The sequence below is a fragment of the Streptomyces sp. NPDC007346 genome (assembly GCF_040703535.1).
Lineage (GTDB): Bacteria > Actinomycetota > Actinomycetes > Streptomycetales > Streptomycetaceae > Streptomyces.
In genome coordinates, this window is record NZ_JBEYKR010000041.1 from 1 (window position 1) to 47254 (window position 47254).

Annotated in this window: 41 protein-coding genes and 3 pseudogenes; 28 read left to right on the plus strand and 16 right to left on the minus strand. The window is 71.8% G+C overall.

Annotated features, from left to right (window positions below):
• Positions 1-5: 5 nt before the first annotated feature.
• A pseudogene (locus AB0917_RS13535) lies at positions 6-83 on the plus strand (ribulose-phosphate 3-epimerase); the annotation flags it as partial.
• Positions 84-207: 124 nt separating this feature from the next.
• Here the strand turns inward: AB0917_RS13535 and AB0917_RS13540 are convergent.
• The 3 genes from AB0917_RS13540 to AB0917_RS13550 all read right to left on the minus strand — a co-directional run bounded on the left by AB0917_RS13540 (position 208) and on the right by AB0917_RS13550 (position 3022).
• Positions 208-1107 (minus strand): metal ABC transporter permease, encoded by a 900-nt coding sequence (locus AB0917_RS13540; RefSeq protein WP_366819669.1) that lies wholly within the window; start codon positions 1105-1107, stop codon positions 208-210.
• Positions 1107-1910 carry a metal ABC transporter ATP-binding protein gene (locus tag AB0917_RS13545; RefSeq protein ID WP_366819712.1) on the minus strand — a complete coding sequence of 268 codons (804 nt, stop codon included), beginning with the start codon at positions 1908-1910 and terminating at the stop codon, positions 1107-1109. The genes AB0917_RS13540 and AB0917_RS13545 overlap by 1 nt, the downstream gene beginning before the upstream one ends.
• 83 nt (positions 1911-1993) lie before the next feature.
• Positions 1994-3022, minus strand: coding sequence for a metal ABC transporter substrate-binding protein (locus AB0917_RS13550; protein ID WP_366819670.1), 1029 nt, complete (start codon positions 3020-3022; stop codon positions 1994-1996).
• Positions 3023-3197: 175 nt separating this feature from the next.
• On the opposite strand from AB0917_RS13550, the gene AB0917_RS13555 reads away from it, so the two are divergent.
• The 4 genes from AB0917_RS13555 (at position 3198) to dhaL (ending at position 7050) form a co-directional block, all read left to right on the plus strand.
• The gene (locus AB0917_RS13555; protein WP_366819671.1) at positions 3198-4580 is read left to right on the plus strand and encodes a glycine--tRNA ligase; all 1383 of its coding nucleotides are present in this window, start codon (positions 3198-3200) and stop codon (positions 4578-4580) included.
• A gap of 313 nt (positions 4581-4893) precedes the next feature.
• Positions 4894-5112, plus strand: a complete 219-nt coding sequence (locus AB0917_RS13560; RefSeq protein ID WP_366819672.1) for a DUF6243 family protein — start codon at positions 4894-4896, stop codon at positions 5110-5112.
• A 221-nt stretch (positions 5113-5333) separates the two neighbouring features.
• The gene (locus AB0917_RS13565; RefSeq protein WP_366819673.1) at positions 5334-6332 is read left to right on the plus strand and encodes a dihydroxyacetone kinase subunit DhaK; all 999 of its coding nucleotides are present in this window, start codon (positions 5334-5336) and stop codon (positions 6330-6332) included.
• A gap of 52 nt (positions 6333-6384) precedes the next feature.
• Positions 6385-7050, plus strand: a complete 666-nt coding sequence (dhaL, locus tag AB0917_RS13570; RefSeq protein WP_366819674.1) for a dihydroxyacetone kinase subunit DhaL — start codon at positions 6385-6387, stop codon at positions 7048-7050.
• 38 nt (positions 7051-7088) lie between these two features.
• On the opposite strand, the gene AB0917_RS13575 is transcribed toward dhaL, so the two are convergent.
• Positions 7089-7814 carry an HAD family phosphatase gene (locus tag AB0917_RS13575; RefSeq protein WP_366819675.1) on the minus strand — a complete coding sequence of 242 codons (726 nt, stop codon included), beginning with the start codon at positions 7812-7814 and terminating at the stop codon, positions 7089-7091.
• A 966-nt stretch (positions 7815-8780) separates the two neighbouring features.
• Between AB0917_RS13575 and AB0917_RS13580 the strand changes: the two genes are divergently transcribed.
• Positions 8781-9647, plus strand: coding sequence for an isocitrate lyase/PEP mutase family protein (locus tag AB0917_RS13580; RefSeq protein WP_366819676.1), 867 nt, complete (start codon positions 8781-8783; stop codon positions 9645-9647).
• Positions 9648-10100: 453 nt separating this feature from the next.
• A complete protein-coding gene (locus AB0917_RS13585; protein ID WP_366819677.1) occupies positions 10101-11069 on the plus strand; it encodes a glutaminase in 969 nt (322 codons plus the stop codon).
• Positions 11070-11104: 35 nt separating this feature from the next.
• Here the strand turns inward: AB0917_RS13585 and AB0917_RS13590 are convergent.
• Positions 11105-11221 (minus strand): annotated as a pseudogene (locus AB0917_RS13590) (pyridoxamine 5'-phosphate oxidase family protein); the annotation flags it as partial.
• A gap of 79 nt (positions 11222-11300) precedes the next feature.
• A complete protein-coding gene (locus AB0917_RS13595; protein ID WP_366819678.1) occupies positions 11301-12416 on the minus strand; it encodes a hypothetical protein in 1116 nt (371 codons plus the stop codon).
• Between the two features lie 416 nt (positions 12417-12832).
• On the opposite strand from AB0917_RS13595, the gene AB0917_RS13600 reads away from it, so the two are divergent.
• The 3 genes from AB0917_RS13600 to dusB all read left to right on the plus strand — a co-directional run bounded on the left by AB0917_RS13600 (position 12833) and on the right by dusB (position 16489).
• Positions 12833-13105 (plus strand): hypothetical protein, encoded by a 273-nt coding sequence (locus AB0917_RS13600; RefSeq protein WP_366819680.1) that lies wholly within the window; start codon positions 12833-12835, stop codon positions 13103-13105.
• Positions 13106-13570: 465 nt separating this feature from the next.
• A complete protein-coding gene (locus AB0917_RS13605; RefSeq protein WP_366819681.1) occupies positions 13571-14995 on the plus strand; it encodes a hypothetical protein in 1425 nt (474 codons plus the stop codon).
• Between the two features lie 345 nt (positions 14996-15340).
• Positions 15341-16489, plus strand: coding sequence for a tRNA dihydrouridine synthase DusB (gene dusB / locus AB0917_RS13610; protein ID WP_366819682.1), 1149 nt, complete (start codon positions 15341-15343; stop codon positions 16487-16489).
• Between the two features lie 163 nt (positions 16490-16652).
• Here the strand turns inward: dusB and AB0917_RS13615 are convergent, their stop codons facing one another.
• Complete coding sequence (locus tag AB0917_RS13615) at positions 16653-17408, minus strand: GntR family transcriptional regulator (protein WP_366819683.1); 756 nt, start codon at positions 17406-17408, stop codon at positions 16653-16655.
• A 266-nt stretch (positions 17409-17674) separates the two neighbouring features.
• Between AB0917_RS13615 and AB0917_RS13620 the strand changes: the two genes are divergently transcribed.
• The 8 genes from AB0917_RS13620 (at position 17675) to AB0917_RS13655 (ending at position 27838) form a co-directional block, all read left to right on the plus strand.
• Positions 17675-18853 (plus strand): extracellular solute-binding protein, encoded by a 1179-nt coding sequence (locus AB0917_RS13620; RefSeq protein WP_366819684.1) that lies wholly within the window; start codon positions 17675-17677, stop codon positions 18851-18853.
• Positions 18853-19770, plus strand: coding sequence for an ABC transporter permease subunit (locus tag AB0917_RS13625; protein ID WP_366819685.1), 918 nt, complete (start codon positions 18853-18855; stop codon positions 19768-19770). Before AB0917_RS13620 ends, AB0917_RS13625 begins: the two co-directional genes overlap by 1 nt.
• The gene (locus AB0917_RS13630; protein ID WP_366819687.1) at positions 19758-20756 is read left to right on the plus strand and encodes an ABC transporter permease subunit; all 999 of its coding nucleotides are present in this window, start codon (positions 19758-19760) and stop codon (positions 20754-20756) included. Before AB0917_RS13625 ends, AB0917_RS13630 begins: the two co-directional genes overlap by 13 nt.
• Positions 20757-20762: 6 nt before the next feature.
• The gene (locus AB0917_RS13635; RefSeq protein WP_366819688.1) at positions 20763-21944 is read left to right on the plus strand and encodes an ABC transporter ATP-binding protein; all 1182 of its coding nucleotides are present in this window, start codon (positions 20763-20765) and stop codon (positions 21942-21944) included.
• Complete coding sequence (locus AB0917_RS13640) at positions 21941-22636, plus strand: HAD family phosphatase (protein WP_366819689.1); 696 nt, start codon at positions 21941-21943, stop codon at positions 22634-22636. Before AB0917_RS13635 ends, AB0917_RS13640 begins: the two co-directional genes overlap by 4 nt.
• Before the next feature lie 340 nt (positions 22637-22976).
• Complete coding sequence (ppdK, locus tag AB0917_RS13645; protein ID WP_366819690.1) at positions 22977-25688, plus strand: pyruvate, phosphate dikinase; 2712 nt, start codon at positions 22977-22979, stop codon at positions 25686-25688.
• Positions 25689-26245: 557 nt separating this feature from the next.
• A complete protein-coding gene (locus tag AB0917_RS13650; RefSeq protein WP_366819691.1) occupies positions 26246-27283 on the plus strand; it encodes a winged helix-turn-helix domain-containing protein in 1038 nt (345 codons plus the stop codon).
• Positions 27284-27427: 144 nt separating this feature from the next.
• Positions 27428-27838: a VOC family protein gene (locus AB0917_RS13655; RefSeq protein ID WP_366819693.1), complete on the plus strand. Its 411-nt coding sequence runs from the start codon at positions 27428-27430 to the stop codon at positions 27836-27838.
• Between the two features lie 127 nt (positions 27839-27965).
• On the opposite strand, the gene AB0917_RS13660 is transcribed toward AB0917_RS13655, so the two are convergent.
• The 3 genes and pseudogenes from AB0917_RS13660 to nirB all read right to left on the minus strand — a co-directional run.
• Positions 27966-29132 carry an alkaline phosphatase PhoX gene (locus AB0917_RS13660; protein WP_366819694.1) on the minus strand — a complete coding sequence of 389 codons (1167 nt, stop codon included), beginning with the start codon at positions 29130-29132 and terminating at the stop codon, positions 27966-27968.
• A gap of 152 nt (positions 29133-29284) precedes the next feature.
• Positions 29285-29635, minus strand: coding sequence for a nitrite reductase small subunit NirD (gene nirD / locus AB0917_RS13665; protein WP_366819695.1), 351 nt, complete (start codon positions 29633-29635; stop codon positions 29285-29287).
• Positions 29635-32235, minus strand: a pseudogene (gene nirB, locus AB0917_RS13670) (nitrite reductase large subunit NirB); the annotation flags it as partial. The pseudogene nirB and the gene nirD, both read right to left, overlap by 1 nt.
• Before the next feature lie 429 nt (positions 32236-32664).
• Here nirB and AB0917_RS13675 point away from each other — a divergent pair.
• Entirely contained in the window at positions 32665-33456 is a 792-nt protein-coding gene (locus tag AB0917_RS13675; RefSeq protein ID WP_366819696.1) for a TSUP family transporter, read from the plus strand.
• A gap of 158 nt (positions 33457-33614) precedes the next feature.
• Here AB0917_RS13675 and AB0917_RS13680 read toward each other — a convergent pair whose 3' ends face one another.
• The 5 genes from AB0917_RS13680 to AB0917_RS13700 all read right to left on the minus strand — a co-directional run bounded on the left by AB0917_RS13680 (position 33615) and on the right by AB0917_RS13700 (position 37257).
• The gene (locus AB0917_RS13680; RefSeq protein ID WP_366819697.1) at positions 33615-34247 is read right to left on the minus strand and encodes a class F sortase; all 633 of its coding nucleotides are present in this window, start codon (positions 34245-34247) and stop codon (positions 33615-33617) included.
• 123 nt (positions 34248-34370) lie between these two features.
• On the minus strand, positions 34371-34916 hold the full coding sequence (locus tag AB0917_RS13685; RefSeq protein WP_366819698.1) for a hypothetical protein: 546 nt from the start codon (positions 34914-34916) through the stop codon (positions 34371-34373).
• Positions 34917-35413: 497 nt separating this feature from the next.
• On the minus strand, positions 35414-35872 hold the full coding sequence (locus AB0917_RS13690) for a DUF5990 family protein (protein WP_366819699.1): 459 nt from the start codon (positions 35870-35872) through the stop codon (positions 35414-35416).
• A 49-nt stretch (positions 35873-35921) separates the two neighbouring features.
• Positions 35922-36746, minus strand: a complete 825-nt coding sequence (locus AB0917_RS13695) for an aminotransferase class IV (protein WP_366819701.1) — start codon at positions 36744-36746, stop codon at positions 35922-35924.
• 82 nt (positions 36747-36828) lie between these two features.
• Positions 36829-37257, minus strand: coding sequence for a VOC family protein (locus AB0917_RS13700; protein ID WP_366819702.1), 429 nt, complete (start codon positions 37255-37257; stop codon positions 36829-36831).
• Between the two features lie 111 nt (positions 37258-37368).
• Here AB0917_RS13700 and AB0917_RS13705 point away from each other — a divergent pair, with 111 nt between their 5' ends.
• The 3 genes from AB0917_RS13705 to AB0917_RS13715 all read left to right on the plus strand — a co-directional run bounded on the left by AB0917_RS13705 (position 37369) and on the right by AB0917_RS13715 (position 38878).
• Positions 37369-37998: an NAD(P)H-dependent oxidoreductase gene (locus tag AB0917_RS13705; RefSeq protein WP_366819703.1), complete on the plus strand. Its 630-nt coding sequence runs from the start codon at positions 37369-37371 to the stop codon at positions 37996-37998.
• Between the two features lie 62 nt (positions 37999-38060).
• Positions 38061-38402 (plus strand): divalent-cation tolerance protein CutA, encoded by a 342-nt coding sequence (gene cutA, locus AB0917_RS13710; RefSeq protein ID WP_366819704.1) that lies wholly within the window; start codon positions 38061-38063, stop codon positions 38400-38402.
• Between the two features lie 8 nt (positions 38403-38410).
• Complete coding sequence (locus tag AB0917_RS13715; RefSeq protein ID WP_366819705.1) at positions 38411-38878, plus strand: gamma-glutamylcyclotransferase family protein; 468 nt, start codon at positions 38411-38413, stop codon at positions 38876-38878.
• 81 nt (positions 38879-38959) lie between these two features.
• On the opposite strand, the gene AB0917_RS13720 is transcribed toward AB0917_RS13715, so the two are convergent.
• A complete protein-coding gene (locus AB0917_RS13720) occupies positions 38960-39646 on the minus strand; it encodes an ElyC/SanA/YdcF family protein (RefSeq protein ID WP_366819713.1) in 687 nt (228 codons plus the stop codon).
• A gap of 413 nt (positions 39647-40059) precedes the next feature.
• Here AB0917_RS13720 and AB0917_RS13725 point away from each other — a divergent pair, with 413 nt between their 5' ends.
• From AB0917_RS13725 to dnaG, 6 genes are all read left to right on the plus strand, one after another.
• Positions 40060-41067 (plus strand): sirohydrochlorin chelatase, encoded by a 1008-nt coding sequence (locus tag AB0917_RS13725; RefSeq protein WP_366819706.1) that lies wholly within the window; start codon positions 40060-40062, stop codon positions 41065-41067.
• Positions 41068-41120: 53 nt separating this feature from the next.
• On the plus strand, positions 41121-42464 hold the full coding sequence (locus tag AB0917_RS13730) for a deoxyguanosinetriphosphate triphosphohydrolase (protein WP_366819707.1): 1344 nt from the start codon (positions 41121-41123) through the stop codon (positions 42462-42464).
• A gap of 124 nt (positions 42465-42588) precedes the next feature.
• On the plus strand, positions 42589-43848 hold the full coding sequence (locus AB0917_RS13735) for an FAD-dependent oxidoreductase (protein ID WP_366819708.1): 1260 nt from the start codon (positions 42589-42591) through the stop codon (positions 43846-43848).
• 99 nt (positions 43849-43947) lie between these two features.
• Positions 43948-44559: an XRE family transcriptional regulator gene (locus AB0917_RS13740; protein WP_366819709.1), complete on the plus strand. Its 612-nt coding sequence runs from the start codon at positions 43948-43950 to the stop codon at positions 44557-44559.
• 218 nt (positions 44560-44777) lie between these two features.
• Complete coding sequence (locus tag AB0917_RS13745; protein WP_366819710.1) at positions 44778-45665, plus strand: class I SAM-dependent methyltransferase; 888 nt, start codon at positions 44778-44780, stop codon at positions 45663-45665.
• A 129-nt stretch (positions 45666-45794) separates the two neighbouring features.
• Positions 45795-47254 (plus strand): DNA primase (gene dnaG, locus AB0917_RS13750; protein WP_366819711.1); only part of this gene is annotated, 1460 nt, incomplete at its 3' end.

Genomic DNA, 47254 nt, shown 5'->3' on the forward strand with positions numbered 1-47254 from the left:
AGGATCTGGGGTGCAAGGCGGGCCTGGCCTTCAATCCGGCCACAGGGCTGGAGGAATGCAAGTATGTGTTCGACAAGCTCGACCTGTTGTTGCTGCCACTGATCGGCGCCGTGGCCACAGGTGCCTCCTCGTGTCGCCCGTACATGTGTCGGGCCATTGTGCCAGCCCGTCCGGGCGCCGCGGCCGAACACGTACGGTGCGACGCCCTCACACGTGCACGTCGTCCGTGCCCCGGCGGGCCGCCGGTACCTCCAGGGTGCACTCGGCCCCCCTCGCCTCGCTCACCCGGGCCCGGCGTTTCGCGAGCGGAGCCGCGAGCGCGGTCAGCGCGACGAACACCGCGATGGCCAGCAGCACGATCGTCGCGCCCGGAGGAACGTCCTGGTAGTACGAGGTCACGGTGCCGGTCAGGGTCACGGCCGTGCCGATCACCACGGAGAGCACGAACGTCACCTTGAAGGACTTGGTGATCTGCTGGGCGGCCGCCACCGGCACCACCATCAGCGCGCTGACCAGCAGCAGCCCCACGACCCGCATCGCGACGGTCACCGTCACGGCGGCCGTGACCGCGATCAGCAGGTTCAGCACCCGTACCGGCAGCCCGGTGACCCGGGCGAACTCCTCGTCCTGGCTGACCGCGAACAGCTGCCGCCGCAGCCCGACCGTGACCAGCACCACGAAGGCGGCCAGCACGCAGATCGCGATGACGTCGGACTCGGAGACGGTGGAGAGCGAGCCGAAGAGGTACGAGGTCAGGTTGGCGTTGGAGCCGGTGTCGGACAGGTTGATCAGCATCACACCGCCCGCCATACCGCCGTAGAAGAGCATCGCCAGGGCGAGGTCGCCGCGCGTGTGCCCGTACCAGCGGATCAGCTCCATGGTGACCGCACCGGCCACCGCGACGGCCGTGGCCATCCAGACGGGGCTGGTGGAGAGCAGGAAGCCGAGGCCGACACCGGTCATCGCGATGTGCCCGATGCCGTCGCCCATCAGGGCCTGCCGGCGCTGCACCAGGTAGATGCCGATGGCGGGCGCGGTGATGCCGACCAGGACGGCCGCGATGAGCGCCCGCTGCATGAAGGGAGGGGTGAGGAATTCGAGCAGCATCAGGTCAGCAGTCCCGTCCGTACGGGCTCGTCGGCCGCGTGGGGGTGTACGTGGTCGTGGCCGGGCAGGGCGTGCTGGCCGAGCGCCTCGGGCGGCGGGCCGTCGTGCGTGACGCAGCCGTCGCGCAGGACCACGGCCCGGTCGATCAGGGGCTCCAGCGGGCCCAGCTCGTGCAGGACGAGGAGTACGGAGGTGGTCAGGGCCACCTGTTCGCGCAGGGTCGCCGCCAGGATCTCCTGGCTCGCCAGGTCCACCCCGGCCATCGGCTCGTCCATGATCAGCAGCTCCGGCTCGGCGGCCAGGGCGCGGGCTATCAGCACCCGCTGGTGCTGGCCGCCCGACAGGGCGCTCACGGAGTCCTTGGCGCGGTCGGCCAGCCCCACCAGCTCGATGGCCCGGTCCACGGCCGCCCGGTCCGCCTTCCCGGGCCACCGCAGCCTCGTACGGGCCAGCCGGCCCGAGGCGACGACCTCGCGGATCGTGGCGGGCACGCCGCCGGCGGCCGTGGTGCGCTGCGGCACGTAACCGATGCGGCCCCACTGGCGGAAGCGGCGCAGCTCGGTGCCGAACAGCTCGACGGTGCCGCCGGTCAGGGGGACCTGGCCGATGACGGAGCGTACGGCGGTGGACTTGCCCGAACCGTTGGCGCCCAGCAGGGCGACGACCTCGCCGCGGCGCACGGTGAGGTCCACCCCGCGCAGCACGGGGCGCGCGCCGAGGGTGGCCGTGGCACCGCGCAGGCTGACCACGGGCTCGCGGGGGGCGCCCACGGGCTCGCGGGTGGTGCTCTCACGCTCCGGCATGAGCGCCTCCGATCCGGTGGTGGTACGGGTGAAGCGGGTGGTACGAGTGAAGCTGGTGGTACGGGTGAAGCGGGTGGTACGGGTCACTTCGCGCCGAGCGCCTTCTGCAGCGCGGCGAGGTTGGACTCCATGACCTCGAAGTAGTCAGCGCCCTTGGACTTCTTCGTGATTCCCTCCAGCGGGTCCAGGACGTCGGTCTTCAGCCCGGTGTCCTTCGCGAGGGTCTTCGCGGTCCTGTCACTGGCGAGCGTCTCGAAGAAGACCGTGGTGGCCTTCTCCTTCTCGGCGATGGTGTGGAGCTGCTGGATCCGGGCCGGGGTCGGCTCGGCCTCGGGGTCGATGCCCGCGATGCCCTGCTGGGTGAGCCCGTAGCGCTCGGCGAGGTAGCCGAAGGCGGAGTGGGTGGTGATGAAGGTCTTGGTGGCGGTGTTCTTCAGCCCGCTCTCGTACGCCGTGTTCAGCTTGTCCAGCTCGGCGACGAGGGCCTCGGTGTTCTTCTTGTAGTCGGCGGCGTGGTCGGGGTCGGCCTTCTCCAGCGACTTGCCGACGCCCTTGGCGACCTCGGCGTACTTCACCGGGTCCAGCCAGACGTGCGGGTCGGCGCCGCCTTCCTCGCCGTGGTTGTGGCCGTCGCCCTCGGAGTGCTCCTCGTGGGCGTCCTCGCCCTCGTGGCCGTGCTCGTCCTCGTCCTCGTGATCGTGGTCGTGGCCACTGACCTCGGCTCCGTGGTTCTCCAGCGTGGTGAGGGTCGCGGCGTCGACGGTGTTCTTCACACCGGACTGCTTGATCGCGTCGTCCACGGCCGGCTGGATGCCCTTGAGGTACAGCACGTAGTCGGAGTCGCCGAGGGAGCCGATCTGGCGCGGGGTGAGCTCCAGGTCGTGCGGCTCGACACCCGGCTTGGTGAGGCTGGTGACCGCGACGTGCTCGCCGCCTATCCGCTCGGCCAGGAACTGCATCGGATAGAACGACGCCGTCACCGTCAGCTTGTCGCCGCCGGCCCCGTCGCCCCCGTCCGCCGCGTCGGTGGTGGAGCAGGCGGTGAGAGCGGTCAGGCCGAGGACGACTGCTCCGGCGACGGCGGTGGTGGGTATGAGGCGGCGTACGTTCATGACACTCATTTTCAACAAAAGTGGAAACGATTGTCAACAAGGCTGATGAGATGCCCGGAAGGTCACATAGGGGCAGGCGAAGATCGTCGGACCGGCCGCCGATTTGATCCAGGGGGTCCGCCCGCCGGTAATCTGAGTCATTCGCCGTTCGTCATCGTCGTATGAAGAGAGCACCGTGGCCGCCGACAAGATCGACACCATCGTCAGCCTGAGCAAGCGCCGTGGCTTCGTCTACCCCTGCAGTGAGATCTACGGTGGCCAGAAGGCCGCCTGGGACTACGGGCCGCTGGGCGTGGAGATGAAGGAGAACCTGAAGCGTCAGTGGTGGCGCTACATGGTCACCGCGCGTGAGGACGTGGTCGGCATCGACTCGTCGGTCATCCTGGCCCCCGAGGTCTGGGTCGCCTCCGGCCACGTCGCCACCTTCTCGGACCCGCTGACCGAGTGCACCTCCTGTCACAAGCGCTACCGCGCCGACCACCTGGAGGAGGCGTACGAGGAGAAGCACGGCAAGCCGCCGGTCAACGGCCTCGCCGACCTCAACTGCCCCAACTGCGGTAACAAGGGCACCTTCACCGAGCCCAAGCAGTTCTCGGGCCTGCTCTCCACCCACCTCGGCCCGACCCAGGACTCCGGCTCGGTCGCCTACCTGCGCCCCGAGACCGCCCAGGGCATCTTCACCAACTTCGGCCAGGTGCAGCAGACTTCGCGCAAGAAGCCGCCGTTCGGCATCGCCCAGATGGGCAAGTCCTTCCGGAACGAGATCACTCCGGGCAACTTCATCTTCCGGACCCGCGAGTTCGAGCAGATGGAGATGGAGTTCTTCGTCAAGCCGGGCGAGGACGAGGAGTGGCAGCAGTACTGGATGGACCAGCGCTGGAACTGGTACACGGACCTCGGCATGCGCGAGGAGAACATGCGCTGGTTCGAGCACCCGCAGGAGAAGCTCTCCCACTACTCCAAGCGCACCGCGGACATCGAGTACCGCTTCCGCTTCGGCGGCAGCGAGTGGGGCGAGCTGGAGGGCGTCGCCAACCGCACCGACTACGACCTCAAGGCGCACTCCAAGGCCTCGGGCACCGACCTCCAGTTCTACGACCAGGAGGCCGGCGAGCGCTGGACGCCGTACGTCATCGAGCCCGCGGCCGGTGTCGGCCGCGCGATGCTGGCGTTCCTGCTCGACGCCTACATCGAGGACGAGGCGCCCAACGCCAAGGGCGTCATGGAGAAGCGCACCGTGATGCGTCTCGACCCGCGCCTGGCGCCGGTCAAGGTCGCGGTCCTGCCGCTCTCCCGCAACCCGCAGCTCTCGCCGAAGGCCAAGGGCCTGGCGACCGACCTGCGCAAGAACTGGAACATCGAGTTCGACGACGCGGGCGCCATCGGCCGCCGCTACCGTCGCCAGGACGAGATCGGCACGCCGTTCTGCGTCACCGTCGACTTCGACACCCTGGACGACAACGCGGTGACCGTGCGCGAGCGCGACACGATGAAGCAGGAGCGCGTCTCCCTGGACCAGATCCAGGCGTACCTCGGCGCCCGTCTGATCGGCTGCTGACGATCCCCGTACGCCCCTGTGGGCGCGTGAGGCCCCCGGTCCCGGGCACGGGACCGGGGGCCTCCTCGTACAGTCCGACCTCCTACGGCCTGAGACCCCGGCGGCCTTGGCCCCGACAGCCTTGGCCCCGGCGGCCGGAAAACCTGGTGCGGGGCGCTCCGGGAGCGGGGTACCGTTCCGGCATGTCTTCGTTCTTCCAGATCTACGAGTGAGAGCGCGGCGGGTGCCCGACCACCCGCCGCCCACCGGATCGATCGATCGCGATCACCTGATCACTTCCTTCCTCACTTCTCACCACGAATGGGAGAACGCCGTGGCCAAGAGCCGCAACAACCTCCTCGGCGTCGGCGGACAGCGTAAGAAGCTGTCCCGCGCCGAACAGCAGGGCGCGGGTTCCGCGCGAGGCGCCGACCGCAAGGCCGCCGAGGACAAGAAGCAGGAGCTGGTGCGCAAGATGCGCGAGCGCGCCGAGGCCCAGGCGGCCACCACCGCCGAGCCGGGCGAGCAGGGCGCGCAGCCCGCGCAGAGCTGACACCTGAGCAGTACCTCGTAATACGACGGTGGGCCCGGATCATCCGTGATCCGGGCCCACACCCGTGCTCGGCCCCCACCTCGGCGGGCGATGAGGGCTTGCCAATGAATGACCGACTGTCCTATGAATTGCTCTGTGGCGGTCGGGGCCGCAGCATGTAAGTCACCTCGGTGGGAAGGTCAGGCCCAGCCGCTCACGGCTCTCGACGACGGAGGACCTGGATGGCATCGTATTTCGAGAACGGTGACGGTTCGCTGGTGCCGGACGCCCTCAGGGGCTTCGCCCGTGCCCACGCGGACCTGCTCACGCTCGACCCCGGCCACGGCTTCCTCCGGGCCCGCGACCCGGCGCCTTCCCGGAGGGTCGGCCTCCTCTCGGGCGGCGGATCGGGGCACGAGCCCCTGCACGCCGGGTACGTCGGGCGAGGCATGCTGGACGTCGCCTGCCCGGGGCTCGTCTTCGCCTCACCGCACAACCGGCAGGTGTACGAGGGGTCCCTCGCCGCGGCCCGGCCCGAGGGCGTGCTGCACATCGTGAAGAACTACACCGGCGACCGGATCAACTTCGGTATCGCCGCCGAACGGCTTGCCCACCGTGATGTCCCGTGCGCCCGTGTCCTGATCGACGACGACCTCGCCACCGACTCCGAGGACGTCGCCGCGGGCCGCCGGGGCACCGGCGGCACCGTCCTGATCGAGAAGATCCTCGGCGCGGCGGCCGACACCGGTCTCGGCCTCCAGGAGCTCCAGGAGCTGGGCACCCGCCTCGCCGCGGGCTGCCGCACCCTCGCCGTCGCCTCCGCCGCGCACACCGCCCCCACCACCGGCAGACCCGCCTTCCTCCTCGACCCGGAGGAGCTGGAGTACGGCGTCGGCATCCATGGCGAGCGCGCCCGGGAGACCATCCGCCGCGGGCCCCTCGGCCCTCTGGTCGAGCGCATGGCCTCCGCGCTTGTGGACGCGCTCTCCCCGGCCCCGGGCTCCTCCGTCATCACGCTGGTCAACGGCCTCGGCGCCGTCACCCCGCTGGAGCTGTACGCCGTCCACGCCGAGCTCTGCGGCCTGCTCGACGGCCGCGGCATCGAACCGGCCCGCTCCCTCGTCGGCGAGTACGTCACCGCGCTGGACATGCGCGGCTTCTCCATCACCCTGCTCACCGCCGACCACGAGACCCTGCGTCTGTACGACGCTCCGGTACGGACCGCCACCCTGCGCTGGTGAGACGCCGCACGCCCGTTCCCGAACGAGTTCCCCCGAGCACGGGAGGCACCGCATGACGAGCAGCACGCCCCACGAGGCGTTCTCCACCGACGGCTGGATGCGCCGCTTCGTGCGGTCGGCCCACGCCGCCGAGGACCGCCTCACCGCCCTGGACCAAGAAGTGGGCGACGGCGACTTCGGTGTCAACCTCACCACCGGGGCGGACTGCGCCATGCGGCGCCTCGACGCGGGCTCCGCGTCCGGCAGCGATCCCGCGGGCCCCCTTCAGGCCGCGGCCACGGCCTTCCTGGACGAGGTCGGCGGCACCAGCGGGCCGCTGTTCGGCCTGCTGTTCCAGTCACTGGCCGCTGCCGTGGCCGACGCGGGGGCCGCCACCACGTCGGCTCTCGGGGCCGGTGCGGCGGACGGGCTGGCGGCCATCCGCCGGGTGGGTGACGCCGCACCCGGCGACAAGACCCTCGTCGACGCACTCGCCCCGGCGGCAGAAGCCCTCCAAGCCGCCCCGGAGGGCACGCCGCCGGCGAAGGCTCTGGCCGCCGCCGCGGCAGCCGCCTGGACCGGCGTGCACGAGACCGCGCGCCTGCGCGCCCGGATGGGACGCTCCAGCTATCTCGGTGAACGGGCCGAAGGCGTACCCGACCCGGGCGCGGTGGGCGTCGCACTGCTCTTCGCCTCCGCCCAGGCCGTCGTGGAGGACCTCGGCACGCGGCTGGACTGAACCCCGGCCCGCGGCTGGACCGGGCGGACGGCCGCTGCCTATCCCCGCGCCCCGCGAGCCGGCCAGGACTCCACCCAGGCCGTCAGGGACGGGGCGTGCAGGGCCGGCACCCACAGGTCGGCCCGGACCGCGTCCTCGGACCCGGGGTACGGGCCCACCCCGACCACACGCAGCCCGGCCCGCCGTGCCGATTCGATGCCCGTCATCGAGTCCTCGACGGCCAGGGCTCGTCGCGGTGCGGCACCGCAGAGGCGGGCGGCCGTGGCGTAGACGTCCGGCCACGGCTTCGGGCGCACCGGCTCCTCGTTGCCGGCCCGGTGGCCCTCCTCGTCCGGGACCACGATGTGCCCGAAGTGGCCCAGCAGCCCGGCCCGGTCCAGGCTCGCCTCCACGACCTCGAGGGGGCAGTTGCTCGCCACGGCCAGCGGCAGGCGGCCGGACAGCCGTCGTACGAACTCGGCGGCCCCGGGCATCGTCACCGGGTCATCGGCGACCCGCGCCATGAAGTGGTGCAGTAGCGCGTCGGTCATCTCCTCCGCCAGCCGGGGCTTGTCCGCCTCCTGGGCCATCAGCCGCCCGCAGTCGATGTAATGCACTCCCTTGGCCCGTTCGGCGAAGCCCGGCGCGGGGCGGATTCCGAACCCTCGGAAGACTTGGTTCCGTGCGTCCTGCCAGTGGCTTTCGGTGTCCATCAAGGTGCCGTCGCAGTCGAAGACGACAGCCTCGGGAGACCAGTCGGGCAGGGCGTTTGTCGTGGTGCTCATGGTGTGCCGCTCCTGAAGGAGGGGGCGGTCGGGCTCGTGGCGGGACCGCGGATGCGTGAGGTGGTGCATGTGGCCCGGGACGGCTCCGAGGACGCCCAGCGTCCGCCGTCGCGTGCGATGCCGGGGGAATACGTCGACGCATTCCCGACCGAACTGCGAAACATCTCTGCACTCACGCTAGGGAGGTTTCGTTGGGGGATGCAATCACTGCTTTGTGTGCTCGACCGCGCCGGGCCCGAGGTGTAAAGGCATGCCGCCCGATGATTCGCGAAAGCGTCAATCACCGCACCAACGCCGGTCACGCCGAGGCCAGTTGAAGAAAGACCGTGCAAGGGCCAACAGTCAGGAGGCTGAAATGTGCGGCTTCACTCGAATGGCAGATTAATCGCCGGAAGAAGAGAGAAAACCCCTCCTCCGTGTGCACGCTCGAAAGCACGTAACAATAAAACGAAGGAGCTGGTTGTTTACACCGGCGTACGCGGGCGCACAAAATTATCACGAGGGAACGGAAATGAGCGGTCCCGGCGAACGGCTCGCCCGCTTCGTCCTCGTTCGGGGCGGTGCCCGAGGAGGCCGGAGGGGAGGGGGCGGAGTGCGCTGCGGGGCATGGCAGGTAGGCCTGTAGCAGCGGTCGAGGTGACCCGACGCGCTGGTCGCGGTGGCTCGGTGACCGCTTACCCGGTTCCGTCGGACGAGCAGATGAATGTCGCGAACCCGAGGTAAAGGGCCGCGTGTCATCGGGCAAAGGGCAAGTAATGTCAGTATATGTATGCGGGCACCCGCAAAGGGATCGAGAACTCTTTCCGGATTGCACACCGTCGATTTCGTTTCGCCTTTGACTATTCAAGGCGGATTGCTGTCGGTGTCCCCATCGACCTGTGCGCAGGCTTGTCCCCTCGGCTACGCGCCGCGCGCACGTCGTCCCGCTATCGGCCTGTTCACGGCCACCACGCAAGGAGCAGAGACATGCGCTACGGAAGTGCGCTGCGCGAGGAGATCCACACGCCCGGCACCACCCCGCTCGTCGGTATCTACGACATGTACTCGGCGTCGGTCGCCGCCCGGCACTACGACGGCTTCTTCGTCTCCGGTTTCGGCTTCGCGGCGTCCCACTACGGGCTGCCGGACATCGGCTTCATCGCCTGGCCGGACATGGTCGCCTTCGCCGAGCGGCTCCGGCTCGCCTTCCCCTCCCACCACCTCCTGGTCGACATCGACGACGGTTACGTGGACCCGGAGGTGGCCTGCCACGTGGTCCAGCGGCTGGAGCGGGCCGGGGCCTCCGGCGTGATCCTGGAGGACCAGCGGCGCCCGCGCCGGTGCGGCCACGCGGACGGCAAGAGGGTGCTGCCCCTGGAGGAGTACCTGGAGAAGCTGAACCTGGTCCTCGCGACCCGGCGGGACCTGGTGGTCGTGGCCCGCACCGACGCCACCGAGGAGGAGGACATCCTGCGCCGCGCCCAGGCCCTCGCGGAGACCGATGCCGATGTGGTGCTGGTCGACGGGGTGCGGGACGTCGAGTGGATCCGCCGCATCCGCAAGGTCATCGACGACAAGCCCCTGCTCTTCAACCAGATCGCGGGCGGCAGGTCGCCGAGGCTCTCCCTCCGCGAACTCACCGAACTGGAATGCCAGATGGCCATCTACAGCACCCCCTGCCTGTTCGCCGCGCACACCGCCATCGACACCGCGCTGGGCGAGCTGAAGCGGGCCGACGGGCGGCTCCCGGAGTTCACGCCCGGCACGTCGGTCGGTGTGCGGGCCTCCACCGAACTGCTGGAGAAGAACATCAGCCGCCACCACCCGGTCGCACCGAGTCCCCTCCCCGCCTGAAAGGAGCGGAAGAACATGACGGCCTTCCCCCCCGGGGCCACGGTCCAGCGACCTGCACACCACCACCGCCACCAGCAGACCACCAGCAGCTGAGCATCGTCGTGCCGCTGCTCGTGCCTTGCGCGCTCGGTCAGGCCGCACGGCCCTGGACCGCGGACGGGATCACCCGGCACCGCCGGATCACGACGGTGTGCGACCGGGGCTCCGCTCCTCCTGGTCCGTCCACTCCGCCTTCAGCCAAGGAGCCGACGCAGGTATCCGGGGGCGACTCTCCCCGGCACGACGCGGCCTGTTCGTGATGGTCTGCGCGCTCCTCCTCACGCTGGTCCTGGTATCCACCTCAGGGGCGACCAGGAAACCGCGCGTGCGGCACGAGGACCGTGTCACCGTGGTCTTCCGCGCCTTCGACTCCGTACGCCGTGCCCTCTCGCTCCCTCGCCGTCAGGAACTACCGTGTCCCACACCTCCGCCGCCCCCCGGGTGAGCAGCCCGACTCCGCGCGCCGGCTCCCACCGCTTCACCGCGGTGATCAGCCGCATCGCCGAGGAGATGGCCGCACTCGACGACCACGGCATACCCGCCGACTACATACCGATGCTCGCCGGTGCCGACCCCGGGCGGTTCGGCATGGCCGTCGCGGAGCCCGACGGGACCGTCTACGGTGTCGGCGACTGGCGGCAGCCCTTCTCGACGCAGTCCATCACCAAGGTGTTCGCCCTGGCCCTGGCGCTCTCCCTGGACGGCGAACGGATATGGCGGGGCGTGGGCCGTGAGCCTTCGGGCAACCCCTTCAACTCCCTGGTGCAACTGGAGTACGAGAGCGGTGTTCCCCGTAACCCGTTCATCAACGCCGGTGCCCTGGTGGTGACCGACCGGCTCCAGGCCCTGACCGGGGACGCCGCCGGACAGGTACGGGACCTGTTGCGTGCGGAGAGCGGCAACGCCGCCATCGACTTCATGCCGGAAGTCGCCGCCTCCGAGGCGGCCTACGGTGACCGCAACGCCGCGCTGGCCCACTTCATGGCCTCCTACGGCAACATCACGCTCCCGGTCCCCGAACTGCTCTCCGCCTACTTCCGCCAGTGCTCGATCGAGGCGTCGTGCGCGGACCTGGCCCTGTCGGCCGGGTTTCTGGCCCGGCACGGGCTGCGGGCCGACGGTTCCGCGCTGCTGACCCGCAGCCAGGCGAAGCAGGTCAACGCGGTCATGCTCACCTGCGGGACGTACGACGCGGCCGGCGAGTTCGCCTACCGGGTGGGGCTGCCGGGCAAGAGCGGCGTCGGCGGCGGGATCATCGCCATCGTGCCCGGTGTGTGCACCCTGTGCGTATGGAGCCCCGGCCTCGACCGGCGCGGCAACTCGGTGGCGGGCGTCTCGGCCCTCGACCGCTTCACCACGCTCACCGGGCTGTCCGTCTTCTGACGCGTCCGCCACCGAGTTGCCGTGTGGCGGCCGGACTACCGGCCCGGCCTGGTCCAGAACTGGCGTGGCGCGAAGCCCTCGCGCCGCAGCCAGTGCTCCGTATGGACGATCCGCTCGGCCTCGATCACGACGAGCGGGCCCGACTGCGCGGGTCCGGGCGGGCCGCGGCCCGGTTCGGTCGTGCGGTGCCCCGTCCCGATCTGCGGCGGCGGCCCGGCCCCGGGGCAGGTGTCAGGCCAGACGCGTGGCCCTCAGGCCGTCGAGCGGGTACTCGGACGGCAGCTCGGCCGGGTCGCCCGGCACGGTGATCTGTACGGCGATGGGCCGCGAGTTCCCCGCTGCCAGCAGCTGATCCGTCCGCGAGTCGATGTACACCTTGCCGTCCTCGTGCGTGACGTCGACACCGGACGCCTCGACCTTCGCCCCCTGTGCCGTGCGCAGGTCGAACGAGATCCGGAACCTGTGTGTCTCCTTCCCCTCGCCGCCTGCCTTGCCGACAGCGGTGACGGTCAGTTCGACGCTGTAGACCTTGCCCTGCGGATCGGTGCTCTGCCACGAACCGCTGGACTTCTTCGTCACGACGATCTCGTCGTAGCTGGGAGGAATCGGCATCGGCGTGATGCGCCCGGCCCCGTTCACGACCTCCAGGCCGTCGACGGGGATCTTCCCCCTGCCGATCCGCTCGGCGCGGTCGGGGACGGTGTCGCCGCTCAGGTCCAGGTGGTTGACGTTGCCCGCCGAGTCGACGGCGTAGAAATGGCCGACGGAGTCGAAGAACGTGGCCGAGTAGGACTTGCGGGAGCCGCTGGACACGCTGGCCTCGGCGGGGAGGAAGACTCCCTCCCTGAGCACGGTCTTCATGGGGTCCTTCCGGGGATCCACGTGCAGCAGGTCGCCGTTGTCGCCCTCGACCGAGATCAGCCGGCCGTCCTTCGGATGGTGGGCGAAGTCGTCCCACCGTCCGGGGCCCGGACGGTTTCCGGCGGTCGCCGTCCGGGTCACCACGTCGATCGTGTAGCTGGGGACGGCGGGGCCGCTCGCGACGAGCAGCTTCTTCCCGTCGTCGTCCATGTCGCCGTCGTACCAGTTCAGTCCGCTCGGCAGCCCGTCGACGACCGCGTCCGAGACCGTGCCGGCCTCCACGTCGATGGTGACGAGCCGGTTGCCGCTGACGGCGAAGAGCAAGGGTTCCTTGTCGTCGCCCCGGTACTGCGCGCCCATGGCGGTGTAGCCGCTTTCGTACGCCGGCACGTTCTCGACCACACGGGTGTCCCCGTCGAGGGGATCGAAGCGGTGGATCCGCGTGTTCGTCCTGCCTACCGCCAGATAGACCTTACGGTGAGCCACGAGTTGATTCCCGTCGGTGACGGTCTGGGTGCCGCCTCAGCATTGGGTGGCTGCACATTCCTCCGCAAGTCATGAAGGGGCCGACTGGTGAAAAATGGACAATTCCGGTTGCTGTGCGCTCTCTCGGCGCGCCTGCTCGACGGGCGTCGGAATGCGGGGGATGAACGGCTCGGTCGGCCATCGAGGCGGAGGTTCCCTCCGGGGGCTTCGCCGGGCGTGACGGGAAGCCGGCGGGTGGGCCGCGTCTGGCCGACCGCCCGCCGGTGGACGTCGAGCCCGCATACGGCTGGAGCGGCTGCACCGGATCACCCTCGTCGCCGAGTGGCCGTGTCGGCGAGGAACGTCGGGGTAGCCGAGCGTCAGGCCGGTCCACATCGAGATCGGGTCCCGGAACGACCGTCCCGAAGGAGTGGCAGATGACTACGCAGCACGGCAACCAGCCGACCGGGCAGCACTACAACGGTGCGCCTCGGCGCGGGGCGGACAGCAACGTGCTCAGCATCATCGCGATGGTCCTGGGTGTGATCGGGTTCATCTTCCTGCCGATCGTCTTCGCTCTGGTCGGCCTCGTGCTGGCCATCGTCGCCAAGACCGTCCGGCACGAGCGGCTCTCCACGGTCGCCATCGTCGTCAGCGCCATCGGCCTGGTCGGCGGCATGGTCCTCGGCGCGGTCCTCGCCAACATGTGAGTCGAGCCCCTGCCGGCGGCGCCGGTCACCCCGCTCGCCCGCCCTGTCTGCGGGCAGCGGACCGACCCGCTCGGCGTCGGCCGACGCGCCGGTCCCGCGAAAGCCCCACCGTGCTCGGCGCGGTGGGGCTTTCGCGCGCTGTTCGACCAGGCGCTTCCTGACCGACGCCTGAGCGCCGGCCTGTGGGGGCGGCCGATCCTTGCGGGGCTCTCCATCTCGACCTGGCCGAGCGGGACTTCATCAAGGGACGGCCGGAGAGGAAGCCGGGCCCGATTCGGTGGAAGCACGTGGTCAGGCGGGTCACGAGAAGGTAGCGTCACGCACGTCGAGGGCCTTCGGACGGCGACGCGAAGCTCTCCGCCCCCGGAAGGCCTCGACCTCCACTTCGGCTCAGGCCCCGCGGCGCCTGTCCCCGTCACGCCTCCCGCTACCCTCACCGGCGACGAGTCCCGTAAGGAACTGACCATGAACGACGAGATCCAGCTGATCAGTGACGGCGATGGCCTGGCGGTCATCGGGGATCACGCGGCGGTCGAACGCTTCCTCGTCTCCGAAGGGCTGCCGTCGAAGGACCTCGGACTGCCAAGGCTCCGGCATGCTCTCGATAACGCGGCAGGCATGGCGCAGGCGGGTTCCGAGATCGCCGGCAACTCGGGGCGCTGGGTGAAGCTGACCAAGGAGTCGGCGCACCTCGTCGACAAGTACGGACTGAGGGAGGGCGCCAAGTCAGGCCTCCCCACAGGGGTGTTCAAGGGGGACGGCGGCCAGATCAAGGGGTTCGTCGAATTCGCGAAGGGAGCGGGGCCGCTGCGGACCGGTCCTGTGGGCATGGCCAACATCGCGGTGGTCATGGCGCAACTCGCCATGCAGCAGACCATGGACGAAGTCATCGACTACCTCGCCACGATCGACGAGAAGGTCGACGACGTGCTCCGCGCCCAGAAGGACGCCGCGTTGTCGGACATGATCGGGGTGGACCTCGTGATCGAGGAGGCCATGACCATCCGGGAGCAGGTGGGCCGGGTCTCCGAGATCACCTGGTCGAAGGTGCAGGACACGCCGGGGACGATCGCGGCGACCCAGGCGTACGCGCTGCGGCAACTCGACGCCCTCGCGGAGAAGATGGAGCGCAAGGCGAAGATCGGCGATCTCGCCGCGGCGGCCCAGGAAGCCGAGTCCAAGGCTCAGGAGTGGCTTGCCGTCCTGGCTCGTTGCTTCCAGTTGCAGGACGCCATCGCCGTACTCGAACTCGACCGGGTGCTCGACGCGGCTCCGGAGGAGCTGGACCGGCACCGGCTCGGGATCCGGATCGCCCGGCAGAACCGGCTGGACCTCATCTCGCGGAGCACCGTGTGTCTGGTGGCCCGGATGAACGCGGCGGCCGTAGCCGCCAACGCGAAGGTGCTGATGCACCCGGCCAAGTCCCCGGCCGTGGTCCGGTCGAGCAACCAGGTCGTGACGGGCGTCCACGATTTCCACGGGCGGCTCGGGATCGAGGCCGGTCGGCAGCGGTCGGAGACCAGGCGGTGGGCGGTCGCGGCGGCCGAGGCGAGGGACAAGGCGCTTGAGACGGGGGCGAAGGGTGTCGGTGCGGCCGTGAGTCTGGGCGGTGAGGCCCTGGACGTGGCCGGTTCGGCGAGGGACAAGGCGCTTGAGACAGGGGCGAAGGGTGTCGGTGCGGCCGTGAGTCTGGGTGGCGAGGCCCTGGACGTGGCCGGTTCGGCGAGGGACAAGGCGCTTGAGACAGGGGCGAAGGGCGTCGGTGCGGCCATGAGTCTGGGCGCCGAGGCCCTTGACCTGGCCGGTTCGGCGAAGGACAAGCTCTCCAGTGGGATCGCCGGGCTGGCGCGCCGCCGACGCGGGGACGGCGGAGGGCTCGCGGAAGGATGAGAGAGGTACGGGGGAACGGTGGCCGCCGCGTCGTCCGGGCCTCCGGCGCGGCGGCCACCGCCGGTGATGCGGCAAGGGCCGTCTCGCCGCAGAGTCCGGCACGTCTCTTTCCCTGCGGTGACTATTTCCATGGCCTTGGCCATGGCCAAGGAAATATGGCCCCGCGCAGAAGCGCCCCCCAGCTGCTGGCGCCCAGGGCTCGAACGGGTGAGGGGGTGAGCGCACGAGGGTGAGCGCACGGGGGCACGAGGGTGAGCGCCTGACCGGTGGAGTCCGCGGCGAGGGTGCCCTCCTCGTGCCCGGCACCGGCGCGGTCCTCCCTCCGGCGTGCGCGACAATGGAGCAATGACCACGCTCGCCCCCGCCCTCCCGCAGCTCCGTATCGGCCCGCACACCGTGCAGCCGCCGGTGGTGCTCGCGCCCATGGCCGGCATCACCAACGCCCCGTTCCGGACACTGTGCCGGGAGTTCTCCGGGGGCAAGGGGCTGTTCGTCAGCGAGATGATCACCACGCGGGCGCTGGTCGAGCGCAACGAGAAGACCATGCAGCTCATCCACTTCGACGCGGCGGAGACCCCCCGCTCGATCCAGCTGTACGGGGTCGACCCGGTCACCGTCGGCAAGGCCGTCCGCATGATCGTCGACGAGAACCTCGCCGACCACATCGACCTCAACTTCGGCTGCCCGGTCCCCAAGGTCACCCGCAAGGGCGGCGGCTCCGCGCTCCCGTACAAGCGGCCCCTGCTGCGGGCCATCCTCAACCAGGCCGTCTCCAACGCCGGGGACCTCCCCGTCACCATCAAGATGCGCAAGGGCATCGACGACGACCACATCACCTTCCTCGACGCGGGCCGCATCGCCGTCGAGGAGGGGGTCACCGCCGTCGCCCTGCACGGCAGGACGGCCGCCCAGCACTACGGCGGCACCGCCGACTGGGACGCCATCGCCCGGCTCAAGGAGCACGTCCCGGAGATCCCCGTCCTCGGCAACGGGGACATCTGGTGCGCCGACGACGCCCTGCGCATGATGCGGGAGACCGGCTGCGACGGAGTCGTCGTCGGGCGCGGGTGCCTCGGGCGGCCCTGGCTCTTCGCCGACCTGGTGAGCGCCATGGAAGGCAGCGCGGCCCGGCACGCGCCCACCCTGCGCGAGGTCGCGGACGTCATGGTGCGCCACGCCACGCTGCTGGGGGAGTGGATCGGTGACGAGACGCGTGGCGTGATCGACTTCCGCAAGCACGTGGCCTGGTACCTCAAGGGGTTCGCGGTCGGCTCCGAGATGCGCAAGAAGCTGGCCATCACCTCCTCGCTGGAGGAGCTGGCCGGTCAGCTGCACGAGCTGAACCTCGACCAGCCCTGGCCGGAGGGCGCCGACGGGCCGCGCGGGCGGACCTCGGGCAACAACCGGGTCGTCCTGCCGGACGGCTGGCTCAAGGACCCGTACGACTGCTCGGGCGTCAGCGCCGACGCGGAGCTGGACACCTCCGGCGGCTGAGCCGGCACGCGTAGGGGGCTGAGTCCGTACGCGTACGAGGCTGAAGCCGGTACGCGTGCGCGGTCGAGTGGTTCGTACGCGTGCGAGGTCGAGCGGCGTACGCGTATGAGGTCGAGTGGTCCGTACTCGTACGAGGCCGAGCCCGTACGCGTTCGGGAACGCCTCAGCCGCCCACGTCCGGGCCCGCTCTGCGCTCCAGCGGGGCCGCCGCCGTCGAGTTCATCACGTTGAAGACGACGCTGCCCGCCCGGTAGCGGTCGTCCGTCCACTCGATGGCCCGGCCCGCCGCCGTGTACGTCAGGTGGCGCTGGCGCAGCAGTGGGCTGGCCCGGCGCACCCGCAGGAGCCGGGCGTCCTCGCTGCCCGCCGCGACCGCGTCGATCAGGTGCTCGCCGTGGTGCGCGACGATGTCCGCCCGCTCCGCGATGCTGTCCATGATCGAGACGCAGTCCTCCGGCAGCGCCAGGACGGCCGGGGCCACCCAGTCCGCGTACACGGTCCGCTCGACCATCACCGGCTCGCCGTCCAGCCACCGCAGCCGCAGTACGTAGAGCACCTCGCCGCCCGGCTCCGCGTCCAGGCGGTCGGCCTCCTCGTCGGTGGCGGCCCGCATCGTGCGGGTGATGATGCGGCTGGCGACCTCGCACCCCATCGCCTGTGCCCACTGCGCGAAGCTGTTGAGCTGCTGGAAGCTCTGGCGGCGCTCCTGGCGCAGGACGACCCGCCGGGCCCCCTGCCGGGAGCCGATCAGCCCCTCGGAGACCAGCAGCGCCACCGCCTGGCGGACCGTGCCGCGCGAGACGGACCAGCGGGTGGCGAGGTCGCTCTCGGACGGCAGCCGGGCGCCGAGCGGGTACGTGCCGGCGCGGATGGCGTGCCGCAGCGACTCGGCGATCTCCCGATAGCGTGAATGGCCCACGTGTCCCCCTCGCCTGTCCCGGCGATCATCGGCTGTGTACAGGCCCGCTCCTGGGTGACGGCCCCGCCGCTCACTCTAGCGTCGTCGCGGCGCGTTTCGATGCGCGGTCGTTATCTACCACAACACCTGTTCAGTGGGCTTTCCTCTTCCTGTCCTCTTGCGGCGGCGGACATGGGACGTTAACTCTCCGGACACCTGACCAGGGCGAACTGGTGCCAGCTTGTATGAACAAGTGGCCCTCACGCTTCGCTCCTGGGAGACCTTCCGTGCACAGAGCCCGACCCCGCCCCCGTATCCGCGCCAACAGCCGTGCCGTTGCCGCCCTCGCCCTCTCCACCGCCGCCCTCACCGCCCTCACCGCCTGCGGCGCCGCGCCCGAGGAGAAGGCCGAGACCGGCGCGAACGGCGTGAAGTCCGCCGAGGCCACCTCGGTCGCCGACTTCGGCGGGCTGGAGAATCTGGTCGCCGCCGCCGAGAAGGAGGGCGAGCTCAACGTGATCGCCCTGCCGCCGGACTGGGCGAACTACGGCGAGATCATCAAGAGCTTCCAGGCCAAGTACAAGATCAAGATCAAGAGCGAGAACCCGGACGGCTCCAGCTCCGACGAGATAGCCGCCGTCAAGTCCCGCAAGGGCCAGAAGCGCGCCCCCGACGTCCTCGACCTCGGTATCGCCTTCGCCCGCAGCGGCGCGGCCGAGAACCTCTTCGCCCCGTACAAGGTCGAGTCCTGGGACAAGATCCCCGACAGCCAGAAGGACGCGGACGGCCGCTGGTACAACGACTACGGCGGCTACGTCTCCATCGGCTGCGACGCCGCCCGCATCAAGACCTGCCCCGAGACCTTCGCCGACCTGCTGAAGCCCGAGTACAAGGGCAAGGTCGCCCTCAACGGCAACCCGACCAAGTCCGGCTCCGCCTTCGGCGGGGTGTACGCGGCGTCCCTGGCCAACCAGGGGTCGTTCGGGGACATCCAGCCCGGCATCGACTTCTTCGGCAAGCTGAAGAAGAGCGGCAACTTCACCCCCGTCGAGTCCACCCCGGCCACCGTGGAGAAGGGCGAGACGCCGATCAGCATCGACTGGGACTACCTGAACGCCGGGTACGCCGACCAGTTCAAGGGCAAGGGCGTCGACTGGAAGGTCTCCGTACCCTCCGACGGCGTGTACGCCCAGTTCTACTCGCAGGCCGTCAACAAGGACGCCCCGCACCCGGCGGCCGCCCGCCTCTGGATGGAGTACCTGTACAGCGCCGAGGGCCAGAACCTCTGGCTCAAGGGGTACGCCCGCCCGGTGCTGCTGCCCGCCATGACCGAGGACGGCACGGTCGACAAGACCTTCGTCACCAAGCTCCCCCAGGTCGAGGGCGCCCCGTCCTTCCCCTCCTCCGACGAGCTGGACCAGGCCAACGCCACGCTCTCCGAGAACTGGGACAAGGCCGTCTCCTGATGACTCCCGCCCACCCGTCCGCCGCCCCGGGACCCGGGGCGGCCCCGGTGAGGGCCGGCGGCCGTACGCGCCGCCGCCGGCCGCCCCGCGCCTGGCTCGGCGCGCTCCCGCTGCTCGTCTTCGCCGGGCTCTGCTTCGGACTGCCCGCCGGCGCCCTGCTGTACGGGGCGCTCACCCGCACCGACCCGGTCGCCGGCACCACCGAGTTCACCGCTGAGCACCTGACGCGCTCGCTCCAGGGGCCCTACCTCACCTCGCTCACCGGGAGCGTCGAACTCTCCGCGCTGACCGCCGCCATCGCCACCGTCTGCGGCGTGCTGATCGCCCAGGCCGTCGTCGTCTCCCGGCGCGGCGCCCTGCGCGGGGCCGTGCTCACCGCCTCCGGGGTGCTCGCCAACTTCGGCGGCATCCCGCTCGCCTTCGCCTTCGTCGCCACCCTCGGCATCTCCGGCGTGGTCACGCAGCTCGGGCACCTGGACGCGCTCGGCTGGAACCTCTACTCCTTCACCGGACTCACCGTCATCTACCTCTACTTCCTCATCCCGCTCATGGTGATCGTCGTCGTCCCGGCGCTGGACGGGCTGCGCCCCCAGTGGCGCGAGGCCGCCCGGAACAACGGCGCCACCACCTGGCAGTTCTGGCGGTACGTCGGCCTGCCGGTGCTCGCGCCCTCGCTGCTCGGCGGGTTCGTCCTGCTCTTCGGCAGCGCCTTCGCCGCGCACGCCACGGCCGCCGCCCTCGTCGGCGGCTCCGTACCGCTGGTCACCCTGAAGATCGCCGACGCGCTCTCCGGGAACGTCCTGGTCGGCCAGGAGAACGTGGCGCTGGCGCTGAGCCTCGACATGATCGTGATCGCCGGACTGGTGATGGCGGTCTACCTGCCCCTCCAGCGACGGAGCTCCCGATGGCTGCACTGACCACCGCCGCCTCCCCGGCTTCCACCGCCACGGTGAAGGCGGCCCGCCCCCGCCCGCGCTACTGGCGCGGTGCCGTACTGGCCGTCGCCGGGCTGTACTTCGTCACCCCGCTGCTCTCCTCGTTCGTCTTCACCGTCCACGTGCCGAACCAGGGCCTCACCTTCGAGGCGTACAGCGGCATCCTGTCGGCCGACGGCTTCACCGAGAGCCTCTTCCTCTCGCTCTCGCTCGCCGCCGCCACGATCGCGCTGGCCCTGCTGCTCGTCGTCCCCGCGCTCGTCGCGGTGCGGCTCGGGCCGCCCCGGCTGCGGGCCGTCGTCGAGATCGTCTGCATGATGCCGCTGGTGGTGCCGCCGATCGCCCTGGTCACCGGCATCGCCACCGTGCTGCGCTGGGGCCCGGACCACTTCTCGCGCACCCCGCTCTACCAGACCTTCCTGGCCGTGCAGAACGAGTCGTTCCCGGTGGTGCTGGTGCTGGCCTACACCGTGCTGGCGCTGCCCTTCGTGCACCGCTCGCTGGACGCGGGGCTGCGCGCGGTCGACGTGCCCACGCTGGTGGAGGCGGCCCGCAACTGCGGGGCGAGCCGGTCGCAGGTGATCGTGAGCGTGATCCTGCCCAACCTGCGCTCCTCGCTCGCCGGGGCCTCCTTCCTCACCCTGGCGCTGGTGCTCGGCGAGTACACGGTGGCCTCGCTGCTGGGCTTCAGGCCCTTCGCGGTGTGGATCGTCACCGTCTCCGGCGCCGAGGCCCGGATGTCGGTCGCCGTCTCCCTGCTCTCCCTGCTCATCACCTGGGTCCTGCTGCTCGTCCTCTCACGCGCCGGAACCGGGTCCTCCGCCGCCGCGGTCCCGGCCGCCGGGGCTTCCGGCGCGGCCCTGGCCGCCGGGCCTTCCGCCGCTGCGGCCGCCGGGCCCGCCGCCGCCCCGGCCGCCCCCGCCAGCGTCCCGGCCGCCGCCCCCACCCCCGTACCCGGCAAGGAGTAGCCATCCATGTCAGCCCTGCCAGCCCCGCCCACCGCCACCACCGCCGCCGGACGCCCCGAGCCGGCCAGGACCGCCGCGCCGCACGGGCGGGCCGCCACCACCGGAGCCCGGGTGGAGTTCCGCTCCCTGCGCCGGGCGTTCGGCCCCACCGTGGCCCTCGACGGACTCGACCTCACCGCCGAACCGGGCGAACTCCTCGCCCTGCTGGGCCCCTCCGGCTGCGGCAAGACCACCGCGCTGCGGGTCCTCGCCGGGTTCGAGCAGCCGGACTCCGGCGAGGTCCTGGTCGACGGCGACGACATCACCCCGGTCCCCGCCCACCGGCGCGACGCCGGGATGGTCTTCCAGTCCTACAGCCTCTTCCCGCACCTCGACGCCCGCGACAACGTGGCCTTCGGCCCCCGCATGCGGGGCGTGGCCACCGCCGAGCGGCACGCCACCGCGGACGAACTCCTCGAACTCGTCGGACTGCCCGCCCACGGAGACCGCTTCCCGCACCAGATGTCCGGCGGCCAGCAGCAGCGCGTCGCCCTGGCCCGCGCGCTCGCCCTGCGCCCCCGGGTCCTCCTCCTGGACGAGCCGCTCTCGGCACTCGATGCCAAGGTCCGGCTCACGCTCCGCGAGGAGATCCGCCGCCTCCAGCTGTCGCTCGGGATCACCACCATCTTCGTCACCCACGACCAGGAGGAAGCCCTCTCCATGGCCGACCGGGTCGCCGTCCTCAACGCGGGCCGCCTGGAGCAGTGCGCGCCCCCGGCCGAGCTGTACGAGCGCCCCGCGACCCCGTTCGTCGCCGAGTTCGTCGGCACCATGAACCGGGTGCCGGGCCGGCTGACCGGAGACGGTTCGGTCGAGGTCGCGGGCGCCACCCTCCCGGTCGACGGGGACGTCCCGGCGGGCCGGGGCCCGGCCGACGTCCTCATCCGCCCCGAGAGCATCGGCGTCACCGCCGACGCGGACGGCACGGCCACGGTCGTCTCCGCCTCCTTCCTCGGCTCGGTCACCCGGGTCCTGCTCGACCTGCCCGACGGCGTCGCGGTCAAGGCCGACCTCCCCTCCCGGGACGCCACAAGGCTCGCTCCCGGCGTACGGGTCCGGGTCACCCCGGTCCGGCGCCCGGTGCTGGTCGTGCCCGTACGGGAGACGGCGGCGGAAGCCGAGACCACGGGCGACAGGGTGGACGCGTGAGGGCCGCCCCCGCCGCCGTCCTCTTCGACATGGACGGCACCCTGGTCGACACCGAGGTGCTGTGGTGGGAGACGGCCCGGGAGGTGGCGGCCGGGCTCGGCCACCGGCTGGGCGACGCCGACGCGCCGGAGGTCGTGGGCCGGGCCGTCACCGACACCGCCGCTCATCTGATCGCGGTGACGGGGGGCGACTCCGCGACCCTCCCCGGCACCGCCGCCGAGCTGACCGACTCCTTCTTCCGGAAGGTCGACGCGGGCGCCCCGCTGCGCCCCGGAGCCGCCGCGCTGCTGGCCTCGCTGGAAGGCGCCGGAGTGCCGTTCGCCCTGGTGAGCGCCTCGCCCAGGAGGGTGGTGGACGCGGTGGTGGCGGGGTCGCTGGCGGGGGTGGACTTCGCCTTCACGCTCTCGGCCGACGACACCGTACGGACCAAGCCGCACCCCGATCCGTACCGGGCGGCGGCCGAGCGGTTCGCGGCCGACCCCGCCGCCTGTGTGGCGGTGGAGGACTCCCCGGACGGCACCGCCTCCGCCGACGCCGCGGGGTGCGCGGTGCTGGTGGTCCCGTCGCTGCTGCCGGTCGCCCCGGGGCGGGGCCGGACGTTCGCCCGTAGCCTGGAGGAAGTGGACCTCGGGGTGCTGGGGGAGTGCCTGAGGTGTCCGAATCCTGAAATCCGGGGTCTGAAACCAGCGTGATTCACGCCACCCTTGATCGGAGGTCCGCTCAGATGAGCGATATGGCGGTGGTTGCACTTCTGGAAGGCCTGGCACTCAGTGCCACGTAACAGCCTTCGGGAAGTGTACTCAGATGCGGGCATGCCCGCTCACATGAGATCCTAGGGTCAAGAACTGGCCATGCCGCCTTCAAGGGCTGAAGGGAGAGCCGCACCCCGCTCAGCGCCGAGTTCCTTTAGATCTGCTGGCGGACAGGTGGTTGCGGCCGCATGACGGCCAAGTGGACGTACCCATACACCTTCGATCTGGGTATGTTCCTGCCCGTCAGGGCAGCCACCGCGTCCTCGAGGAGTCGAGACCCGTGTCGGAAAACAAAGATCCCCAGAAGTTCGTCTACGACTTCACCGAGGGCAACAAGGATCTGAAGGATCTTCTGGGCGGCAAGGGCGCCAACCTCGCCGAGATGACCAACCTCGGGTTGCCCGTCCCTCCGGGCTTCACCATCACCACCGAGGCGTGCAAGGTCTACCTGGAGAGCGGGCAGGCGCCGAAGGCGCTGCGCGACGAGGTGAGTGCGCACCTCGCCGCGCTGGAGGCGCGGATGGGCAAGCGGCTCGGCCAGGCCGACGACCCGCTGCTGGTCTCCGTCCGCTCGGGCGCCAAGTTCTCCATGCCCGGCATGATGGACACGGTCCTCAACATCGGCCTCTCCGACGCCTCGGTGGCCGGCCTCGCCACCCAGTCCGGCGACGAGCGCTTCGCCTGGGACTCCTACCGGCGCCTCATCCAGATGTTCGGCAAGACCGTCCTCGGCGTTGACGGCGACCTCTTCGAGGAGGCCCTGGAGGACGCCAAGGCGGCCAAGAAGGTCAGCGTCGACACCGACCTGGCCGCGGCCGACCTCAAGAAGCTGGTCAAGCAGTTCAAGAAGATCGTCCAGGACCAGGCCGGACGCGAGTTCCCGCAGAACGCGCGGGAGCAGATGGACCTCGCCATAAACGCGGTCTTCGACTCGTGGAACACCGACCGCGCCAAGCTCTACCGCCGCCAGGAGCGCATCCCCGGCGACCTCGGCACGGCCGTCAACGTCTGTTCGATGGTCTTCGGCAACCTCGGCCCCGACTCCGGTACGGGCGTCGCCTTCACCCGCGACCCGGCCAGCGGCCACCAGGGCGTCTACGGCGACTACCTCCAGAACGCGCAGGGCGAGGACGTCGTCGCCGGTATCCGCAACACGGTGCCGCTCGCCGACCTGGAGTCGATCGACAAGAAGTCCTACGACCAGCTCATGCAGATCATGGAGACGCTGGAGAACCACTACAAGGACCTCTGCGACATCGAGTTCACCATCGAGCGCGGCCAGCTCTGGATGCTCCAGACCCGGGTCGGCAAGCGCACCGCCGGTGCCGCCTTCCGGATCGCCACCCAGCTCGTGGACCAGGGGCTGATCGACGAGGCCGAGGCCCTCCAGCGCGTCAACGGCGCCCAGCTCGCCCAGCTGATGTTCCCGCGCTTCGACGACGAGGCGAAGACCGAGCTGCTCGGCCGGGGCATCGCCGCCTCGCCGGGCGCCGCCGTCGGCAAGGCCGTCTTCGACTCGTACACCGCGATCAAGTGGTCCCGCTCCGGCGAGAAGGTCATCCTGATCCGCCGCGAGACCAACCCCGACGACCTCGAGGGCATGATCGCCGCCGAGGGCATCCTCACCTCGCGCGGCGGCAAGACCTCGCACGCGGCGGTCGTGGCGCGCGGCATGGGCAAGACCTGTGTCTGCGGCGCCGAGGACCTGGAGGTCGACACCAAGCGCCGCCGGATGACGGTCGGCGGCAAGGTGATCGAGGAGGGCGACCTCGTCTCGATCGACGGCTCCACCGGCAAGGTCTACCTGGGCGAGGTACCCGTCGTACCGTCGCCGGTCGTCGAATACTTCGAGGGCCGGATGCACGCGGGCGCCGACGACGCCGACGAGCTGGTCGCCGCCGTGCACCGGATCATGGCGTACGCGGACCGGGTGCGCCGGCTGCGGGTGCGGGCCAACGCGGACAACGCCGAGGACGCCCTGCGGGCCCGCCGCTTCGGCGCCCAGGGCATCGGCCTGTGCCGCACCGAGCACATGTTCCTCGGCGAGCGCCGCGAGCTGGTCGAGAAGCTGATCCTGGCGGACACCGACGACGAGCGCGAGAGTGCGCTCGCCGCGCTCCTGCCGCTCCAGAAGGCCGACTTCATCGAGCTGTTCGAGTCGATGGACGGGCTGCCCGTCACCGTACGGCTGCTCGACCCGCCGCTGCACGAGTTCCTCCCCGACATCACCGAGCTGTCGGTGCGCGTCGCGCTCGCGGAGTCCCGCAAGGACGCCAACGAGAACGACCTGCGCCTCCTCCAGGCGGTCCACAAGCTGCACGAGCAGAACCCGATGCTGGGGCTGCGCGGGGTGCGCCTCGGGCTCGTCATCCCCGGCCTGTTCGCCATGCAGGTGCGGGCCATCGCGGAGGCGGCCGCCCAGCGCAAGAACGCCAAGGGCGACCCGCGCCCCGAGATCATGATCCCGCTCGTGGGCACGGTCCAGGAGCTGGAGATCGTCCGCGAGGAGGCCGACCGGGTCATCGCCGAGGTCCAGGCCGCCACCGGCACCGACCTCAAGCTGACCATCGGCACCATGATCGAGCTGCCGCGCGCCGCGCTGACGGCCGGCCAGATCGCCGAGGCCGCCCAGTTCTTCTCGTTCGGCACCAACGACCTGACCCAGACGGTGTGGGGCTTCTCCCGCGACGACGTGGAGGCCTCGTTCTTCACCGCGTACCTGGAGAAGGGCATCTTCGGGGTCTCCCCGTTCGAGACGATCGACAAGGACGGCGTCGGCTCGCTCGTGCGCAGCGCCGTGGAGGCCGGCCGAGCCACCCGCCCGGACCTCAAGCTCGGCGTCTGCGGTGAGCACGGCGGCGATCCGGAGTCGGTGCACTTCTTCCACGAGGTGGGCCTGGACTACGTCTCCTGCTCGCCGTTCCGTATCCCGGTGGCCCGGCTGGAGGCGGGCCGGGCGGCGGCCCAGTCGCGGGGCAGCGACAGCCGCTGAGGCGGCGGACATGACCAACTCCGGGGATTTATAAGGGAATTGGGCCGGGTCCCTCACCGGTCCACCACCTTGACGAGATCCCCGGAACACTCGAGAAGCGGCGGCACCCTGTGCGGGGGTGCCGCCGCTTCGCCTTGCCCGCGGGATATGTGCCGTACATCTCCCGGAGCGGAAGCGGCGCGGAACCGGAGCGGAATGTGTGCTACCGATGTGTCGTAGCGCACATTGCTTCGTTTAATGCGCAAAGAAGTATGGGTGACCGTCCGGTGGAACCAGGGTGCGGTCCATGGATCCCCACCCATGGACCGCACCCGGCTTACCCCCGTCGGGTACGGAGCCGCACCGCCGCCCGCCGCCGCCGAACACACAAAGCCCCCCACGGCCTTCACGTGCTCATCCGGCGGGCACCGGATGCGTACCCGACGTCGTACAGCTTTTCGGGTGAAGTGGAGTGGGGCGAGGCGTTTCACTTCTGGCCGAAACCCCGTGGTGACCTCCTGTGACGGTCCGCATACCCTTTGGTGGGGGCAATTGCGGGTGCAACAGGTGGGGGAGCAGTGCTGCGTATCCATGTGTCCAGGCTGGACCTTTCGCGGGTGCGGATGGCCACGCGACCGGACGCGATGTGGGAAACGATTCTCAGCTTTCACCGGCTGAGGGACCGACGTGCTTCCACGGTGTTCGGGAAATGGCGGACGGAAACGCGGGCCCGGCTGAATGGTGAGGCGCAACTGCTGGCGGCGGTCGTCCCGCCCCGCGGATATTTCCCCGATTTCCTGACGCCCTCGCAGGAGGGCGCGGAGCCTTACGGGCTCGACGTGGGAATGGAGGCCCTGCGCGACACCCCCGCCGACCGCATCCGCCGCGAGCTGGACCTGATGACGGCCGGCCGGCGGCGGCAGCGGGGCGGACGGGGGCCCGCGGGCCCGGACACCGGCGCCGGGCGCCTCGCGGCCGCGCTGCCCGCCGCGCTCTCCGAGGGCCGCGCCGAACCGCTCGCCCGGCTCATCGGCGCCCTGCGCGGCTACCACGACGCCGCCGTCGAGCCGTACTGGCCGCACATCCGGGCCAGTGTCGAGGCCGACCGGGCCGTGCGGGGCCGCGCGCTGCTGGACGGCGGGGCCGACGGGCTGCTGGCCACCCTGCCGCCGATGATCCGGTGGCGGGCGCCCGTGCTGGAGGCGGACTACCCCGTCGACCGCGACCTGCACCTCGACGGGCGCGGGCTGCTGCTCCAGCCCTCGTTCTTCTGCCGGGGCACCCCCGTCGTCTACCGCGACCCGTCGCTGCCGCCCGTGCTCGTCTACCCGGTCACCCACCCGGGCGCCCCGGAGTTCGCCGAGCCCGGACCCTGGCTCGGCCGGCTCGTCGGCCACACCCGCTCGGCGGTCCTTCAGTCCATAGGCAGCGGCTGCACGACGAGCGAACTGGCCCGCCGCGCCGGGGTGTCGCTCGCCTCGGCGAGCCAGCACGCCTCCGTCCTGCGCGAGGCGGGCCTGGTCCTCACCCTGCGCCACGGCAGCTCGGTGCTCCACACGCTGACCCCGCTGGGCGGCTCGCTGCTGCGGGGCGGCGCGCCGATGGCCCTGTCCTGACCTGACCGGCCCCGCCGCCCGGAACCCGTGGGAATCCGTTCGCGGTACGGCGATGAGTTCCGGGCGGCCCCGCCGTCTACCCCTTCGAAGGCGCTGGACGGGACCACCGCGGCGCACGACGGGACAGAGGAAGAGGCACCCACCATGGCTCAGATGATCTTCGTGAACCTGCCGGTGAAGGACCTGGAGACCACCAAGGACTTCTTCGGGAAGCTCGGCTTCTCGACCAACCCGCAGTTCAGCGACGACAAGGCCGCGTGTCTGGTCATCAGCGACACGATCTTCGCCATGCTGCTGACCGAGCCGCGCTTCAAGGAGTTCACCAAGAAGGACATCGCCGACGCCTCGAGGACGACCGAGGTCATCCTCGCGCTCAGCGCCGACAGCCGCGAGAAGGTCGACGAGCTCGTCGACGCGGCGCTGGCGGCCGGCGGGTCCCCGGCGGGCGAGACGCAGGACATGGGCTTCATGTACGGCCGCTCGTTCCAGGACCCCGACCACCACATCTGGGAGGTCATGTGGATGGACCCGGCCGCCGTCGAGGGCCAGGGCTGAACCCGGGAGGCCCGAGCTGCGCCCGGGGACGTGACGCCGGGGCCGCACCCCGCGACGTACGGACGATCAGGGCCGGTACGGGGCGACCGCACCGGCCCAGGAGCGTACGGGGCGCGCGCGGGGGGCGTCAGCTGCGGAACGGCCCCGTCACCTCGTACGTGATGCCGCCGGAGGAGCTGCCGCTGGTGCCGCGCTGCGAGGAGAAGTAGAGCCGCTTGCCGTCCGGAGAGAACGCCGGACCGGTGATCTCCGAGGAGGACTGGCCGGTGATCCGCAGGAACGGGGCCACCGTGTCGTCCGGCGTGATCAGGCAGATCTCCATGTTTCCGCCGTCCTCCGCCACGTACAGGTCGCCGGAGCCGGCCCGGGTGACGTTGTCGACGCCGGTCAGCGGGGCCGCGCCGCCCGTCACCAGCGAGTCGTCGTACGTCAGGGAGATCGACGAGGTGTTCGCGTCGTACGCCCACACGCGGTTGTCGCCCTTGGTGGTGAACCAGCAGGTGCCCGCCGCGTAGAAGCAGCCCTCGCCGCCGTTGAAGACCTTGGCGCCGGAGACCTGGTGGCGGGTCTGGGTGGAGGAGGCGGCCGGGTCCGGCACGTTGGCCCAGGTCACCGGCCCGGACGTGCCCGTACCGGCCACCAGGACCTGGAGCGTGCCGCTCGACAGGTTGCCCCAGGTGGTGGGCCGGAAGCGGTAGAAGCGGCCGTCGGTCTCGTCCTCGGTGAGGTAGATGTAGCCGTGGTCGGGGTCGGCCGCCGCCGCCTCGTGCTTGAACCGGCCGAGCGCCGGCCGCTGCACGGCCGCGTTCACACCCCACGGGTCGGTCTCGTAGACGTACCCCCGGGTGACCTCCTCGCAGGAGAGCCAGGTCTTCCACGGGGTGGAGCCGCCCGCGCAGTTGATGTTCGTGCCGGACAGGATGCGGTACGCGGACGTCACCGTGCCCGAGGAGTCGAACCGCACGGCGCTCGCCCCGCCGCCGCTGCCGGCGGAGACCTCGGCGTTGGATACGTAGATCCAGCCCGAGCCGTCGGCGTAGGTCGCACCGCCGTCGGGGGCGCTGTGCCACCGGTAGGAGGTGTTCGCCACGGCCTGCCCCGACCGGGCGATGACGCGGCTGGTGAAACCGCTCGGCAGCTGGATGCCGTTGCCGTTGGCCGCCTGGAGCGCGCCGTACGGGCCGGGGGCCGGCTGGGCGGGTCCGGCGAAGGCGGCGCCCCGCCACAGGGTGCCGCCGAAGGCCGCCGCCGAGGTGCCGACCACCGCCGTGCGCAAGAAGGTCCGACGTTCCACGATCACTCCACGGATGAGTGAGGGCCCGCCGCTCCGGACGGACCGGCGGGTCGCGCGTCAGGACTGTAGGAGTACGCAGTTGACGGGGCGTCAACCACGGGTGAACGGGGCACGGCCGGAGCCGGACCGGCTTGCTCCACCACGCGCCGGAACTACCCCACCCGCACCGGATACACCGGCACCGAGACCTCCTCGTCGTCCAGGCACGCCCCCGTCGCCAGGTCGAAGCGCTGCTTCAGCAGCGGCGAGGCCACGAACGGCCGCCCCTCCGCCGAGCCGAGCAGCCCGCGCGAGAGGACGTACGCCCCGGTGAACGGGTCCCGGTTGCCGATCGCGTGCACCGCCCCCGACCGGTCCATGAACAGGGCCGCCTGCCCGCCGTCCGGCAGCAGCACCGCCGCGCCCCGCCCGGGGCTCAGCCGGTCCAGGTCGCAGACGGTGAGCCAGCCTCCGGCGTGGGCGACCCGGACGGCGGTCGGAGCGGTGCTCAGTGTGGTGGTCATCAGGACGGGATCCCTTCAAGGGTGCGGACGGGGAGGACGGGACCGGCGAGCAGCTCCAGATCGGGTTTGATCTGGTCCCGCTCCGGGACGAACCTCACCGAGGGGTCGGGGGCGTCGGGGGCGTTGACGAAGGACACGAAGCGCCCCAGCCGCTCCGGGTCGTCCAGGGTCTCGGCCCACTCGTCGCGGTAGCCGGTCACATGGTCGGCCATCAGCCTCTCCAGCTCGTCGCAGAGCCCCAGCGAGTCGTGGACGACGACGTCCCGTACGTGCTCCAGGCCGCCGTCGATCCGCTCCAGCCAGGCCGAGGTGCGCTCCAGGCGGTCCGCCGTACGGATGTAGAACATCAGGAACCGGTCGATCAGCCGCACCAGTTCGGTGTCCGAGAGATCCTGCGCCAGCAGGTCGGCGTGGCGCGGGGTGGCCCCGCCGTTGCCGCCGACGTAGAGGTTCCAGCCGCCGGCGGTGGCGATGACCCCGAAGTCCTTGCCCCGGGCCTCCGCGCACTCCCGGGCGCAGCCGGAGACCGCCGACTTCAGCTTGTGCGGGGCGCGCAGGCCCCGGTAGCGCAGCTCCAGGTCGATCGCCATCCGTACGGAGTCCTGCACGCCGTAGCGGCACCAGGTCTGCCCCACACAGGACTTGACCGTGCGCAGCGACTTGCCGTACGCGTGCCCGGACTCGAAGCCCGCGTCCACCAGTCGCGCCCAGATGACCGGGAGCTGGTCGACCCGGGCGCCGAAGAGGTCGATGCGCTGGCCGCCGGTGATCTTCGTGTAGAGGCCGAAGTCGCGGGCGACCTCACCGATCACGATGAGCTTCTCCGGGGTGATCTCACCGCCCGGGATGCGCGGCACGACCGAATAGGAGCCGTTGCGCTGGAGGTTGGCCAGGAGGTGGTCGTTGGTGTCCTGGAGGGCGGCCTGCTCCCCGTCCAGTACGTAGCCGCTGGCGCCGAGGGTCGGGGCGAGCGAGGCGATGACCGAGCCCACCGTCGGCTTGCACACCTCGCAGCCCTCCCCGCCGCGCGCCTCCTCGCGGCCGTGCGAGTCGAGCAGCGCGGTGAAGGAGGTGACGCCCAGGGCCTGGACGATCTCGTACAACTCGCTGCGGCTGTAGGCGAAGCAGCCGCACAGGCCGGTGTCCTGGCTCTGCGGCAGCAGCTGCCCGATCACCTTGAGGCAGCTGCCGCACCCCGTCCCCGCCCGGGTGCACTTCTTCACCTCGGGCAGGGTGGTGTGCTCGCAGAGGGCGCCCTTGGTCACGTTGTGGCAGGAGCAGACGACGGCGTCGTCCGGGAGCGAGGAGGGCCCCAGCACCACCGGCCCGCCCGCCCCCGCCGGCAGCACCAGCTGCTCGGGGGCGACCGGCAGGACGCTGCCCGTCATCGGCCGCAGAGTCCCGTAGGCGTCGGCGTCCCCGACCAGCACCCCGCCCAGCAGGGTGCCGTCCGCCCCGATGACCAGCTTCTTGTAGATCCCGGCGCGGGAGTCGGCGTACACCACGTCGAGCGAGCCCTCCGTTGCCCCGTGCGCGTCACCGAACGAGGCCACGTCCACGCCGAGCAGCTTGAGCTTGGTCGACAGGTCCGCCCCGGTGAACCCGGCCTGCCCGCCGACCAGCACCTCGGCCACGGTCTGGGCCATCTCGTAGCCGGGCGCCACCAGACCGTAGACCCGCCCGTCCGCGGCGAGCGCGCACTCGCCGATCGCGAAGACGGCGGGGTCGGAGGTCCGGCACTCCTCGTCCACCACGATCCCGCCGCGCTCCCCGACCGCCAGCCCGCACTCCCGGGCCAGCTGGTCGCGCGGGCGCACGCCCGCCGAGAACACGACGAGGTCGACGCCGAGCGAGGACCCGTCCGAGAGCGCCATCCCGTTCACCGCCCCGTCCTCGCCCACGGTGACCTCCCGCGTACCGACCCCGGTGTGGACGCTCAGGCCCATCTCCTCGATGGTGCGCAGCAGCGCGGCGCCCCCGCCCTCGTCCACCTGGACCGGCATCAGCCGGGGCGCGAACTCCACGACATGGGTGCGCAGTCCCAGCCCCTTGAGCGCCCCGGCCGCCTCCAGGCCGAGCAGCCCGCCCCCGACCACCGCGCCGGTGCGCGCCCCCTTGGCGTACTCCTCGATCGCGAGCAGGTCCTCGATCGTCCGGTACACGAAACAGCCCAGGGCGTCCTTCCCCGGCACCGGCGGCACGAAGGGGTACGAACCCGTCGCCAGGACCAGCGTGTCGTACGGGAACACCGCCCCGGACCGCGCGGTCACCGTCCGGCCCTCGCGGTCGATGTGCTCGGCCGGGTCCCCGACGTACAGCTCGATACCGTGCCGCTCCATGAACTCCGGCTCGACGACGGAGAGTTCCTCGGGCGACCGGCCGGCGAAGTACGAGGTGAGCCGTACGCGGTCGTAGGCGGGCCGGGGCTCCTCGCAGAGCACGACGACCCGGGCGCGCCCGGCCGCCGGGGTCAGCCCCCGCGCCGCCAGGGACTCCAGGAACCGCTGACCGACCATGCCGTGCCCGACGAGGACGAAGGTGGGGACGGAGCCGCCGGCCGTGGTGGGGGAGGGGGTGGTCGGGATCGTGGGTTCCGGCATTTCGGTGGCCTCCGTCGTCGGTGGGCAGGTGGAGCGGGGACAGGGCGGGGCGGGTAGCGGTTCGTCGTCCCGGCAGGTGTGGTCCGGGGCCCTCCGACCGCGCCGAGGCGGCCCGGGAGCCGGTGGACGGTTCCCGGGAGCCGGTGTGCCGGGCCCCGGGGGCCGGGTGTGCGGGCCGCCCGGCCGCCGCATCGTGAGGTCGAGCATGGGCGGCGGGTGTTACCCGGCCGCATCCCGCCGGTTTCCCGGGCGGAACCGTGCGCTCAGCGCTGGCCGGCGGGCCCTGTGAGGGGCGCGGGCCCTGTGAGGTTCGCCGGGTGGCCGTTCCTGTGGGGGCGTGGCCTCTGCGTGGTCTGCCGGGTGGCAGCCCTGTGGGTGGCTGCGGCCCCTGTGCGGTTCGCCGGGTGGGCGCCCCTTAGTGTCGGGAACATGCCCGACATCACCCTCACCACCCTGGTCCTCCTCTGCCTGGCCGCGGTCGCCGCGGGCTGGATCGACGCGGTGGTGGGCGGCGGCGGGCTGCTGCTCCTGCCCGCGCTGCTGCTCGGCCTGCCGAACGTCCCGGCCGCCCATGTCCTCGGCACCAACAAGGCCGTCGCGATCGTCGGCACCTCGGGCGCCGCGATCACCTATGTGCGCCGGGCCCCGGTCCAGGTGGGGCTGGCGGTACGGGTGGGGCTGATGGCGCTCGCCGGGTCGATGGGCGGGGCGTTCCTCGCCGCCGGTCTCAGCAGCGAGGTGCTCCGTCCCGTGATCATGGTGGCGCTGCTCATGGTCGCGGTCTTCGTCCTGCTGCGTCCCTCGTTCGGTACGGCGGTGCCGGGCGACGCCGACGCCCGGCCGGTCACCCGGGCCCGGATCGTCACCGCGGTGGTCCTGGTCGGCGGCGGGATCGGCTTCTACGACGGCCTGTTCGGTCCGGGCACCGGCACCTTCCTGGTGCTGGCCCTCACCGCCGTGCTCCACCTGGACCTGGTGACGGCCTCCGCCACCGCCAAGATCGTCAACGTGTGCACGAACGCGGGGGCGCTGGCGATGTTCGCGCACCAGGGCACGGTCCTGTGGCAGCTGGCCGCCGTGATGGCCGTCTTCAACCTGGCGGGCGGGATGGTCGGGGCCCGGATGGCGCTGAGCAGGGGGAATGGCTTCGTCCGGGTGGTGCTGCTGACGGTGGTGTTCTCGCTGGTGGCGAAGCTGGGCTACGACCAGTGGGCGTCTTAGGCGCTGCGGGGCGCTCACACCGGCACCACACGGGTGCGCACCGGGCATCGCGGGGGCACTCACCGGCACGGAAGCAGGGGGCGCTCACCGGCAGGGAGACAGGGAGCGCTCACTGGCACGGAAACAAGGGCGCTCACCGGCACGGAAACAGGGGGCGTTCACCGCACATCGGTGAGGTGGGCGTAGGCCACCACGTTGCCCTGGTAACCGGTCTCCTTCGAGAAGTCGCCGCCGCAGGTGATCAGCCGCAGCGAGGCGTGCGGGGAGTCGCCGTAGACGCGCTGGTCGGGGAAGTCCTCGTTGTCGTACACCTCGATGGCGTCGATCGAGAAGACGGCGGTGTGTCCGTCCTCGCGGACGACCTCGACGCGGGTGCCCTTGGTGAGGGCGCCGAGGGCATAGAAGACGGAGGGCCCCTCGGCGTTGTCGACATGCCCGGCGACGATCGCGGTGCCCCGGGCGCCGGGCCGGACCCCGTCGGCGTACCAGCCCGCGAGGTTGCGGTCCTCGTCCGGCGGGACCTCCAGGCTGCCGTCCGCGCCGAGGCCCAGCCGTGTCATCGGCGCGTCCACCTCGATGCTCGGGATACGGATGCGGACGGGGTCGGAGGGGCGCAGCGGTTCGGCGACCGGGGAGCCGGGCTGGAGCTGGGGCCCGGCAGCGAAGGCCTGGGCGCTGGTGGGCTGCGGCGGGATCAGCTGGTCGCCGGAGCCGTTCTGGATGAGCCAGATACCGCACAGCACGGCGATGCCCACCAGCCAGCCCCTGGCCTTCTGCGCGCTCTGGGACACGTCGTCGTCCTCGTCAGCCTGGTGCGTCTCGGGTCGAAGGCGGGCCGGGCGCGCTCGGGGACGCGCCCGGCCCGGTCGGTGCGGGGGAGCGGCGGGGCTCCCCCGGGGTGGGGGCCGGCGGCCTCAGCTGCCCTCGGTGGACCCGGTCCGGCGGCGCAGCAGCCACAGACCGCCGACGGCCGCCATGCCGATCACGCCGACGCCGAGGGCGACCTGGGTGGAGTTCGGCTCGACGCTGCCGCCGACCCCGGTCCGCACATGGCCGGACGGGCGGTCGTGGTCGGGCTTCTCGTGCTTGCCGCCGCCGATCACCTTGAGGTCCCCGACGGCGTCCTTGCCGTTGTCGCAGGAGACGACGATCTCGTAGACGCCGGGCCGGGTGTCGCGCGGCACGGTGAACTGGCCGACGAGGACCTCCTTGTGCGTACCGTGCCGGACCTCGAAGTCCCCGGCGTCCAGGGAGTTCGCGTCACCGATGCCCGAGCCCTTGGGGCCGCAGGCGGTGGTGTTCACGGTGACCTTGGCGCCGGGAGGAGCGGTCGCGGGGGTGATCTCCAGCCGGCCGAAGTCATCGCCTGCGTACGCGGACGGGGCGGCGGTGAGACCGAGCGCTATGACGGTGGCCGCGGCGGTGGCGGTACCGGTCATGAGGCGGGCAGGACTGCGCATGGGGATCCTCCGGGCAGACGGCGCGAGCGGTTGTGTCCTGCCCCCGACCTAACGGGCGGTTGTGGCCGTATGCCTTCTGACGCCCGGTCAGCTTTCACCCGTACGGACCGGCGCGGCACCCTTGCCGCCGGAGGTCGCCGCAGGTCACGGGGGTGCGAATGGGCCATTCGGTCCGTGCTGCCGGGCCGGGCGCCGATCGGGTGAGCCGCGAAGCCGCAATGTGACGTACATCACATGTATGAGCTTCCAGGTCCAGGGCAAACGCAAGACACCCCCCACGGGACGGATCCCCCGCCCCCCACGGCACCCGCCCCCATCGGCCTCCCCCCCCCGGCCGGTGGGGGCGGTGTCGGTTCCGGGCGAGCGGCCTCCCTCCAGGGGGTGCGGCGCTCGCGGAGCCGGGGACCACGACGCCCGGTGGATCAGGGCGCCGTCGCGCTCCACGGGCCGGGGTGCCTTCGCGCTCCACAGGTCGGTGCGCCGTCGCGCCCCACGGGTCAGGGTGCCGTCGGACTCCAGGAGACCGCCGGCGGACGCACCCGCGCGCACAACGGCTGCCCCTTGGCGTCGGTCAGCGCGAGCCGCCCCGTGAGATGCCCGGAGCGCGCGGCGGCTTCGAGGTCCCCGGGCTCGATGTCGCCGAACATCAGCTTGGCGCGCCGGAACATGCTGAAGAGCCCGGCGTCGTCCACCGTGCCCCACGACAGGTAGATGAACCGTCCGCCCAGCCGGTTCTGGATGTACGGCCCCGAGACCTCGACCCCGTCCGCCGTGGGCTCCGCCGCGCACTCCAGGGTCCAGGAGGCGGCCGGGGCGTCCCCGGGGTGCGGGTCCAGCAGTTCACCGGGCCGGTCCTTGCGCTGGATGCCGACGTGGATGTTCTCGAACCCGGGAAAGTCGGAGTCCGGCCCGCACCTGCGGCCGGGGAGCGCTGAGGCCTCGATATGGATCTGCATGCTCCCCATGGTCCGTCACGGCGGCGGTGCGCGGACGCCCGGACGCCGCTCAGACGCTCTCCGCCGCCGCACTCCCGTACGCGGCCTCCAGCCGTCCGAGCAGACCCCCGGCCTCCTCGTCGCCGCTCGCGAACTCCACGGCGTCGATCCGCCGCACCGGAGCGATCCCCTGCGAGTTGCAGACGAACGCGGACCGGTACCCGCCCAGCCCGTCCAGCGTCACCGTGCGCCGGACCGACGGCTCCCCGGCCTCCGCGAGGCCGCGCTCCAGCAGGGACATGGTGGTGCCGACGAGCATGGGGGCGTCCGGCCACACGACCGAAGCCCCGTCCCAGAACCCGATGTTGGTGACGGCCCCCTCGGTCACCACCCCGCCCGGCGCGGTCAGCAGGGCTTCGTCGAACCCCGCCCGCGCGGCCAGCATCCCGTAGTACGTCTGCCCGAACTCGCCCGGCCGCTTGATGTGCGGCACCACCCGGGCGTACGGCACCGACATCAGGCTCCGGGCCCCGGGCGCCATCGTGGCGGCCTCGCGCACGGTGACCATGACCCGCGTACGGCCCTCCCCGGGCGGCAGGAACCCGTGCACCCGCACCGAGGCGTCCCGCAGCCCGGTGCGGTCCAGGGCGCGCCCGATCAGCTCCCGCACCTGGTCGCCACCCAGGGGCAGTTGGAACAGCTCCCGGTTCGCCTCCTCCAGCCGGTCGAGATGCAGCCCGAGCCCCCGCACGCCGCGGTCCCGGACCTGCATGGCGGTGAAGTGCCCGAACCCGAAGAGGGCGGGCACCCGGAGGTCGTCCTCGGTGGCGGGGTGCCCGTCCATCTCGACGTAGGGCAAGGGGAGGGGCGGCGTGCCGGGCGGGGGATTCGTCATACGGCAACCGTATGCGGGAGGGGGCGTGCCGCCCCAGACGGGTCAGGGGCGGGGGTCGGGCGAGGACGGGCTCGCCGCCCCCTCAGTCGACGCAGAACTCGTTGCCCTCGATGTCCAGCATCGGGATGCAGGAATTATGGCCGTCGTACAGCGTGCGCACATGGACCGCGCCGAGCGGGACCAGCCGTGCGCACTCGGCCTCGAGCGCGGCGAGACGCTCCTCGCCCACGAGTCCGGTGCCGACCCGCACGTCGAGGTGCAGCCGGTTCTTGGCGGCCTTCCCCTCGGGGACGCGCTGGAAGAACAGGCGCGGGCCCACGCCCGAGGGATCGACGCAGGCGAACCATGCGTCCCGCTGCTCGGGCGGCTGCGAGCGCTGGAAGTCGTCCCACGTGGCGAACCCGTCCGGAGGCGGCGGTACGACGTACCCCAGCACCTCGCACCAGAAGCGGGCGAGGCGCTCGGGCTCTGCGCAGTCGAAGGTGACCTGGAACTGTTTGATCGCTGCCATCAGCCCTCCACATGTGACGTCAGCGGGCGACCCTGCCACGGGATCACCCGAAGCTCAATCAATTTCCGTCGACTTGACCTCAACCAAGGTTGAGGCTCAATGCTCGACCCCATGGACACGACACCCACGTCTCTCGCCCCCGCTTCCGCTCCCGACTCCGCTCCCGCCCCCCTCAAGGTCGCCGTCATCCTCGGCAGCAACCGGGAAGGCCGCTTCGGCCCGGTCGTCGCCGACTGGTTCCTCGGCAGGGCGGCCCGGTACGACGGCATCGAGACCGAACTCATCGATGTCGTCACGGCCCGCCTCCCCACCGCCTACACCTTCAGCCCCGCCCCCGAGGAGGCGGCCCGCATCGAGGCGGTCTCGGCGCGACTGGCGGCGGCCGACGCTTTCGTCGTCGTCACCCCCGAGTACAACCACTCCTTCCCCGCACCGCTGAAGAACCTCATCGACTGGCACCATGCAGAATGGCAGGCCAAACCCGTCGCCTTCGTCTCGTACGGCGGCAGGTCCGGCGGGCTGCGGGCCGTCGAGCAGCTCCGGCAGATCTTCGCCGAACTGCACACCGCCTCCGTCCGTGACACCGTCTCCTTCCACAACGCGGGCGCCCTCTTCGACGACGAGGGGAACCACCGGGACCCGGCGGAGGCCGAAGGGGCGGCCAAGGCGCTCCTGGACCAGCTGGTCTGGTGGGGGCACGCCCTGCGCGACGCGCGAAACCGGCATCCGTACGGCGCCTGACCCTCTCCGGGCCGACAATCGGTGCACGGGCAGGAGCCCGCCGTACCCGAGGAGACCGACAGATGACAGCGCCGCCGGCATGGCTGACCGTGATGACCACGACCGACAGCGAGGAGAAGGCCCACGAGCTGGCGCAGGGGGCGGTGGAGGCCCGGCTGGCCGCCTGCGTACAGATCTCCGCGCCCGTCACCTCGGTCTACCGGTGGCAGAACGCCATCGAGTCGTCCGAGGAGTGGCAGGTGCTGTTCAAGACGGCAGCCGAGCGCTACGAGGAGCTGGAGCGGTACCTCCAGGAGGCCCACGACTACGACACACCCGAGATCATCGCGATCCCGGTGATCCGTGGCAGCGCCCGTTACCTCGGCTGGGTCACGGCGGAGACGGCCTCCGCAGCCGCCCTGTGACGGCGGCCATGAGCACCCTGGACCCCGGCTCCCCGCCCACCGACGAGCTGCCGTTCTTCGTGTACGGGACGCTGCTCCCCGGCGAACCCAACCACGACCTGTTCCTCCGGGGCCGTACGGCGGGGGAGCGGCCCGCCGTACTGCCCCGGGCCCTGCTGTACGACGGCCCCGGCTACCCGTACGCCATCGACGGTCACGGCCGCGTCCACGGCACCCTGCTCACCGCGGCGCCCGGGGTGTACGGGGAGCTGCTCGGGCTCCTGGACCATCTGGAGGAGTACCTCGGGCCCCGCCACCCGCGCAATCTGTACGAGCGGGTCGTCCGCGAGGTCGAGCTGCCGGGGGAGGGCTCCACGCGTGCCTGGGTCTACCTCGCCGCGGCCGCCGTCACCCGCTCCCTGCGGACCGGCGGCAGCGTCATCGCCGAGGGGCGGTGGACCACCCGGCGGCCTCCGGCCGGAGGCCGCACACCGTGAATCCGGGACACTCGTGACTCCCTGAACTCCGGACACCCGTGACGCCCGTGACGCTCGGTCAGCGTGCGGAGGCGCGGCAGGTCATGGCGCCGCCGACGCCAGTGCCTCCGCCACGCCCGCCTCCTGGGGCCCCAGGAAGCGCGGGTCGGGGCGGAACAGGGCGTCCAGGGCCGCCTTCCCCGACGCGGCCAGCTCCCGGGTCCCGCCGTAGTACCAGGTCGCGTCCCGTGGCTCGTCGACCCCGACCCCGTACGCGTCGATCCCCGCGGAGCGGCACAGCGTGGTCGCCCGGTGGATGTGGAAGCCCTGGCTCACCAGCACCGCCCGGTCGACCCCGAATATCTTCTTGGCCCGCACGCAGGAGTCCCAGCTGTCGAACCCGGCGTAGTCGCTGACGATCCGGTCGTCGGGCACCCCGCGCTCGGTGAGGTACGTGCGCATCGCGTCCGGCTCGTCGTACTCCACCCGGCTGTTGTCCCCGGTGACCAGGACGACCTTCACCTTCCCGGTCCGGTACAGCTCGGCCGCCGCGTCCAGGCGGTGGGCGAGATACGGGGTCGGCCGGCCGTTCCACAGGCCGGCGCCGAACACCATGGCGACCTCCCGGGCCGGGGCGTCCGCCGTGGTCCCCACCCGCGCGTCGGCGCCCATCCGCATCCACGTCGCGGGCAGCAGCGCCAGCACGCAGAGGGCCATCACGGCCTGTACGGCGAGCCGCCGGCCCCGGCGGGAGCGCGGCAGCCGGAGCCGACGCCTCTCCCGCTTCACTCCGGCCCCGGAGGCCTCAGAGGCCTTCGACGCCCCCGAGGACTTCGAGGCCTTCGAGGACTTCGAGGCGTCCGACGCCCCCGAGGCATCCGACGCTCCGGAGTCCTCCGACACCCGCGACACCCCCGACGCCTCAGATGCCTTCAACGCCGCCCGCGTCACTCGCGCCCCTGGAAACGCCCGCGCCCCTCGCGCCCCTCGCATCCTCCGCACGGGAGCCCCCCTCGTCGTCCGTACCGTCGTCCCGTCCCATCTGACCTGACGAGCGAAACGCCCGAAAGGTTCGCCGACCGGGCAGAAACGGGTGCGGACCCCCGCACCGCACACCGGCCACCACCCCGCCGTGAGGGCGTCGAAAACCTCCGTGACCCACACGCAACGGCCCGGCAACCTCCGCCCGGCACCATCGGTGCATGACGGAGCCGTCCCCGCAGCAGCCACGCCGGTCCCCGCCCCGCGACAGCCACACCCCGGCGCCCCCGGGCGTCGACACCCCGACACCTCTGGACGTCGACAGCACGAGCACGGTGCCCCTCGGCGGCACCGCGCAGCTCCTCACCCGCGTCACCGCCCAACTCGGCACCCAGCTCAGCCTCGTCTCCCGGAACGGAACCCGCAGGCCCATGCCCCGCACCCGGCAACCCGCCCCGCCCCGGCCGCCCGCCGCCCCGCCCGCCCTGGTCGTCGTCGGCCACGGCAGCCGCGACCCGCAGGCCCTGCGTACCGTCCTCGCGCTCCTGGACCGGGTCCGCGACCTGCGCCCCGGACTCGACGTCCGCCTCGGCCACATCGAGCTGAACCGGCCGCTGCTCCCGGACACCCTGGACGGCCTGCGCGGGGCCGACGCGGTCCTCGTACCGCTGCTCCTGGGGCGCGGCCACCACGTCAAGCACGACCTGCCCGCCGCGGCCGCCGCCGCCCCCGGCGTACGCACCCGGATCGCCGCCCCCCTCGGCCCGCACCCACTGCTGGTGGAGGCGCTGTACGGGCGGCTCGTGGAGGCGGGCTGGGACCCCGCCGACCGGGGGAGCCACGCCGCCGCCGTGGTCCTGGCCGCCGCAGGGTCCCGCGACCCCGACTCCGCCCAGGACACCCGGCGTACGGCCCGGATGCTCGCCGAGCGGCTCGGCGGGGTGCCCGTCGTCCCCGCGTACGCCTCCGCCGCCGGCCCCACCGTCCCCGCCGCGCTGCGCGCGCTGGCCGCCCGGGGCCGGCACCGTACCTTCGTCGCCTCGTACTTCACCGCGCCCGGCCGCTTCGCGAGCGCCGCCGCCGAGGCCGCGCCCGGGGCCGCCGCCGCCCCGCTCGGCGCGCACCCGGCGATGGCCCGCCTCCTCCTCCACCGCTACGACCGGGCCCTGTCCGCCACGGCACCCGCCGACGCCGACGTCGACGCCGTGAGCTTGCTCGCTTCCGCCTGACTCCCCGGCCCGCTCGCGACGCGTTGTCCGTCCCGGTCGCTACTGTCGGGACCATGGACGGCACACAAGGCGCACGCGGGGCAGACCAGACACACGGCACACACGGCGAGCGGGGCACCGGGAGCGGCTACGGACCGGCCGACACCGAGCGCTTCGACACCGAGGAGGACAAGCGCCCCGGCCGCACCGCCTTCCAGCGCGACCGGGCCCGGGTGCTGCACTCCGCCGCGCTGCGCAGGCTCGCCGGGAAGACCCAGGTGGTCACGCCCGGCACGCGTTCGCTGGTCTGGGACGCCAGCCCCCGCACCCGGCTCACCCACTCCTTGGAGTGCGCGCAGGTCGGCCGCGAGCTGGGCGCGGTCCTCGGCTGCGACCCGGACCTGGTGGAGACGGCGTGCCTCGCGCACGACATGGGCCACCCCCCGTTCGGCCACAACGGCGAGCAGGCGCTCAACGACTTCGCCTCCGACTGCGGCGGCTTCGAGGGCAACGCCCAGTCGCTGCGGCTGCTGACCCGCCTGGAGCCGAAGCGGTTCGTCCGCGACCCGCGCTCCGGCGAACTGGTCAGCGTCGGCCTCAACCTGACCCGGGCCGCCCTGGACGCCGCCACCAAGTACCCCTGGCCGCGCGGCGCGCACCCCACCGACCCGCACTCGGTGAAGTTCGGGGTGTACGCGGACGACCTCCCCGTCTTCGAGTGGGCCCGCAAGGGGGCGCCGGAGGACCGCACCTGCTTCGAGGCCCAGGTCATGGACTGGTCCGACGACGTGGCGTACTCCGTGCACGACTTCGAGGACGGGCTGCACGCCGGGCACATCGACCCCAACTGCCTCTACGCGGAGCCGGAGCGCGAGGAGATCTTCGCCGTCGCCATCGGCCGGTACGTCCCCGCCGACACCGACCCGCAGGAGCTGGCGCAGGCCCTGGACCGGCTGATCGACCAGGAGTGGTGGCCGCACGGCTACGACGGCTCCGCCGTGGCACAGGCCCGCCTGAAGGACGCCACCAGCCAGCTCATCGGCCGCTTCTGCACGGAGGCCGAGCTCGCCACCCGCGAGGTGCACGGCCCCGGCCGCCTCACCCGGTACGGGGCGGAGCTGGTCGTTCCGCGCACGGTCCGCAACGAGTGCGCGGTGCTCAAGGCGGTCGCCGACCGTTACGTGATGCAGCGCGCCGAGCAGGAGACCCTCCGCGCCGACCAGCGCGTCGTCATCGCGGAACTGGCCGCGGCCCTCACCGCCCGCGCCCCCGAGGGCCTGGAGCCGCACTTCCGCGCCCTGTTCGACCAGGCGCCCGACGACCATGCCCGCAAGCGCGTCCTGGTCGACCAGATCGCGGCCCTCACCGACGCCTCCGCACGATCCCTGCACGCCGCGCTCACCGCCCGCCGCGGCTGAGGGGCAGACTGGACCTGACCACTGGGTGTGACCTGCCTGGGGCACACCCTCTTTCGCCATCACGCTGCGTGCGGGACGCTCGCAGCCGGGGGCGCCGCGCAGCACAGCACTGAGGAGGCATCAAGTGGTCGACGCACATCGGACATTCGTCATCGTCGGAGCGGGACTCGCAGGGGCGAAGGCGGCCGAGACACTCCGCGCGGAGGGGTTCACCGGCCGGGTGATCCTCATCGGGGACGAGCGCGACCACCCCTACGAACGGCCGCCGCTCTCCAAGGGCTACCTCGGCGGCAAGGAGGAACGCGAGAGCGCCTTCGTCCACGAGGCCGCCTGGTACGCGGGCGCCGACATCGAACTGCACCTCGGCCAGCCCGTCACGGCGCTCGACCGGTACGCCAAGACCGTGCGGCTCGGCGACAACACCGTCATCCACTACGACAAGCTGCTGCTCGCCACCGGCTCCGAACCGCGCCGCCTCGACGTCCCCGGCACCGACCTGGTGGGCGTCCACCACCTGCGCCGCCTCTCCCACGCCGACCGGCTGCGCAACGTCCTGGCCGCCCTCGGCCGCGACAACGGCCACCTGGTGATCGCCGGGGGCGGCTGGATCGGCCTGGAGGTCGCCGCCGCCGCCCGGGGGTACGGGGCCGAGGTCACCGTCGTCGAGCCGGAGGCCACCCCCCTGCACCAGGTCGTCGGCCCCGAGCTGGGCCAGATCTTCACCGAGCTGCACCGCTCGCACGGCGTCCGCTTCCACTTCGGCGCCCGCCTCACCGAGATCACCGGCCAGGACGGCATGGTGCTGGCCGCCCGCACCGACGACGGCGAGGAGCACCCCGCCCACGACGTGCTCGCCGCGATCGGCGCCGCCCCGCGCTCCGCCCTCGCCGAGGCCGCCGGGCTGGAGATGGCCGAGCGGGCGCTCGGCGGCGGCATCGCCGTGGACGCCTCGCTGCGCACCTCCGACCCGCACATCTACGCCGCCGGGGACGTCGCCGCCGTCGCCCACCCGCTGCTCGGCGCCCGGCTGCGCGTCGAGCACTGGGCCAACGCCCTCAACAGCGGACCGGCCGCCGCCCGCGCGATGCTCGGCCAGGACGTGACGTACGACCGGGTGCCGTACTTCTTCTCCGACCAGTACGACCTCGGCCTCGAATACTCCGGCTGGGCGCCGCCCGGCTCCTACGACGAGGTGATCATCCGGGGTGACGCGGGGAAGCGGGAGTTCATCGCCTTCTGGCTCAAGGACCGCCGCGTCATGGCCGGGATGAACGTCAACGTGTGGGGCGTGACGGAGACGGTCCAGGAGCTGATCCGGGCCGGTCAGCAGCACGACCCGGAGGCGCTGGCCGACCCGTCGGTGGAGCTGCGGTCCCTGCTCTGAGCGACTCCGCCTCCCCGACCCGGCCGCCTCCAGGGGCGCGGGACCGGCCGCCCGCGCCCCGGACGGGTCGCCTTGCGGTACGGGCATACGATGCTGTGCGTGGAGCAGAGCAATGAGGAGCTGGACAGCCTCGTACGCAAACGCATCCGCGCCCTCCGGGTGGCGCAGGGCTGGTCGCTGGAGGAGCTGGCCGGCCGGGCGAACCTCAGCCAGTCCTCGCTCAGCCGCATCGAGAACGGACAGCGCCGCCTGGCCCTGGACCAGCTCGTCACGCTCGCCCGCGCCCTGGACACCACCCTCGACCAGCTGGTGGAGACCGCCTCCGACGACGTCATCATCAGCCCGATGATCGACAGCGCCCACGGGCTGATGCGCTGGCCCGTGAAGGGTGAGCCCGGTATGACCGTCGTACGGCAGCGGATGACCGAGCCGCCCCCGGACAACCCGGCGCGGATGCGCGCGCACCCCGGCCGGGAGTGGCTGGTCGTCCTCTCCGGCACCGCGGTCCTCATGCTGGGCCACCACCGCCGCTTCCGGGTGGAGACCAACCAGGCCGCCGAGTTCCCCACGATGCTGCCGCACGCCATCGGGGCCGAGGGCGGCCCGTGCGAGATCCTGGGCATCTTCGACCGGGACGCCCGCCGCGGCCACCAGCGCGACGACCGCCGCTCCGGGAACGACTGCGCCCCGGACCTGCCCCGCACGACGTGACCGGCCGTGAGGTGACCGGCCGTGACGTGACTGTCCGGGGCGTGACCGTCCGGGGCGTGACCGTCCGGGACGTGGTCGTCCGGGAGGTGGCCGTCCGCGACATCACCGCCCCGCTCATGACGCCCGCCGGTTGCGCGTCCGGCATCGGCAGCGGTCATCTTCTTGCCGATACCGGGAGATGTCGTGCTGTTCAGGCATGGCGACCCTAGCGTGGAGCCATGACCCACGCACATGCACACGCCCCCGCCCACGCCTCCGCCCACGCCCCCCACCACCCCGCCCACGACAGCCACGGCGAGGCGGAGATCCTGGACCTCGACGCCCAGGTGCTCGCCGAACACCTCACCGCCCTCACCGGGTGGCTCCCCGTCCAGGCCCCGCCCCGCCGGATCGTCGACCTGGGCTGCGGCACGGGAGCGGGCACCTTCGCCCTGCTCGACCGCTTCCCCGAGGCGCACCTCACCGCCGTCGACACCTCGGCCCCCCACCTCCAGCGCCTCCGCGAGAAGGCGTGCGCCCGCGGTGCGGAGGGGCGCGTACGGACCGTGCAGGCCGACCTGGACGCCGCCGACTGGCCCGACCTCGGCGCCCCGGACCTGGTGTGGGCGTCGGCCTCCATGCACCACATGGCCGACCCCGACCAGGCCCTGCGCACCGTCCACGACCTGCTCGCCCCCGGCGGACTGTTCGTGGTGGTGGAGCTCTCCGGCTTCCCCCGCTTCCTGCCCGCGGCCGCGCCCGAGGAACGGCCCGGCCTGGAGGAGCGCTGCCACGCGGCGAGCGACCGCTTCCACGCCGAGCACGTGCCCCACCGGGGCGCCGACTGGGGCCCGAAGCTGACCGGGGCCGGATTCACGGTCGAGGACGAACGCGTGATCACCGTGGACCTCGGGAAGACCGACGCCTCCCGCCGCGAGGCGGTCGGCGCCTACGCCCTCGGCAGCCTCCGGCGCCTGCGCCACAGCGTGGCCGAGGCGCTCGCGCCCGAGGACCTCGCCGCGCTCGACCGGCTGCTCGACACCGAGGGCCCCGGCTCCCTCCTGCACCGCGACGACCTCACCGTACGTACGGAACGCACCGTCTGGGCCGCCCGCCGGACCGGCTGACCACCCGCCGACCACCGGCCGACCACCGGCCGACCACCGGCCGACCACCAGCCGTCCCGCCCCGCCGCCGGAGCCGGGCGGGCCCCGGGGGCGGAGCCGGTTGTCCGAACCCACCCGTAGACTTCATCCGTGGCTGGCAGGATCAATGACGACGACGTGAAGGCGGTACGGGACGCGGTCCCGATCGACTCCGTCGTGTCCGAATACCTCCAGCTGCGCAACGCGGGCGGCGGAAACCTCAAGGGACTCTGCCCCTTCCACGACGAGAAGTCCCCCTCCTTCCAGGTCAGCCCCGGCAAGGGCCTGTTCCACTGCTTCGGCTGCCAGGAGGGCGGCGACACCATCGCGTTCGTGATGAAGATCGACCACCTCTCCTTCTCGGAGACGGTCGAGCGCCTCGCCGCCAAGGCGGGCATCACCCTGCGGTACGAGGAGGGCGGCTACAACCCCTCCCACCAGCGCGGCGAACGCATCCGGCTGATCGAGGCCCACCAGGCCGCCGCCGACTTCTACGTACGCGCGCTGGAGAGCCCCGAGGCGGAGATCGGCCGGAAGTTCCTCGCCGAGCGCGGCTTCGACCAGGACGCCGCGGCCCACTTCCGCGTCGGATACAGCCCGGCCGGCTGGGACCACCTCACCCGCTATCTGCGCGGCAAGGGCTTCAGCGACAAGGAGCTGATCACCTCCGGCCTCTCCCAGGACGGCCGCCGCGGCCCCATCGACCGCTTCCGCGGCCGGCTGATGTGGCCGATCAGCGACACCGCCGGGGAGATCGTCGGCTTCGGCGCCCGCAAGCTGCGCGACGACGACAACGGCCCGAAGTACCTGAACACCCCCGAGACCCCGGTCTACAAGAAGTCCCAGGTGCTGTACGGCATCGACCTGGCCAAGAAGGACATCGCCAAGGCCAGCCGAGCCGTCGTCGTCGAGGGCTACACCGACGTCATGGCCTGCCACCTCGCCGGGGTCACCACCGCCATCGCCACCTGCGGCACCGCCTTCGGCAACGACCACATCAAGATCCTGCGCCGCCTCCTCATGGACAACGGCAGCGCCCGCGTGATCTTCACCTTCGACGGCGACTCGGCCGGTCAGAAGGCGGCCCTGCGCGCCTTCGAGGACGACCAGAAGTTCGCCGCCGAGACGTACATCGCCATCGCCCCGGACAACATGGACCCGTGCGACCTGCGGCTGGTCAAGGGCGACGACGCCGTACGCGACCTGGTCGAGCCGCGCACCCCGCTCTTCGAGTTCGCCCTGCGCCAGATCGTCGGCCGGTACGACCTGGAGACCCCGGCGGGCCGCGCCGCCGCGCTCGACGAGGCCGCCGCCGTCGTCGCCAAGATCAAGACCAGCAGTGTGCAGCGCGAGGTGGCGGTCCAGCTCGCCGGGCTCGTCGGCATCCTCGACCAGGAGTTCGTCGTCCACCGCGTCGCCCAGCTCGCCCGCTGGGCCCGCGACAAGGGCGGCGACGGCCGGGGCGACGGACGCACACCCCCTAGGCGAGCGGTGGTTTCGAGTTGTTGGATCGCTTTTCCTTCGATCCAGGTGTCGTCCGCGGCGACCAATACGGCGCCGTCGGACAAATT

Coding starts and splice junctions, on each gene's coding strand:
- AB0917_RS13540 (WP_366819669.1), bottom strand. CDS start 1,107: ATGCTGCTCGAATTCCTCACCCCTCCCTTCATGCAGCGGGCGCTCATC.
- AB0917_RS13545 (WP_366819712.1), bottom strand. CDS start 1,910: ATGCCGGAGCGTGAGAGCACCACCCGCGAGCCCGTGGGCGCCCCCCGC.
- AB0917_RS13550 (WP_366819670.1), bottom strand. CDS start 3,022: ATGAACGTACGCCGCCTCATACCCACCACCGCCGTCGCCGGAGCAGTC.
- AB0917_RS13565 (WP_366819673.1), top strand. CDS start 5,334: ATGGCATCGTATTTCGAGAACGGTGACGGTTCGCTGGTGCCGGACGCC.
- dhaL (WP_366819674.1), top strand. CDS start 6,385: ATGACGAGCAGCACGCCCCACGAGGCGTTCTCCACCGACGGCTGGATG.
- AB0917_RS13575 (WP_366819675.1), bottom strand. CDS start 7,814: ATGAGCACCACGACAAACGCCCTGCCCGACTGGTCTCCCGAGGCTGTC.
- AB0917_RS13580 (WP_366819676.1), top strand. CDS start 8,781: ATGCGCTACGGAAGTGCGCTGCGCGAGGAGATCCACACGCCCGGCACC.
- AB0917_RS13600 (WP_366819680.1), top strand. CDS start 12,833: ATGACTACGCAGCACGGCAACCAGCCGACCGGGCAGCACTACAACGGT.
- AB0917_RS13605 (WP_366819681.1), top strand. CDS start 13,571: ATGAACGACGAGATCCAGCTGATCAGTGACGGCGATGGCCTGGCGGTC.
- dusB (WP_366819682.1), top strand. CDS start 15,341: ATGACCACGCTCGCCCCCGCCCTCCCGCAGCTCCGTATCGGCCCGCAC.
- AB0917_RS13625 (WP_366819685.1), top strand. CDS start 18,853: ATGACTCCCGCCCACCCGTCCGCCGCCCCGGGACCCGGGGCGGCCCCG.
- AB0917_RS13630 (WP_366819687.1), top strand. CDS start 19,758: ATGGCTGCACTGACCACCGCCGCCTCCCCGGCTTCCACCGCCACGGTG.
- AB0917_RS13635 (WP_366819688.1), top strand. CDS start 20,763: ATGTCAGCCCTGCCAGCCCCGCCCACCGCCACCACCGCCGCCGGACGC.
- AB0917_RS13655 (WP_366819693.1), top strand. CDS start 27,428: ATGGCTCAGATGATCTTCGTGAACCTGCCGGTGAAGGACCTGGAGACC.
- nirD (WP_366819695.1), bottom strand. CDS start 29,635: ATGACCACCACACTGAGCACCGCTCCGACCGCCGTCCGGGTCGCCCAC.
- AB0917_RS13675 (WP_366819696.1), top strand. CDS start 32,665: ATGCCCGACATCACCCTCACCACCCTGGTCCTCCTCTGCCTGGCCGCG.
- AB0917_RS13685 (WP_366819698.1), bottom strand. CDS start 34,916: ATGCGCAGTCCTGCCCGCCTCATGACCGGTACCGCCACCGCCGCGGCC.
- AB0917_RS13690 (WP_366819699.1), bottom strand. CDS start 35,872: ATGCAGATCCATATCGAGGCCTCAGCGCTCCCCGGCCGCAGGTGCGGG.
- AB0917_RS13695 (WP_366819701.1), bottom strand. CDS start 36,746: ATGACGAATCCCCCGCCCGGCACGCCGCCCCTCCCCTTGCCCTACGTC.
- AB0917_RS13700 (WP_366819702.1), bottom strand. CDS start 37,257: ATGGCAGCGATCAAACAGTTCCAGGTCACCTTCGACTGCGCAGAGCCC.
- AB0917_RS13705 (WP_366819703.1), top strand. CDS start 37,369: ATGGACACGACACCCACGTCTCTCGCCCCCGCTTCCGCTCCCGACTCC.
- cutA (WP_366819704.1), top strand. CDS start 38,061: ATGACAGCGCCGCCGGCATGGCTGACCGTGATGACCACGACCGACAGC.
- AB0917_RS13715 (WP_366819705.1), top strand. CDS start 38,411: ATGAGCACCCTGGACCCCGGCTCCCCGCCCACCGACGAGCTGCCGTTC.
- AB0917_RS13725 (WP_366819706.1), top strand. CDS start 40,060: ATGACGGAGCCGTCCCCGCAGCAGCCACGCCGGTCCCCGCCCCGCGAC.
- AB0917_RS13730 (WP_366819707.1), top strand. CDS start 41,121: ATGGACGGCACACAAGGCGCACGCGGGGCAGACCAGACACACGGCACA.
- AB0917_RS13745 (WP_366819710.1), top strand. CDS start 44,778: ATGACCCACGCACATGCACACGCCCCCGCCCACGCCTCCGCCCACGCC.